Raw genomic sequence first — 57,671 nt, forward strand, 5'->3', positions numbered from 1 at the left:
GAATCCTTCAGAATAACAACGGGTTTTCTTGATTTGCTGTAAATTTGCTTTCATATAACTTGACTTTTATGGTCAACCTATATCAGGGACGTACAATTATCCTGGTTCTTGACTCTTGGCTCTTGGTTCCATTCTTCAGTTGTCAGTTATCAGGCAGGTGTGAAGTGCAGCTCGATTTAGTAAAAAAAAATAGCCGCCATAATTAAATGGCGGCTATCAATATGATTATAAGATTAAACAGGGAACTTAAGCCAATTTTGCTTGTAAGTTCTGGTCAATTGCATCAAGGAATTCTTCAGTGTACAAGTAATGATCACCATGACTTACTTTGTTTCCGTGAATACAAACAGCAAGATCTTTGGTCATTTTTCCGCTTTCTACAGTCTCGATACAAACCTGCTCTAATGCATGGCAGAAATCAATTAATGCCTGGTTATTATCTAATTTACCGCGGAATTCCAAACCTCTGGTCCATGCAAAGATCGATGCGATCGGGTTGGTTGAAGTTGGTTTTCCTGCCTGGTGATCACGATAGTGACGGGTTACAGTACCGTGAGCTGCTTCAGCTTCCATAGTACCGCCATCCGGTGTGATCAAAACAGAGGTCATTAATCCTAAAGATCCGAAACCTTGTGCAACAGTATCAGATTGAACATCACCATCATAGTTTTTACAAGCCCAAACGAAATTACCATTCCATTTTAATGCAGAAGCAACCATGTCGTCGATCAAACGGTGCTCATAAGTAATTCCTGCTTCAACAAATTTGCCTTTGAATTCACTTTGGTAAACTTCTTCGAAAATATCTTTGAAGCGGCCATCGTATTTTTTCAGGATCGTATTTTTTGTAGAAAGATATAATGGCCAGCCTTTTGATAAGGCCTGATTGAAACATGCACGTGCAAAACCGAAGATACTTTCATCTGTATTATACATTGCAAGGGCTACACCATCACCTTTGAAATTGTAAACTTCGAACGACTGAACATCTCCACCATCTTCAGGACTGAATGTAATAGTTAATTTTCCTTTTCCTTTTGTAACAAAATCGGTTGCACGATACTGATCGCCAAAAGCATGACGACCGATACAGATCGGAGCAGTCCAGTTTGGAACTAAACGGGGAACGTTGCTCATTACAATAGGCTCACGGAAAACAGTTCCATCAAGAATGTTCCTGATCGTTCCATTTGGTGATTTCCACATTTGTTTTAGTTTGAACTCTTCAACCCGAGCTTCATCAGGTGTGATCGTAGCACATTTGATACCAACACCATATTGTTTGATTGCATTCGCTGCATCAATGGTAACCTGGTCATTAGTCTCATCCCGGTATTCCATTCCAAGATCGTAATATTTAATATCCAGCTCAAGATATGGAGTGATAAGTTTATCCTTAATAAACTTCCAGATAATTCTGGTCATTTCATCACCGTCTAATTCAACTACCGGATTTGCAACTTTAATTTTTTGTACTGACATATACTTAATAATGAGGTTTTTGGAATTTCTCCAAAGATAGGAATTTTGAATACACCTGAAAATCTGAAAGACAGGAAATTTCAGTTAATTTATAAATGGTCAAATAAAACCAATTGAATGCTCAGTTGTTTGATATTGTAAGCCTTTAGCATATAATAATGGAAGCAAAACGTAAAAAGACCAAGGGGATAAAGCCCGACAGAACCGATCGGGATGAATCATTAAAGGAAGATCTGAACATGGAGATCAATATCGATGACCTTTCCTTTGATCTGGAGAAGAATAGTTATGAAATGGATGTGATCGGTGATGATCCTGAATATGTTCATCATGATCCTTATGATACTGCGGTTGAAAATGGGAGGGATGCTTTCTCTGATTTTGATGAAGCAAATCCGACAGCAGTAAATGAATATGATAAAAATGCGAGCCTGGAAACAGATCTGGATGTTCTCGGAATGCATGTAGAAATTGAAGAGGATATTATTGCTGAGGAGGATAGCTTCTCAGATACACCAGAAGATAACCGTGATGATCTCGATCTGGAAGGTTATCCTAAGAATGATAGAAAATAATTTAGTTTCTATCTGTGCGATCAATAATCCAGATCCAGATTAAATCTGCGTTTAAACTCCTCCAGGTTTGGATTCTTTTCCAGCATATGCTGATATTTTTCAGATGAAGTGTACAGGCGTCTCTTTTGAGTCTGCTCCATTTGTCTGGTTTTAAGGTCAACGCTGAAGTTTTTTAGCTCTACACGCAGATAATTCAGAAGATCAACTTTCTCAGAACTGAGCAGATCTTCTTGTATCTTGTTTTCGATCACCAATTCAATCAGGAAATTGTCAAGCAGGACAGGAGGATTGGCTGTCATGATGGTGAAGATATTTATTTTGCCTTCTTTTTTGATCTTTTCTGCGTAAGCATTCCAAAATTTAAGCATGGTATCAGAATTAAATTCTGCCTTGCTTTCACCACTCAGATATTCAGCCTGAATTTCCTCTTTTTTTGAATAGTTTGCTTCCAGATCATTCAGATTGGGAATCAATGAACTGTTGGTACCTACTGAAAATTTGGGTATAATGATCTTTGCTGCCGGTTCTTCAACCATGGCCTTTGGGATTGGAGGAGCTATTGGTTCTTCAAGAGGTTTTTCCTGTACTATAGGTTCCGGAGCAGGTAAAACTATTGCCTGAATGGGGGCTATTATCTCCTGAACAGGCAAAACAGGCTCAGAAACAACAGGTTCCTCTACTGGTTTAAGTTTTTTTTTTAGTTGACCGTCCTGTATGGCCGGAATTCCTGCTGCGGAAAGATTGATGGCAGCGGGGATATGGCATAGCTTTATGAGTGTTAGCTCGACCTGAAGCCGCTGATTTTTGCTGGTTTTATAATTAAGATCGCATTGATTACTGATGTTCAATGCTGAAATTAAAAAGGAGAGTGGGGCAGACTGCGACTGAATATTATATTTCTGACGTATTCCTTCACTCACTTCGAGTAATTTTAAGGTAGATGCATCTTTGCAGACCAGCAGATTTCTGAAATGTGATGCAAGTCCGGTTATAAAGTGGTTTCCATCAAATCCATTGCTCAATATCTCATCAAAAACAAGGAGTGCATTGGCTACATCTTCAGAAAGGATCGAGTCTGTGAGTTTAAAATAGTAATCATAATCCAGAATATTCAGATTATCAATAACTGATTTGTAATTGACATTCTTGCTTGAAAAACTTACGATCTGATCGAACATGGATAAGGCATCACGGAGACCACCATCGGCTTTTTGGGCTATCAGATGTAATCCGTCCTCATCGTATGCTATTTCTTCTTTATTGGCGATCTCTGCCAAATGTTTGGCAATATCTTCAACCCGGATTCGGTTGAAATCGAAGATCTGACATCTTGATAAAATAGTTGGCAGTATCTTATGTTTTTCTGTTGTGGCCAGAATGAAGATCGCATAATTAGGTGGTTCCTCCAATGTTTTCAAAAAGGCATTGAATGCTGCCTGTGAAAGCATATGGACCTCATCAATTATATAGATCTTGTATCTTCCTGCCTGAGGTGGGATCCGAACCTGTTCAATCAGGCTCCTGATATCTTCAACTGAATTGTTTGAAGCTGCATCCAGTTCATGGATGTTAAATGAATTGCCATTTTGAAATGAAATACAAGAATGGCAAACTCCGCAAGCTTCGGCATCAGGGCTTAAATTCTCGCAGTTAATTGTTTTAGCAAGAATCCGCGCACAGGTAGTTTTTCCAACTCCGCGTGGTCCGCAGAAAAGAAATGCCTGAGCCAGCTGATTATTTTTGATAGCGTTTTTTAAGGTGCCAGTTATATGTAGCTGACCTACAACAGTTTGGAATGTTGCTGGTCTGTACTTTCGTGCTGATACTATGAAATTATCCATCGGCTACTAAATTAGAAAGAGGAATGGGTTAAACCAAACTTAGTGTAAGATTTTTTAAAGAGGAGTCAGGCTGTTTAAAAATAAGTCCCTGGGATAGACTTCTGGTAAAATGGATGGATTTTTTTTATAAACATTTTCAGAGTTAAGTTGTTTAATAGCAAAATACCTAATTCTGGGTATAGAAGAAAAAGCAATAAAGCCTGACTTTTGTAAGGGAGAAAGATATATGAAGACTATTACAGAATTTTTTAAATTTACCATTGGTTTTATAGTTTATGTAGTTAAACGCAATACTTAAGAGGCGTTTGAATTACTGATTCCTTACGATTGAAGAAGCATTCTGCTTTAAATATTCCTGTACATTTCCGGATTCTTTTTGATAAGTCAAATCATTCTTATTAAAGCATTTGATAAATAGAAAATTATATCTATTTTTGCGTCCCGCTTTGAACCCTGTTTTAAGGGATTTGCGGATAAATAAATTAAAAAACAAAAAGCAACAATGCAACAGTACGAAACAGTGATCATTCTGACCCCGTTGTTATCTGAAGAAGCTGCGAAAGAGGTATTAACCAAATTCAACAAGCTTATGACTGATAACGGAGCCGAAATTGTCCATGAAGACAATTGGGGTTTGAAAAAACTAGCGTATCCGATTCAAAAGAAGACAACAGGATACTATCACCTAACTACATTCAAAGCTCCGGGTGAGTTTATTAACAAACTTGAAGTTGAATACAAGCGCGACGAACGCATTATGCGTTTTCTGACTGTATCATTGGATAAGCATGCGCTTGCATTCAGTGAGAAGAAACGTAGCGGAGCCTTCAACAAAAACAAGGAAACTAAAGCTGAGGAGGTAGCAAAATAATGGCAAAAGATCAAATCCAATACGTAACTGCTCCGAAAGTAGACGAGAGCCGCAAAAAGTATTGCCGTTTCAAAAAGAACGGTATCAAATACATCGATTACAAAGACGCTAACTTTTTATTAAAGTTCATTAACGATCAGGGTAAAGTTTTACCACGTCGTTTAACAGGAACTTCATTAAAGTTTCAGCGTAAAGTGGCTCAGGCTGTTAAGCGTGCCCGCCATATCGGTTTATTACCTTATGTTACTGATTCATTAAAATAAGAGGGAGATAAGCGAAATGGAACTAATTTTAAAACAAGACATCAAGAATCTCGGCGAGAAAGATGATGTTGTGAATGTAAGACCAGGTTTTGGACGTAATTACCTTATTCCTAAGGGTTACGCTACTCTGGCTACTGAATCTGCAAAGAAAGTATTAGCTGAAAATTTAAAACAAGCTGCTTTTAAGCAAGATAAGATCAAGAAGGACGCTGATGCGATTGCTGCCAGACTGGAAGGTGTTAAACTTTCTATAGGTGCTAAAGCTGGTGAAACCGGTAAGATCTTTGGATCAGTTAACACAATTCAAATAGCAGATGCATTGAAGAAAGAAGGCTTTGACGTTGATCGTCGCCGTATTACTTTTGATGTTGAACCTAAATTTGTGGGTGAATACACTGCAAACCTTAATCTTCACAAAGAAGTGAAGGTTAAAGTTCCTTTCGAGGTAGTAGCAGAATAATTTCCAATCTCCGGATTTTCACCGGAGATATTCAGGAAAAAATTATATTTTTATTGCCTTCTGAATTATTCAGAAGGCATTTTTTTTGTAACAAATTATCCGGCACATAATTTATATTGAATTGAGAAAGTTTGGCAGATTGATCGGCAAATTACTGACCTGGTTTTTTGCGGTGACATTTTTTTGGGTGCTGTTATTTAGATTTATCAATCCTCCAATAACTTATTTAATGATTCAGCGGGGCTTTGAACGCAAAGTCGATGGAAAGGAATGGAAAATTGAAAAGTCCTGGTTAGACATGGATGAACTTTCTTCTAATCTGAAAAAGGCCGCTATTGCTGGTGAAGATGTTAACTTTTTGAAGCATTGGGGCTTTGATTTTAAGGCAATGGAGACTGCTTTTGAGAAAAACCAGAAGGGTAAAAAGGTTCGTGGTGGAAGTACCATTAGTCAGCAGACAGCGAAGAACGTATTTTTATGGCCTGGAAGGTCATATATCAGAAAGGCATTTGAAGCCTATTTCACCATACTTATTGAATTACTTTGGGGTAAAGAACGTATTCTGGAAGTTTATTTAAATGTGATAGAGATGGGTGATGGGATCTATGGTGCTGAAGCAGCTTCTCAGAGATATTTTGGAAAATCAGCTCAGAGCATGAGCAAATCGCAGGCTGCATTGTTGGTTGCTGTTTTACCCAATCCCTTACGCTGGAATCCAACAAGGCCAACCCGTTTCATTTATTACAAACAGGGGCTGATTCTCAGGAATATGAGAAGACTTGGTGAATTACCTTTCTAAGTATCCCTGTTGATTCTTTGTAAGATGCTTAGCTTTAAATACTGAATACCTGTGCATGCCAGCTATCCTTTAAAGGAATCTCCCAGAAAGTCTGCAATTCATTACGATTATTGATGAGGTTATTAAAAACGAGTGTATTTTCATTTACACGACCGCTTTTAATCATGTCCTCGAATTCTTCCCTGCTACAGTTTATTACTTCCTCATTCTGTCTATAGGCAATTCTAAACCTGTCGAAAAGGTTAAGGTTAAATTTCTGTTCTATTTCCTTCATCAGATTCACAGATTTATCAATGCTGCATCCGGTTGCACCTGCTACCTGTTCATCGACTGAAAGTATGATGAATTGATGGTGAAGAACTTCGCCTATTGCAGCCAATGCATGACCATGTGCCAGCCACTCTGCTGTGAAATTATTAAGCATTTGAAGGATAGTTATTTCTTCCTCCTGAGTTAAGATCCGGTTGGCCTGGTATATCCAAACCCTTGAATTTTCAGAAATATTCATATGCAAAAATACAGAATTTTGAGGAGGAATTATTTTTCATGTTTCTGTTTAACTGAAGTTTCCATGCCAAAGGTTCTAACATTCAATGCTTGTAAAAATACCTGAATGTGGGTATTTAGCTTTATTTCGGGATTTGTATATTTGATAATCAGAAATTTTTTTAACCAGACATTTAATGCTCTCCGGAATATATACATTGATAGTTGTATGTACGAGCTGATTTTTGATAATTTATTTTCAAACTCGTTGAATTTTATAAATAAATAATAATTTTTTTCATTTTAAATTAACCTAATTACCTTCGATTAATCAAAAAATAAAACTCAATAATATGAAAAACCACTACTTACTTTTCATTTTGCTACTGATCGCAGGTATGGTCAACGCACAGGATAGAGATAGCCTTAGCACAGAAAATTCTGTAGCTAATCCAGGTAATAGTATGATCAAGATCAATCTTTTGGCTCTTCCTCTTAAAAATTATTCACTTAGTCTGGAACATAAGTTAGGCCGTAAGATAACTGCTGGACTAGGTTTCAGGTTTATGCCAAGCGGGGGACTACCCTTAATGTCGACCATTAAGGACCTGATTGATGATCCTGCAACTGATAAACAACTTGATCAGTTCGAAACCAGTAACACTGCCATTACTCCCGAAATCAGGTTTTATATGGGAAAACAGGCAATGCGTGGGTTTTATCTGGCCCCTTTTGCCCGTTACAGTACGTATAAAGGAAGTCTTCCTTTTGAGTTTGATGTGAATGGTACAACACAGACTATGCCTTTGAGTGGCAAGTTAAATACGCTTACAGGTGGTTTACTTATTGGTGCACAATGGAAACTTGGTGGAAGAGTTTATCTTGATTGGTGGATGCTCGGACCTCAATATGGCTCTGCTGACGGAAAACTTGATGGTAAAAGGTCATTGTCTGCTGATGAACAAAGGGAACTTAGAGCGGAATTGCAGGATCTTGAAATTCCTTTCGCCGAAACTACAACAACCGTGGATGCCAATGGTGCCCGTTTAGATATAAAAGGCCCCTGGGCAGGTGTTAGAGCAGGCTTGAATCTGGGAATAAGGTTTTAATCCTGCTTTTAGCAATTTCATTTAATTTCCGGTATTTGTTTTTACATTAGGGCTTTAATAAATTTAAAGCCCTAATGTATTTTAAGCATATGAGGTATACCGGAGTGCTGCCAATCAGCAGCATACTGATTTGTCTTTCAATAATTTTCTTAAGTGCCTCAGGCCGGCAGTATGATTCTATACATCAGTTTGCGGAAAGAGTCCTGGTCAGGCTTAATAAAATGCATCATCCTGAATCTGAATTGTTAAAGATCAGGAAGTGTGAGCTGTTATTGAGTGATGAAGGATTTCTGAGGTACCGCAAGACCTATATAAGCGGAAAGCAGGAATATTATTCTCTTAACATTACCCGGGTCAGCAGCATTGATTACATCGGAGATACTGGTTCCGGAAACCTGCTTTTAAAGACCATGGAGGATGATGTGATCGTACAGACCTTTAACGACCGTGATGGCAATGTTGATTCTATGGCAACCCATTTTCGTTTAGATCTGCATACCGTTGAACCTGAAGATCTTGTGGCTTTGCAGGATGATATCCTTGGAATGAAACTTTTACTGAAGAAAAATTAAATCAGCATCCTTTTCAGAAAAACGAATATTCATAATTTATCAGTAAACCTTAGCGTCTTGGCGAGCCATCCTGTCGATACGTTTTCCTGTGGTCGTTATTCCCACCGTACCACAAGCTAACTTGCCTTAAAAAAATAAACCAACCATAAAACAAATGTCATTCCGAATCCTGCCCTTCAGCAGGTAAGGAAACTTAGTGAGTAAGGCACAAATTTGGCTCTATGGATAGGTGAAGAAAGAATCTCGCTAAGACGCAAAGACGCGATTGCAGGTTATAAAACGAATGATCATAAATAATCAGTAAACCTTTGCGTCTTAGCGTCTTGGCGAGCCATCCTCTCGATACGTTTTCCTGTGGTCGTTATTCCCACCGTACCACAAGCTAATGTGCCTGAAAAAGATAAAAATCCATCTAAAACGAATGTCATTCCGAATCCTGCCCTTCAGCAGGTGAGGAAACTTTGTGATTAAGGCACAAAATTGGCTCTATGGATAGGTGAAGAAAGAATCTCGCTAAGACGCAAAGACGCGATTGCAGGTTATAAAACGAATGATCATAAATAATCAGTAAACCTTTGCGTCTTAGCGTCTTGGCGAGCAACCCTGTCGATAAGTTTTCCTGTGGTCTTTGTTCCCCCCGTAGCACAAGCTAACGTGCCTTAAAAAAATAAACCAATCATAAAACAAATGTCATTCCGAATCCTGCCCTTAAGCAGGTGAGGAAACTTAGAGAGAAAGGAGAGCCAAGAACCAAGAGTCAAGATGATGAATTGGTAGTTTGAAATTACCGGTATTTTTTCAGATCAGAATAAAATACCCTGTTCTGGGTATTCCATTATTAGTATTACTGATTTAAATTTGATCTGAATGATGAATATTGGTCCATTGACCAATCAAAACATTTATTGAGAAAAGAATAATACATGGTTAACCTTTAATTAAGGCAGTCCGGAAATCTAATTTTCGAATTGCCTTTTTTTATTGACCATTCTAGAGTCCATTTGCTCTCACCGTGATCTCAGCAATATCCAGAACCTTCACTTCTTCCTCTTTATTGAAGTTTTTAACCCCATCGCTTAACATGGTCATGCAAAAAGGACAGGAAGATGCCACGATATTTGGCTGAAGCGCTAAAGCTTCATCTATTCGCTCAATATTGATGTCTTTTGTCCCTTTTTCAGGCTCTTTAAACATCTGCGCTCCACCTGCACCACAACATAGCCCATTCGACTTACAGCGTTTCATTTCAACCAGCTCTGCATCCAGAATTTCCAGCGCCTTACGTGGAGCTTCATATACACCATTGGCACGTCCCAGATAGCATGGATCATGGAAAGTGATCTTCTTTCCTTTAAATGATTCACCACCTTCGGCCTTCAGTTTTCCTTCATCAATAAGCTGCTGAATTAACTGGGAGTGATGGATTACTTCATAATTACCACCAAGTCCGGGGTATTCATTTTTTATGGTGTTAAAACAATGAGGACAGCCGGTTACGATCTTTTTTATCTCATAGCCATCCAAAACCTGAATATTGGTCATGGCCTGCATCTGGAAAAGGAATTCGTTGCCTGCACGTTTTGCAGGATCACCGGTACAACTTTCTTCTGTACCAAGGATCGCGTAATTAATGCCGACATGATGCAGGATCTTACAGATGTCACGGGTGATCTTTTGGGCACGTTCATCAAAACTGCCCGCACATCCAACCCAGAATAAGATATCTGGTGTTTCACCTTTTGCAGCCATTTCGGCCATTGTTGGGATGTTGATTGATGTATCCATTTCTGTTGTCTGTTATCGGTTGTCTGAGGTCTGAAGTCTGAGGTATGAGGTATGAGGTATGAATTAGGTTGCCTGTTATTGGTTATCTGTTGGCTGATAACCCGATAGCTATCGGGTGACAACAGACAACTGATAACATTAAATTTTCGCCCAATTAGCCCTATTTGCCGGAGAGTACTTCCATGGCGCTCCGTTATTTTCAATATTTCCGAACATATTATTCAGGCTGCCGGGTGCCTGTGCTTCTTCCATGACGGAATATCTTCTTAATTCGACAATGATAGCAAGAGGATCAATATTCACGGGACAAGCATCTGTGCAAGCATTACAGGTGGTACAGGCCCAGATCTCTTCCCTGCTGATATAACTGTCCAGTAAAGATTTACCGTCCTGATGATCTTTGCCATGCTTATCTATGTTATTTCCCACTTCTACCATGCGGTCGCGGGTATCCATCATGATCTTGCGGGGAGAGAGTAGCTTGCCTGTCATGTTCGCCGGACAAACAGAGGTACACCTTCCGCATTCCGTACAGGTATAGGCATCCATTAGGTTTTTCCAGGTCAGATCGGAGACATCCTTTGCACCGAATCGTCCTCCTTCCGGTACAGGCTCCGGGATATATGCCGGATCAAGCATGGCTTTAACCTCATTGCTTACCGAAGCCATGTTCGAAAATTCACCCTTAGGCTCCAGGTTCGAATAATAGGTATTGGGGAAAGCCATAATAATATGGAAATGCTTGGAATAGGGGAGGTAGTTTAAAAAAGCGAAGATCCCGACAATGTGGAACCACCAGCAGAATCGTTCAATGGCAATGAGTGCTGATTCTGAATCGGGCAGGATTGGCAAAAGAAAACTGCTCACCGGGAATGAACCGGCAAGGATATAATGTGATGAACCTAATTGCTGTAATTTTTGATCTGCCGCATTCATAAACAGAAATGCAGTCATCAGAAATACTTCAATGATCAGAATGATATTTGCATCAGATCTTGGCCATTTGGTCATCTCCGTGCCAGTAAAGCGTTTCAGTTTAATGATATTTCTCCGGGCATAAAATGCAACAACTCCGAAAAGCACTAAAGCGGCCAGAACCTCGAACGAAGCGATCAACACATTATATAAGCCACCAAGAGGAGCCGCGAAGATGCGGTGAGTGCCGAATAAACCATCGATAATGATCTCCAGTACTTCCAGATTAATGACTACAAATCCGACATAGACAAAGAGATGCAGGATAGCAGCAACCGGACGCTTAACCATTTTTGATTGGCCAAAGGCTACTTTGAGCATTGTGACAAGACGTTCTGTCGGTCTGTCGGAACGATCTGTATCCTTTCCGAGATTGATATTCCGGATGATCTTACGAACATTCAGGCTAAACAGGGCTATTGCAGCAGCGGTAATGATCAGGAAAATGACTTGTAGAACCATATTGGTATAGGTTTATTCAGCTAAAATAGGAATTATACCGGAAATGCAATTACTATGCATGCATAATATTAAATTAGAAACAATTTAATTAGGGTACTCAGACCTTGAGTGGTGTTTTTAATACGAAATAAAATTCCTGAGTTGAAAATTCCTGAATAGGTTCGTTCAGTGGATCTTAAGGGGTTAGGGGCGATTTCCTTTCAGGTTATACGAAAATTGAAGCGGATTCAATCCAACTGATGCATCTGAAACTCTTATAGGCTATACTTCGTTTTTAAGCTTTTAATTTTTTCTTTCATATTCCAGTCCGGGACCATCACACATCGACCAGGTTCCAACAAGTTTATTATCTGATTTTAATGATAGATTTTCAGTTTGATGTGCATAGCAGTTCCCAATAATTTCGTTATTGGTATCATGAGTTAATTCAAGCAGTTTCCCATCTGCAGTAGCAATAAATTTAAAATTCCCTGATGCATCATAATTAATTCCGCCTCGTTCTCTATGCTTAATAAATGTTCCGTCAGCTTTCAATAAATAATATTCCTGCCATTCCATGTTTTCTCCGGTTCTCTCTGAATTTGGAATTTGGCCGGTCATTTTTACCAAAGTCCATTTTTGGGGATATTTATTTATATCGAAATTATTATCCTTTGAGCAGGAAAATAGTGCACATAGTATGAATAATACTAAAAATGATTTCTTCATATTTCTTTTTTAACAGCTAACAATATTAAACATAATAGATTGCTATAAATTCCCTATTATGGGTTATCTTAACGATCAGTGTATGATTTCAGTTACATAAGTTCTGATATTCCCACATATCTTTTCAATTGCCAGAAGGCCAGGATCGAGGCCAAAGGGGCTTCAATAGATTTAGCAGTCAGCTGCAGAGAAGCAAGTTGAATGAGATGAACAGAATTCCGGTAGATGTGCTAATCTGGCCGATAGTATTGAAAGTGTAGTATAAAGCAGATTTCTCCTAATCTCTAGCATTCAGGTAATTAGCCCATATTTTTTGATGTTCAGATTGTTTCTCCCTGATTGGGAAAGCAATTATTGCTGAAATTTTTCAAATAATATTTTCATAAACGAAAAAAGACACTACATTTGCAGTCCCGAACAAAACGGGTATGGTCCGGTACCATAGCTCAGTCGGTAGAGCAAAGGACTGAAAATCCTTGTGTCGCTGGTTCGATTCCAGCTGGTACCACACTCAGAGGCTCCTTAATTGGGGCCTTTGTTGTTTAATTCCAGCTCGTAAAGCCACTTTTGCTAGTAAGTGTCTTAAGAAGTGGCTAACACACTCCTTGACACAAGCCGCTAAGTCACCTCCGGATTCTGTCGCTAAACCACACTTTTTGTCTCCCGTAATGGCGACAGATTAATAGAATAAAGCTACAAACCTAATATATCGATTTATAAATGAACGAAATTAATTTTAAGTTGCAGATGATTTGTGTAATGTAAATTAGTCTGAAGGCTAAAGCTAGAGACTCTATTCTTAACTCTCCAGTGGAATTTCTGATTAAATTCATAATTGATTTAAGCATTCATTGATGGTGATCACCTGGTTTAATACCAATAGTATTTATTCGCATTAAAAATATTAATTTTTAATGCGAATGCTATTTCGGAGATATGCTTTAATGTCATAATTTCCTATTGACATTAAAAATTTAATTTTTTAATGCTTAATATTATATTTGTATATGGCATACCCAATCAATCCCGACAGGAACCTGCCCTGGAACGGACTTCCGGACTTACCTATCGATAAGGAGCTTTATCAGGATCTCGATATCTATGAACAATTAGGGAACGCAAAAGCCGCCCTGGCGCGTTTGCATGGCCGAAGTATTGTTATTCCTAATCAAGGACTGCTCATCAATTCGATTAGTTTGCAGGAAGCAAAGGCATCGAGCGCGATTGAGAATATTTTCACCACCGACAACGAACTTTATAAAGCTTTTAGCGAACAAAATATCAGTCAGGCTAACGGACCGGCCAAAGAAGTATTATATTACCGTGAGGCGCTCTGGGACGGCTTTCAGTACTTAGGAGAGAATCAGCGGGTGGATGTCAATTACTTTATCAAAATTTACCGGATTGTCAGCCAGTTTTCTGATGGCATCCGCACACCGATTGCACAGACCGTGATCAAAGAAGGCGGAACCGGCCCAAATGCCGGAAAAACGTTTTATACACCACCGCGTGGAAAAGGCGTTTTAGAGTTCAAAATGGGAAATCTGGTTGATTTTCTAAATGACGACACGAAATATCCGATCGATCCGCTGCTGAAAATGGCTATCGGACACTATCAATTTGAGGCCATACACCCATTCCGTGACGGTAACGGGCGTACTGGCAGAATCTTTAATATCAATTACCTGACTCAAAAAGGTCTTCTAGACTATCCGATTCTATTTTTAAGTAAATTCATTATCGATCATAAAGATGACTATTACTCCGGGCTTGTGGGTATTACGCAGCGGGGAAGCTGGAAAACCTGGTTGATGTATATGTTGAAAGCGGTGGAGGTCACATCGAATATAACCTACGACAAGATCAACGATATTATATCAGCTAAAGATGCTATCCTCTCGGCAGTAGAAGCCGATACAGATATTCAGCGTCCGGATCAGCTGGTCGAAGCCATTTTTACCCAACCGTTCACTAAAGTCAGACATTTGGTAGAAAGCCGGACCTATGCCGAGAATACGGCCCGGCGATACCTGGAGCTGCTGACCGGTATGGGCATATTGGAAAAGCGCGAAGTCGGTAAAGGTTTTTATTACCTGAATCTTGAGTTATATCGAATTCTCTCGGCTTAGCAATTTCATTGGACTGGGAATTCCGGTGATTTATTTGTAGCGAAGCACTAATAACGATCGTGGTCTGGTAAGAGCATTACAAGCTGAGTAGCTTTTCGTTCCTACGGTACTCTTTATATCTGATTCCACTATGGTAAAACAGGATATATGATCGATTATTAAGTTTAGTGGTAGTAATAATTTTTGGTTCGGTGTACATCTGACGCATAAGTGACGCAATAATAGTCAGTAGCTTAAATAATGGGTTAAAACTGCGTTTGTATGGTCTGGTACCATAGCTCAGTCGGTAGAGCAAAGGACTGAAAATCCTTGTGTCGCTGGTTCGTCCCGATAGCTATCGGGACCAGCTGGTACCACCGGAAAGCCTCAGAGAAATCTGAGGCTTTTTTGATTTTCAGGGGTACAAAATTGGGTACACTAAAGCCTTTTCAATACTTTTAAGCACAATCAAATGGCTCAATTTGCCCATTCCTTCAAATATCAACCCTTTGAGAGTGGCTCAGGATGCCCAGATTAGTCCAGATTATTCACTTACACTCAACCGGCTCAAATTGAAATCTGGCAATTTCGAAATTGATAGGTTTATTGGTAACAAAATAAGATTTCCCAACATAGGTTTCAATATCCCCAACCCCGAGTATCAATTTATCACCCTTTTTCAAAAAGGCTAATGGGTTTTTGAAAACAGTCTTATTGATGGTGCCACTGGTGTATGAATAGTCAACAAATAAGGTGTCGCCCCTGAAATTTCCTGCTATCTGCCCCTGATTAAGAATTTTTTCTAAGGTATTTGGCTTCAACTCTCCAAAATTAATAATCAGGTCACCCGTTACTTTACCCTTCTCATCTGTTCTAATCTTCATAGTGGCAGTATCTGTTTCGTATATAGCCGTATAACACTTGTCACCATAATTTTTCTCATTTTCCAGACTGTCAGCTAATTGTTTAGCATTGTCTTTTGTCCCCTGATTACAACTTACAAGCATCAAGGAACCAATAAAAGCGAAGAAATAGAATGTTTTTTTCATACTAAGTAAATTAAATTAGTGAATTCTAATAGCAAACATTAAAAATGAAGCCTAAATATTCTATAAGTATTGTATTATAGATACATATTTAAAAATATAACAATTCATTTCAGTTCTCAAAATACCGATATCCGCTGTTGATATTAACAGCAGCAAGAGGAAATAGTTCTAAATTCATTCTTAAATTCATTTACTATCTTATTATCTATAACTGTTTTCTTAATATGGCATCATTTGAACTGAACCTTTACTGAATGAAAGGAGCATTTTAAAACTCAAGAAGTAGCATAACTTACGGAAATAATAAATATTACATTTATTAATAAATTTTCTGATAGGATATATGGTTTAACCAAAACGAGATCAAAACCCCTTGTCCGATTTTTTCCCATTTCTTATTTAAAAGTATACCCGATGGATAAACCAGGCCATCCAAATATAAAATAGGAATTTCCGTAAGCAACTGAGGCATTTGCACGAAGCATAAATCCGTTTCTGGACTGAAGACGGTACCCTGCGTTCAAAAATCCTACTGCGTCAAATCGGGCCCCGTTTGGATTGCCGTTTATATCCTGATCTTCGCTGATCCTAACTGCAGGGGTAATTCCAATCCCTGTTTCAAAACCGCTTCTTTTTTTACCGATAATATAATTAAGTCCAAGAGGAATGGTGATATAATTGCCTGAAATTCCCCCTCCGGCACGAAGTCCAAAGCCATCATTTCTATCCGGCTTTAAGCGCATATCGAAGTTGCCGGAAATTATCGGGCTATTTCCCAGGAACTCGACAAAAACCGCTTTTTTGAATTTTCCTGTTGCTGCAGGTTCCTCTTTCACGGCACTGAATGCACCTGATTTAGCCTTTCCGGAATTGAGGTTAAAGCCATATTCAACCCGCAAGGCTAGCTGTGCCGGCCTTTTGATCTCATCCAGGTAATCGTAGATACGGCCCGTCATTTTCTCATACCTGAGACTGATATCAAAACCGTTTTTAGTCTCTTTGCCAATTCCTGCTGCATATATAATAGGGTAGGTAAAAGCCTCACTCTTTGTTCCTATGGCAATTCCGGCTTCAGGGGCAATATAGATTCCGCTTGTAGGAAAAAGCTTTAGACCCGCCTTAACCGGAAAATAGGCGATGTTAGTTTCTATAAACCCTGATTTTAACGAATAATGATTATAACCCACCGTAAGCATTCCCGTGCTTGCAGAGCTTATGTTTTTTTGAATGCGCAAATCGGCCCCAACTACTACATCATAACCGCTTGTTAAAGCTGTGCCAGCGTTTAAAGCCGTCCTTATGCGCATAGGTCCTAATTCTTTTGATACTTTTTCAATTGCTTCGTTTTTTCCAAAGTTTACTCCCAGGCCAAGCCTGATGGTATTTCTGTGTCCGTCATAAAATGACATCCACATGCTTTTGATTTGCGGAGTTAAGCCATATGCATATTTCAATTCGATAAAAAAGAGCTGATTCAGTTTATATTGTGAGCCAACCTCGGCCGATAGGCCAAATCGTTTAAATTTATCCTCTTCGTAATCCCAGGTGCCATCGGCAATGAAGTCAAGTTTTGGGCCTGCCATCACATTCCATTTTTCTTTGATATTATATTTTAGATGAAATGGTAGTTCGATAAAATGAAAGCTTTCTGTAAATGAAAATATCAACTCTGTTCCCAGATTGAATTTGCTTGTCAAACGGGTATCCGCAAAGAATCCTCCATAAAGTTCGAGCCCTGTGTACCCGCTTTTGCTTCCATCATTATCCGTAGCATTTATAGTGCTTTTATTCAGCCCGCCTTTAAAACCAAAACTGATTCTCTTTTCCCCGTCTAAAGATAAAGCCAGTGGGAAAAGTGTTTTTTTGGAATTTTCCTGCGACTTAGAAAGATTTGAAACGGTCTGTCCCGATTGAGGTTTTACCAGCTCCGGACTATCAGCGGGCTGGCCTGAAGAATCTGTATTGCCCGGGGCAGTCAGTGTACTCTGAGTGGTGGTAGGTTTGTCTCCATTTATTGTCAAACTATCTGCAAAAACTTTAGGCGATGGATCAGCGTTTTTATCCGGCATTGAACCGCTAAGAGTTGTTTTTTGATCTTCTGGTTTAGCAGAGTCGGCAGCCTGATCGACAGTGAGCGCTTTTGGTTCCACACTATTTGGCTTGGCAGCTGTCTTTTTCTTTGCATTAACAGGAATTATCTTTTTGGAGATCAGAATAGTTTTGTTTTCAATGCTGTATTCCAAAGGCTGGTTTTTAAAAACAAGAGCCAATACATCTGATAATGGTGCATTCTGAAAGTTCAGAGTAAGGGGTTTAGATTCAGCTAATAAAGCTGGATCATAGAAAAATCCATAGCCTGTTTGTTTTTGGATGGCCGAAAAAACAGTTTTCAGCGGTACGTTGTTGCCGGTAAAGGTAATTTGAGAGTATACTGAACAGGTATTAAATAAGATAAATGTTAATAACAGGTAAATGAGTTTCATAACGGGCTTTTGGCTTTAGCAAAGATGGCTTTTGAACTTATTAATTATTTGGCATGCATAGATCAAGGCATAACAACAAGCTCCTTCCCATTAATTCTAAAGTGGACCTGGCTTTTTCCAAGAATTGCAAGAACCTGTTGAATAGTTAATTTTTTGTCGATAGATCCTTCAAATTTTTGCTTCGTCAGCTCTCCTTCATATCGCACTCTTATGTCATACCATCTTTCCAGTTCGTGCATCACGGTCTTTATACCGGCATTATTAAAGTGAAAGTATCCTTCTGTCCATGCAATGGCTTGGCTGGCATCACTATCAGTTACCTGGAAGGTTTTGCTTAACCTGGCTTGCTGTCCGGGCTTAAGCAGCTGCGAATTATTGTTGCCAGGATCGGTGATACGGATACTTCCTTCAAATAAAGTGGTAATGATGGAAGGTTCATTGAGGTAAGCCTGGATATTGAACCGGGTGCCAAGTACTTCGGTGACCTGCCTGCCGGATTTAACACGAAACTTACGTGACTTATTGGGTGTTACTTCGAAATAAGCCTCTCCATTAAGATCAGTATCAAAATCATTATCCGAAAAATTTATCGGAAATTGTAAGGATGAAGACGCATTTATCCAAACCTGACTTCCATCCGGAAATCTGATCTGGATTTGACTGCCTATTGGAGTTTCTATCTTATTTGAAGCTGAGATGGAACCTTTCACATTCTGGGAATTCAGTAGATCGTATTCAAATTTTCCATCCGCTATTTTGCTTATCGTAAATCCAGTTTGTCTGATTACTTCCCCAATGGCTGCGTCTGAAAGGGATATTTCAGAGCCATCCTGAAGGGTCAGCATAACTTTATCCGCAGGCCTTGATATGCCTTCTTTAATTGGATTTGGCATTTTTACTGCCTTCAGATCAGCGGATCGCTGCATAAAAAAGTAAGCTCCTGTTGAAATAATAAAAATAACAGCCGCAACAGAAGCAATTCTCAGGATCCAGGTTGAGCGAAGCGGGTAAATTTTTATTTCCTTTTCATCAGAATGATCCATAGCCTCTTTTAATCGCAGTCTTAGCCTGGAATCGACCTGATCTTTCATGTCCAAACTGTTTGAAGGAATTTCTACATCTTCATCATTAAAAGAGCTATACCAGCGATTGACCTGCTCTTTCTCTTTGGGTGTAGCTGTTCCTTCAAGATAGCTGGCAATAGCATTTATTAAATTATCCGGTAATTGAGTAGCCATATATTATGTATGTCTGTTATGAATGGTTTTACACCTAATTGATAATTCGAATTTTTGGAAAATAATTTCCACCCGTAAATCAGGTTTAACAGGCTAATAATTATTAAAGCGATAGAAAAGCAGCGCCCATTTTTTTTATAACTAAGCGAAGCTTTTTCAAAGCCCGGTTCAAATGGTTTTCAACTGTGCTGGTAGAAAGATTCATTTCTGATGCAATCTGTTTTATCGGCATATTATCCTCACGGCTGTACTTGAAAGCAAGCCGGCAACGCTCAGGAAGATTTTCTACTTCCTCATTAACAGCTTCCATCAAACGTTTATAATGCAGAGTTTCAGAAATGTCATGGGATTCAACCGATTCTGATAGGGATATGTGCTGCAGATAATTCTGTTTAACAGACTCTTTACGTATGCTTCCCAGTACCCGGAACTTTACAGCAGTGGCCAGATAGGCACCCAGATTATTTATCTCTGATTTGTGGCGATTGGACCACAGGCTGGAAAATACATCATGAACAGCATCCTCCGACTTCTGCTGGTCCCGAAGTCGATTATAAGCAACAGCATATAAGGTCTGCCAGTAGCGATTATATATTTCATTAAATGCCAACTGATCTTCAGACCTGAGAAGACTTAATAATTCCTGGTCTGAAAATGCTTCCCCTTTTCTCACTGGTAAGTGTTGGTTAGAATTAATGGATCAATCAGTTGCAAGTTTAGTACAATTTCCATGATAAAATAGTTCACACTCTTATTTCCCGGGTCATGCTAATTTGTTAAGCATGGATGGGGCTAAGAGTAAGAGTATTAAAATTCAGGAAACGTTGCTTTTTTGATTCAACTCTATATTTAGAAGGAGCGCTTCGGCCTGGCAAAAGGTGATGGAGGTGTTTTTTATATAATTTTCATGCCACATATTAGCAAATTCTTCCAACCTTCTTTATACTTTCCAGATACCAAGTAGTGTCCATCTTCGTACCATGTTCGTACAACATTGCCTCCACGGTACCAAAAATGGGGTGTTCTATGAACAAGGCACGAAGGAGGTACAGAGAAAACGCAATATTTCCACTGTTGATACGCTTCACTTAACTTTATAGTGTTGTTTTAAATAAATATAAATTTTTGGCTGTATTAAAAAAACAGGCAGGATTGTATTTGCGCAGTGTCCTCAATCCAAATAGTTTTACATCGTCTGTTTTGAAATTTCCAGCAAATTTCTATATTTAGTCATTCTTTACCTATTTAAGGAGATTTAATGACTCTTCAAACCATTCTCGAAGCCCTTTATAGTCCGGATGATGACAGGGTGATTGAGATGATAAACCATTCTACCCCTGTCACAGAATTTAACCTGAGGGAAAAAATGTTTTTTATACATTCCGGATTCAGATTCAAACTCAATACAGGCAAAGAATTTGACCTGTTGATCGACCTTACTGATTTGAGCCATGCATCCGTGATCAGACAACCATGTTCAGGCCATGCCTCATTCCCATTGATCCTCGGACTGGTTTTATTCCGGAAGATTAAATTTATTGATGCTTTCTCAAAACTGCTGATCGGCGGTATTTCCGAATGTAATACCAAGATCTATCCCATAGATGCTGAGCTTGAAGATATTACAAAAAATAAACTGGAACATCCTGAATTCTGTATTTTCAGAGATGCTGATAATACCCTGATTAAAACATTTCCCTTATCCAGAAAATATCCCAATAAGCTTTTCCAAAAGGGAGATATGTTTTTCAGGAACCGAAAGGATACGAAACAAAACAATAATTTCACCCCTTCGGGGTTTGGTTCGCCTGGATTATAATAAGGTCACCCTTTCAGGGGTTGCCATTGATTGCGATTAATAATTCTGAATCGGATTTATCAGGATCATAAAGGTTAAAATAATTTTAGCCTTTTAGTCTTTATTAGGTTCAATTTCTATCTGAAGCCCTGATTGTTGTAATTATTTTTATGTGGTTAATTTTGGGATTTAACCTAAAGGTGTGTCATTATTATTGCAATGTTCATTTAGGAATTAACCCTGAAGGGGTGTTATTATTATTGCAAAGTTCAAAGCAGGGTTTAACCCTGAAGGGGTGATATTATTTATTTTTAAATCTACCACCAAAACCCTTGCCTTTTCTATGGTTTTGGCTTATTATTCTGAATGAGATATATTAGGTGTGCCTATTCTTTCCTTAATAATTAATTAATAGGTAGCCTCAATTTTCGAAATAATTACCTCTCGCGAAATATTTTATCTATACTTATATGATGAAATTTATTCCGGTATTTATCATCTGCTAAATCAGCTTAATTAAACTATATGGCACAATGGTTCAACTTTGATTTCAGATTTGTTTTTACTCTGATCATTGTCTCCTTCACAACTCTATTATCAGCTCAAAACAACCAGAATCTAACTTATCAGGAAATTCCAGGAACCAAACCACGTAATATCATTTTTATTCTTTCTGATGATCACCGCTATGATTTTATGGGATTTACCGGAAAAGTTCCGGGACTTAAAACCCCTAATCTGGATCGTATTGCCAATGAAGGAGCACATTTTCAGAACGCATTTGTCAGTACAGCCCTCTGCTCACCAAGCAGGGCATCTATCTTAACTGGACAGTATGCTCATACGCATACCGTAGTGGATAACCAGGCTGCAGCACCTAAATCGCTGGTTTATTTCCCTCAATACCTTCAAAAGGCAGGATATCAGACTTCCTTTTTCGGGAAATGGCATATGGGAGGTGGGAATAGTGATCCTCGTCCGGGATTTAACCGCTGGGTGAGTTTCAACGGTCAGGGAGAATACTATAATCCGAAGATCAATATCGACGGAAAGATGGTCGCTTATACTGACAGCACCTACATTACAGATATTTTAACCGACATGACCATCGACTGGCTCAAGCAGCGTGATAAGAAAAAGCCATTCTTTGTTTACCTATCCCACAAAGCCGTTCATGCTGAATTCAGGCCTGCAAAACGTGATAATGGAATCTACAAGGATATTCAGATCCAATATCCTGTGTCGATGTTTTCAACAGCAAGGGCAGATAGTAAAAAGTTTACTCGTGGAAAGCAGGCTGATTCAAGTGCCTATGAAATTAATTACAAAGACATTCCTCGATGGGTGAGAGCACAGCGTGATAGCTGGCATGGGGTGGATTATATGTATCATGGGCAGACTGATTTTGACAGTTTCTACATTGATTATCTCGAAACTCTGATGGGTATTGATAACAGCGTAGGCAGGGTTTTGGAATACCTTAAAGAAAATGACCTCGACAAAGAAACACTCGTTATTTACATGGGAGATAACGGATTTTCATTTGGTGAGCATGGCTTGATCGATAAGCGGCATGCTTACGAAGAGTCGATGCGGGTTCCATTGATCGCCCGTTCTCCGGCTCTGATCAAGGCAGGAACTAAAGTGAAGGAGATGGTTTTAAATATAGATATCGCCCCCAGTATTCTGGAAATGGCCGGAGTTAAAAAGCCAGCTCAAATGCAGGGTAATTCATTTCTCAAGTTAATGAAGGGTATGCCCGAAGCGAACTGGAGGAAGGAAGTGTTTTATGAATATTATTGGGAGAACCCATTTCCCCAAACTCCAACCCAGTATGCTGTGCGTACAGACCAGTATAAATTTATTCGCAGTCATGGAGTTTGGGATATCGATCAGCTCTATGACCTGAAGAAAGACCCCTATGAGATGAACAACCTGATCCGGAATCCTGAATTACAGGACCTGGCTAAAGAACTGAATAAAAAACTGTGGGATTGGCTTGATAAAACACAGGGATTGTACATTCCGCTGAAACCGATCACCGATAAAAAGGGCGATCATATATTCAGAAATACCTGGTAATATTTTATTAAAACGTTGATCAACAATTAATTATATTAAATATTATGCTTAAACGATTTAAATTTATAGTTCTTACTATTCTGAGTGTTGCACATTTTTCAGTTTCCTATGGGCAAAGCAAGCCCAATATTGTCATTATTTATACAGATGATCTGGGAGTTGGCGATATCAGTGCCAATGGTGCTAAAAAGGTAAAGACTCCGAATATTGATCGCATAGCCTCACAGGGTTTACGATTTACAAATGCTTACGCTACTGCAGCAACCTGCACTCCCTCTCGTTTTTCATTGCTTACCGGTAAATATGCCTGGAGAAAAGCTGGAACAAATATCGCTCCGGGTGATGCGGCTCTTATCATTCCAACAAACGAAGAAACCATGCCAGGGATGCTTCAAAAGGCAGGTTATCAGACAGCGGTTGTCGGGAAATGGCATTTAGGTTTAGGTCCGGAGGGTGGTCCAGACTGGAACTCTGAGATAAAGCCGGGTCCATTGGAGATCGGTTTTAATTATTCCTTTATTATGCCTGCAACGGGCGATCGTGTACCTTGTGTGTACATGGAGAATTACAGGATCGTGGATCTTGATCCTGCTGATCCGATCAGGGTATCCTATAAAGAAAAGATAGGGAATGAGCCCACAGGAAAGGAAAATCCTGAGCTTTTGAAGCTGAACTATTCTCATGGCCATGATGCGACCATCATTAATGGAGTTAGCCGGATTGGATGGATGACAGGAGGTAAAAAAGCTCGGTGGATCGATGAAGATATGGCGGATGTATTTACCAATAGAGCAGTCAATTTCATTGAGAAAAACTCAAAAAATCCATTTTTCCTATATTTCGCTACTCATGATATTCATGTCCCAAGAGTTCCGCATTCACGTTTTGTAGGTAAAAGTGGGATGGGTGCACGCGGAGATGCAATTTTGCAGTTAGACTGGACCGTTGGAGAGGTGTTAAAAACCCTTGACAGGTTAAAAATTGCTGATAATACACTCCTTATTTTTACCAGCGACAATGGTGCTGTTGTTGACGATGGTTACGAAGATAAAGCCGTAGAATTATTGAACGGTCATACACCATCCGGGATATTGAGAGGCGGAAAATACAGTGCTTTTGAGGGTGGTACAAAGATCCCGATGCTGGTAAGATGGCCTGCAAAAATTAAAGCCGGCACAGTTTCCAATGCCTTGTTCAGTCAGGTTGATTTTTATGCATCCCTGGCTGCTTTAACCGGAAGGAAGATCAGTTCTCAGGACAGTTATAATAGTCTGAGTACTCTGCTTGGCGGCAAGACTAACCGGGAATTTGTCATCCAGCAGGCGGTGAATAGTACGCTTGGAATCATTCAGGGCGATTGGAAATATATTTCTCCAGGTCCTGGTCCTGCAATTAATCAGCAGGTTAATATTGAATTAGGAAATAACATGAAACCACAGTTGTATAATTTGAAAAATGACAGTGCTGAAAAGAATAACCTGGCTGATCAGAATCCTGGAATTTTGAAAAAACTTATGGCCAGGCTTGAGGAGGTCAAAAAAGACTGATCGGAGCTGAGATTGAAACGCTAAAAAATAGTTTTACTAATTTCCCAACAGAATTAAAATTGTTAGTTTTCGAGAATGTGTGCATGTTTTTTTTGTGGATTATTCTGATGATTTTCTGGTCTTTAAAGCGACAGGATTCTCCGCTTAGCATCTACAAAAAATAATATATAATCGTTATAAATTAGCGCGATTTCAGAATTGTTCAATTTGTCATTTGATTCATAATATATTGAATATCAGCGTTTTGTTATTTTTGTTATTTCAATATGATCATCCTGACTGTAACAAAGATATAGATCCAACATTTACATTTAATAAAGCTAGCTCTAAGCAAAGCTATTTTAGGCTTAAACGGGCTTCATTAAGGCCTGCGGCTTAATTATTTTTTTTTAATTTTAAACACTGCAATTCAGCAGAAATTAAAATTATCCTTAAATCTTTTTTATGAAAAAAAAACTACTCATGTTTTTTTTGAGCGCTTTTCTACTGGCGTCACAAGCGTTTGCTCAGGAAATAACAGTAACCGGTAAAATTACTTCGGCTGAAGATGGTTTGCCGCTTCCGGGTGCCTCTATTAAAATTAAAGGAACAAATATCTTTGGTCAAACCGATCAAAATGGTATGTATTCTATCAAAGCAAGTCCGGAGAATGTATTGGTATTCAATTATATCGGTTCTCTTCCCGAAGAAAGAACGGTTGGTACATTACGTGTGATCAATGTTCAATTGAAAACTGATTCCAAAGTTTTAAATGAAATTGTGGTCACAGCATTTGGTGTGAAACAGGAAGTTAGAGGTTTGGGCTTTTCTACACAGAGTGTAAAAGCAAAAGAAATTGTTGACTCTAAACAACCAAACCTTGTCAATGCCTTGCAGGGAAAAATTGCAGGTGTACAGATAACCAATTCCAGCGGTTCAGCGGGTGCTTCATCAAACATAATGATTCGTGGGGGAAGTTCACTAAGCGGGAATAATCAGCCTTTATTTGTTGTGGATGGTATTCCAGTGGATAACACTACGCCCCTGGGCCAGGGAGGTTTGGGTGCTGGTAGTGCTCCTGCTTCGAACAGAGCAATAGATATTAATCCTGATGATATAGAGAGTATCACGGTCTTGAAAGGACCTGCTGCTGCTGCATTATACGGTATCCGTGCAGCCTCTGGAGCTATTGTGGTTACCACTAAAAAAGGTTCTGGTGGTGCTGCGAGAGTAAATTATCAAAATACTTTTTCACTTGATCAAGTGAACAGAATACCGACTCTTCAGGATAAATACAAGCAGGGTGAGCAGGGAGTTTATAACGCAACTGCTTCAGATTCATGGGGTCCTGCTTTTTCTTCAGGCGAACAGGTTTATGATAACCTTGGCAATTTCTTCAAGAATGCTTTTGCTCAGAACCATGATGTTTCAGTAAGCGGCAGTTCAGATCAAACGCGTTATTTTACTTCAGCATCATTATTGGATCAGGGTTCGATAGTTGATAATTCTGATTTTAAAAGAAAATCTTTCAGGTTAAATGCGGATACCAAAATGGGAGAGAAACTTACTGTTGGTGGTTCTGCAAACTATGTACGTACAGACAGAACTTATGTTCCTCAGGGAAGTGCCAATGGAGTGATGGGTGCCTTATACTGGCCAAGGAATGAGGATATGAAAAACTATCTGAATCCAAATGGAACTCAAAGAGTTTTCAATGTTGCTGATAATGATAATCCATACTGGACAATTCAAAATAAGCCGATCATTAATAGTATCAACCGTGTAATTGCAATTGGAAATATTGACTATAATCCCTTTAGTTTCTTAAATGTTGCATACCGTTTAGGAACAGATTATTACAGTGAGAATTTCAAGGCCATCAGAATGCCTGGAACTCTGGAATCTGATGCAGTAAGAGGTGCAATTGCACAAACTTCCGGAGATAATCAGATAACAACATCTACTATCATTGTTACTGCTAAGAAAACTGTTGCAAAAGACTTTAAACTTAGTCTTGCATTAGGTCAGAATCTTGAAAGTGCAAGTAACAGAACTACAACATCTACCGCGACCCGTTTTATTGATCCAACTTTTCCAAGTATCAATAATACTGTTGCTGCCGACCGTACAGTTTCAGAGAGATTGTACAGAAGAAGGATTTTCGGATTATTTGGTGATTTAAATGTGGATTGGAAAGGAATGGCATATGTTAATCTTAGAGCAAGAAATGACTGGTCATCTACACTGCCTGTTACAGATAACTCCTTTTTCTATCCTTCGGTAAGTGGTGCTTTAATCCTTACTGATATTTTAAGAGAGATGGGTATTAAGCCTGGTGATGATACCTTTTCTTATGGTAAGATCAGAGCGGCTTATTCTGAGGTTGGAAAGGATGCACCTGCACACGTAACCACTACATCACTTGCGTCTGTAACCAATACTTTTACCATCAATCCAAGAGGATTTATTACAAACGCGAATAATCCTTTCGGTAATCCTACCCTTGTACCTGAGTTTACAAAGGCTTTTGAAATCGGTACTGATCTGAGATTCCTGAAAAACCGTATCGGAATCGATGTTACTTATTATAACAGTAAATCCAGCAATCAGATATTAGCAACAAGAGTACCTCCATCTGCTGGTGCTTTTCTTACCTATCTGAACGGTGGATCAATACAAAATGAAGGAGTAGAGTTTGTATTCAATGCACAGGCTATCACTAATCCAAATTTCAAATGGTCTGTTGATCTTAACTTCGCAAAAAATACTTCAATTGTAAAGGCACTTCCAGGTACATTAGATCGTATCGAATTGTCTGATGCATGGGTTTCTGCGAATGCAGCTCAGGGTGCAGCTTTCCTGAACGGAAGTTTATTCGGAATTAACGGTAATGTTTGGAAGCGTAATGCAAGCGGACAATTGTTATTAGCTAATAATGGTTATCCTCAGGTTCAAACTGCTTTAACAAATATTGGAGATAGAAATCCTGATTTTACTACTGGTATTACCAATACATTCACGCATAAGAATTTATCATTTGCTTTTATGGTTGACGTACGGGTAGGTGGTAAGGTATTTAATGCAACTGAAAACTCTCTGGTTCGCTCTGGTTTAAGTACTAAAACACTTGACAGAGGAACAAAGGTGTTCGATGGAGTTATTGAGTCAACCGGTGTGAAAAACACTATTTCTGTTCCGTTAAATCAAAACTATTACCAAACAATTTATGCCAATCAGGGATATGACTTTGTTGAGGATGGTGGATGGTACAGACTTCGTTATGCAACATTCAGTTATAAAATGCCGGCTAAATTCCTGGAAAAAATAGATGTTAAAGGCTTAAATTTTACTTTAACCGGAAGGAATCTGCTTTTGATCACCAACTATTCAGGTGTTGATCCGGAAGTTTCAGGTAGTGGTGCTGGTGTTGGTGGTTCCGGATCTTTTGGTTTTGATAACCTTGGAATTCCGGCCACACGTGGTGTGGATTTTGGTTTGAGATTAACGCTTTAACAGGAAATAGATGATAAAGCAGGTGCAAAGGCTTATGTTTTAAAATTATGCTTCCTTGCATTCTCCTGCGTTTAAATAAAAATGAATATGAAAATTAGATATAAAAAAATCACTTACATTTTTTTCAGTGTCCTCTTGCTGAGTACTTCATGCAAGAAGTACCTGGATGTAAATAAGGATCCGAATAATCCTTCTAAAATTTCGGCTGCTAGTCGTTTAGTAGGTGCAATAACCACCTCTAATGGTTCAGCAATGTGGAGGGGAAGCCGTGAAGTAACGGGTTTAACTCAATATGGAGTAACAAAGCTTGCTACAGGGGCCAATATGGCTGCAGAAACATGGCGCTTTACTTCATCATATTTCCTTTGGCAAAATGCCTATGTATTTACTATGCCTAATTGTGTGGACCTGATCGTACTTGGAGAAGAAGAAGGCAGTCCGCATTTTGTTGGTGCAGGTAAAACTCTGTTGGCTATGAACTTTGGTTTGTTAACAGACCAGTATGGGTCAATTATTGTCGATGATTTTTATGATGGTGCAGCTCAGCTTAATCTGACGCCTAAAATGCAGGATCAGGAGACCGTCTACAAGCGTATCGATCAGTTACTTGATGAAGCTATCGTAGCATTCAATAGCACCTCTAATAAAACTGGTTTAAATGCAAATGGGGGTGATATTATGTTTCAGGGAGATATTAATAAGTGGAAACGCTTTGCATGGGCATTAAAGGCCAGATATCTGAATCACCTTTCAAAGAAAACAGGAGTTTATAGTCCTGCAAAGATCATTGAAGCCTGTAACAATTCATTCAATGCCGATGGTATGGATGCAGAGTTCCCTTATTTAGCTGGTGGCTTGGAAACAGATCAGAATCCATGGTATAGCTGGGGTGGATTTGTGCTTCCGGCGGGGGTAACCGATCCTAATAGTGCCTTGTTTAATCCAAGGTATTTTGCCTGGAGCCAGTTTTTTGTGAATATGCTGACCAGCTTCCCGGTAACAAACGCTGCATATCAGGATCCACGGATCAGCAGGATCATGAAACCTGCTGCATCAGACGGACAGTACAGAGGTTTAAGATCTGGTGGCGCCTTAACAGGTGGTCAGGGAATTCTTGCAAATGGTCAGGCAGGTGATGTTACCAAGAAGAATGGTAATGACTTTGGAAGGTTCAGTAATAGTGGTTTTTATACTAGTGAAAAATCACCAATGCCTTTCATTACTTATTCTGAAGTGAAATTAATTGAGGCAGAAGCTAAATTAAGAAGTAATGATGTTAATGGTGCCATTGTTGCTTATACCGAAGGTGTAAAATCAAATATGCGCAAACTCGGAGTTACAACTACTGAAATAAATGCTTATTGGGATGCGATACAAGCTAATGGTTTGAATGCTCAGTTTAGCAATCTTACTCAGGGATTAAGCCACATCATGAGACAGAAGTATATTACTTTATGCCTGAACCCTGAAACCTGGGTTGATATGCGCAGATCTGATTTTAGTCAGGCTATTTATGGCCCCTCTCTTGTTCGCCCTTTAAATTTAAATACAGTAGTATTTGATGCAAACAATCCAACTCAGTGGATAAGAGCTATGGTTTACGAAGGAAATGAGCAAACACGTAATCCGCAAGCGGTAGGTGATAACTCTGAAAAGTATCGTTTACTTACCCCTTTATGGTGGGATAAGGCTCAATAGCCTTGTTGCAATCAAAGTAGTTTTTCTATTTTGATTGAATAAAAATAAACAAGAAAGCTCCGTATTCGGGGCTTTCTTGTTTTAAAGAAATTCTATTCTTCAGAACTTTAAGCATTCAAAGGATATTAATCGAAAGGGTTTGTCTCTTTATTCATGGTCTGGCAGAGGACTATTTATTATGCCTGGATCCTTATCCTTTTGCAAATCCGGTCAAAACCTTTATTTTTAATAAACACACGAAAATTATTTGCTTTGACCAACAGGTTCGGATTTACAAAATTCAGTATTCAGGAGTTTGAGCAATGGATAAACTCATTGCAGCTTGCCCGGACTGTTATAAGCATCCAGCAACACCATACTTTCAGCCCTGCTTATGTTCATTTTAAAGACTCCAACCATTTTGAGCTGCAGCAGGGTATGAAAAACTACCATGTCAATCATAATGGCTGGTCTGATATCGGTCAGCATTTCACTACTTTTCCTGACGGGAGTATTCTGAGTGGCAGATCTTTGGAGAGGTCGCCTGCCTGCATTACAGGACAAAATGCCAATAGTATTTGTCTGGAGCACTTGGGTAATTTTGATTCCGGAAAGGATGCAATGACCGCCGAACAGCGCGAAGCCATAATCCGGATGACCGCCATACTATGCCGGCGTTTTAATTTACCTGTTCATACTCAAAGTATCATTTATCACCATTGGTTCGACCTGAGTACAGGGCAGCGGAATGATGGTGTAAGGAATAATAAAACTTGTCCAGGGACTAATTTTTTCGGCGGTAATAAGGTCATGGATTGTAATACCCATTTTTTGCCGCTTGTTTCACAGTCATTTCCTTTTTCAATTCAAAATAAGCCCGACTTGTTGAAATATGTGAGTGTTACTGCTTCAAAACTGAATGTCAGGTCAGAGCCAAGGCAAACAGCAAAAAAGGTTGCGGGACTTGATCCTGCCAGCATAGGATCGGTTTTGAGGGTTTATCAGGAAGAAAATGGCTGGTATAAGATCTCCAATTCACAGGAACATTGGGTTTATGGAAAGTACACAATGAACGTATCAAGAGCTGCGGTAAAAACAGCTAAACTTCATGTCCGGAATGGGCCCGGAAGGTCTTTTGATAGGGTAGGAGCACTTGCAAAAGGCCATGAGATTTTTATTGTACATGAAGAGAATAACTGGTGCAGGATACATATGGATGAGAAATGGGTGAGTAAAGATCATCTGAAATTTATTTTAAAGGATTTAACCTGATTTAAATGAAGAAAATATTGTCTATTGATGGCGGGGGGATCCGCGGACTAATACCCGGACAGGTTTTGGTAGCTCTTGAGAAAAAGCTGCAGCTGAAAACAAAGGATCCGGATGCCCGTATTGCCAGCTATTTCGATTTCTTTGCCGGCACAAGCACCGGAGGTATTTTAACCTGTCTGCTGCTTTGTCCGGATGAAAACAACCCTCAAAAGCCAAAGTTCAGCGCTGAGGAGGCCGTAGATCTCTATAAAAATAACGGTGACCGGATATTCAACCTTTCTTTTTTAAGTAAGATCTTAAATTATAAATCCTTTTTTAATGAAAAGTATGCTTCCAGACCTTTGGAGCATATTCTAAATCAATATTTTGGAGATATTAAACTGAGCGAGCTCCTGAAACCATGCCTGATCACCGCCTATGATATCCAGGAAAGGAAGACGCATTTTTTTGCAAAACATGATTTTCCGAAGAAGGGTGATGGAGGTGATTTCTTTATCCGGGATGTATGCCGGGCAACTTCTGCAGCGCCCACCTATTTTGAAGCAGCATTGATCCGTTCCATCAGCGGAGTTACCTATCCGATGATCGATGGTGGAATGTACGCCAATAACCCATCCTTATGCGCTTATTCTGAGGTTCGGAATTCGAAAGGCGATCCCACCTCTAAAGATATGTTCATTGTTTCTCTTGGGACGGGCAGTGAGAACAGATCTTACAACTATCATTCGGCAAAAAACTGGGGTGCAATGGGTTGGATCAAGCCCTCCATAGATATTATGATGTCGGGGGCGGCAGAAACCACGAATTATCATTTACTGAAGATGTTTTCAGCAAACGGCAATGATAAAAATTATTGCAGGATCCAGCCTTCAGACCTCAGAAATGCCGATCCTGAAATGGATAATGCGAGCGAGCAGAATGTGCAGGCATTAATTGAGCTGGGTATTAAAACTTCTCAGGATTGCTCGGATGAATTAGACAAAATTGTAGACATGATCCACCTGGATATGGATATCGTTGAGTTTGATTAGACAGAATCTGTATTTTTTTTAATAAATTGTAAATCAATTACTTAGTTAATTTTCCTGGCTGCCGCTTATTGCTGCCTTCTTTCTTTTGCAGGTCATCACCCAGATCTTCCCTTGCCTGATCAGCAATTGCCTTTAGTTCTTTCACGATTTCCGGGAAATAGGCCTGCACATCATAGCGCTCACCCGGATCTCTGCGAAGGTCGTAAAGTGCCTCATTCATCATCACATTTTCAGGTGCTGCACCCGGAAAGCCATTAACACCCGGTGCCTGATCAAGATAGGAGCGTGAAGGATGCTGGAAAACGAGTTTCCAGTTATCGCGACGGACGGCCTCCAGTGAATTTTTGCGATAATAGTATAAAAAATTCTTCCTTGGGCTTGCCAGGAGGTCGCCTTTTAGGATCTCTCCAAGATCAAGGCCATCGATCTTTTTTTCTGGAAGCGGTGCTCCGGCCAGTTTAGCGATGGTAGGCAAAAGATCGATTGTGGAAGCTAACTGGTTGGATACTAGTCCGCCTGGAATGGTGCCTTTCCACTTCATAATACATGGAACCCTTTGTCCCCCTTCAAAAGAAGTGCCCTTACCTTCTCTTAAACCCGCAGTATTACCCGCATGGTTTCCGAAATTTAACCAGGGACCATTATCACTTGTGAAAATTACCAGGGTGTTTTTTTCCAGTCCTTCTTTTTTAAGAGCGTCCATGATCCTTCCAACGTTATGGTCAACCTCCTGAATCATATCTCCATACAATCCCTGCTTGCTTTTCCCCCTGAATGCTGCAGAAGCATTGATCGGAACATGGGGCATTGGATGCGGAATATAGGCGAAAAACGATTTCTTTTTGTTGCGGCGTATGAAACTGATAGCTTCATCTGTCAGCCTGCTGGTCAGCAGAGCCTGGTCTTCCAGGGTACGGACGGTGTCAACAGGTGCAGAATTTCGGATCAGAGGCAGTGGAGGAAAGCGATATTTATTAGTTCCGGTTTTTGCAGGAAGCCCATCGTAATTAACCGGCCACATATCATTTGAATAAGGAATGCCGAGATATTCATCAAAGCCCTGATTTAGGGGCAGAAATTCCTGAGCATCACCTAGATGCCATTTACCGAATATTCCTGTTGCATAATTTTTCTGTTTAAGGAGGTCTGCAATGGTCATTTCTTCTTTGGCTAAACCGATGGGTGAAGCCGGAAATAAAGCGCCGGAGATGCCTACCCGGTTAGGATAGCAACCTGTAAGAATTGCGGCGCGTGAGGCACTGCAAACGGCTTGTGCCGACAGGAAATTAGTAAAACGAATGCCTTCGGAGGCTAATCGGTCAATATTTGGAGTGTTTATATCGAGTGCACCATAACAGGAGAGATCGCCATAACCCATGTCGTCCATGAAGATCAGAATGATATTGGGACCGGAAGGTGCTGCTGTTTTAACCGGGGTACTGGATTGATTTAGTGTGAGTACTATCAGGGCGATTAACAGGATTTTTATTTTTCTGATCATGTTACTATGAATGTATAATAGGATTGAAGATAAAATTAATATGGGATATTAGGAAGGGTTAGGTTTGCTAGTGCTCCATTCGGTCGGTGCTGGCGCACGCGCCAGCAAGAATTATAAATTAAATAAATTCTACCATTCCCCCACATTTTTCACAAGCGGAACTATATATTCCATATATTCCATTATTATTTATTTCTATAAGTCAAATTGTCTTTTTAAATTGTAGTCACAAAGGCACAATAAGTAGAATTGCAATTAATCTGCCGGATGGTGGCTGTCTGAAAATTAAGATTTTCAGAAAATTTTATCTGTATATAATGGTTCTGCAGCATATTGGCGGAACCGGAAATTGAATTCATAAGGAAAAATACATTGAGATCATTAAAATTTCAGTGCACTATATATTGTTTATTTAAGAATCTTTTCATTTTAACGGCTGTATAATTTTTGAAACCAACAGATACCAAAAACCCGGAATACTTCCACAAGGTTGTGGATTGTCAGTATGCCTGCCCCGCACATACTCCGGTACCTGAATACATCAGGCTGATCGCAGCAGGAAAATATACAGAAGCTTACATGGTCAACTGGGAATCCAACGTATTCCCCGGAGTGCTTGGCCGCACCTGCGATCGTCCCTGCGAACCGGCATGCCGGCGCGGAAGGATCGAGGAAGAACCCGTGGCTATTTGTCGCCTGAAGCGTGTAGCCGCTGATAATAAAGACGATGTCAAGGCATTCATGCCCGCAATTCCTTCACAAATGAATGGAAAGCGGATAGCTCTGATTGGCGCAGGACCAGCATCCTTAACGGTAGCACGTGATCTTGCTCCCCTTGGCTATGAAATTCATTTGTATGATGAGCATGAGGCTGGCGGCGGAATGATGCGCAGTCAGATCCCCTCGTTCCGTTTACCCACTGAAGTTCTGAATGAAGAGGTAGGCTACATCCTGGATATGGGCATTCATACCCATTTCAAAACCTATGTTTCCAGCTTAAATGAAATTCTCGACAAGGGATACGATGCGGTTTTTGTAGGCACCGGTGCACCTCGCGGACGGAACCTCAACCTTCCCGGACGCGAAGAGGTCGGTAAAAATGTACATATCGGTATCGAGTGGCTTGCAAGTGTAGCCTTCGAGCATACGCATAAAATCGGAAAAAAGGTGATTGTTCTGGGTGGTGGTAATACTGCTATGGACTGCTGCCGTACCTCACGCCGTTTGGGTGGTGAGCAGGTAAAGGTAGTCGTACGCAGTCCTTTTTCTGAGATGAAAGCTTCCCCATGGGAAATTGAGGATGCCATGCATGAGGATATTCCAATTCTGGAGAACCATGTGCCCAAATCTTTCGTGGTGGAAGATGGCAGCCTCAAAGGTATGTTTTTCGAAAAGGTGATGGCCGAATACGATGATAGCGGAAAGCGTCAGCTTGTCCCGGCCGGTGAACCGGATGTATTTATTGAAGCGGATGATGTACTGGTAGCTATCGGACAACAAAATAGCTTCCCATGGATCGAAAAAGAAACGGGCGTAAACTTTGACGAATGGGGAATGCCATTTGTTGATCGTGCCACACATCAATCATCCAACAAAAAGGTATTCTTTGGAGGTGATTCTGCTTTTGGTCCCAAGAATGTGATCACTGCCGTAGCCCACGGGCATCAGGCGGCTATTTCCATAGATCTTTATTGTCAGGGGACGGCCCTTACCGAGCGTCCTGCGCCCTTTACCAATCTTGTCAGCAAGAAAATGGGTATCCATGAATGGAGTTACGATAATGATGTGGTAAACGATCATCGTTTTATAGTGCCTCTGGCTGAGAAAAAAGCTGCTCTTTCTGATCGTAAACTCGAAGTGGAGCTAGGCTTTGACATAGCTACAGCAGTTAAGGAAGCCCATCGCTGCTTGAACTGTGATGTTCAGACTGTCTTCGAAAAGGATAAATGTATTGAATGCGATGCCTGTGTTGATATTTGTCCGACCTCCTGCATCACCTTTACCCTCAATGGAGAAGAAGAAGATCTCAGATCCCGCCTGAAAGCTCCGGCATTTAACCTCACACAAGACCTCTACGTATCCGATACCCTGCCCACCAAAAGGGTAATGGTTAAGGATGAAGACGTTTGTCTGCATTGCGGCCTTTGCGCTGAGCGTTGCCCTACATCTGCATGGGATATGCAGCAATATTTGTATAAAGTTACCAAAGCATGCCACTAAATGCCTAATTCTAAAGTCAACAATTTTGTCATACGTTTTGCAAACGTAAACGGTACGGGTTCTGCAAGTGCAAATTATCTGTTCGCCAAAGCTATTTTCAGGATGGGCGTTCCTGTAACTCCCAAAAATATTTTTCCTTCCAATATCCAGGGCTTACCCACCTGGTATGATGTCCGCGTAAGCGAAAAAGGCTATCTGGGCCGTCGTGAAGGGGTAGATATCATGGTTTGTGTGAATCCCCAGAGCATGCCCGATGATGTTCGCTCGGTGAGGAGCGGAGGATACTTCATTTATGATAGTACCAAAGCTTTGCATCCGGAGTTGATCCGTAATGATGTGACCTATATTGGGATGCCATTGATGGAAATGTGCCTCCGGGAATTTACTGATCCGCGGCAGCGTCAGTTATTCAAGAACATCATCTACGTAGGTGCCCTTGCAGCATTGCTCGATATTGAGTTTGAGGTATTGGAGCAATTGCTTGCTGAGCAGTTCGAGGGTAAAGAAAAACTAATCGGATTAAACATTAAGGCCCTTAAACTAGGCGTTCAGTACATAAATGATAATTTTTCCTTCCCGCTGGAGATCAGGCTGGAGAGGCGCGACCTTGTTGGGGATAAGATCCTGGTGGACGGTAATTCAGCATGCGGACTTGGAGCCGTGTATGGTGGTGCGACCGTTGTGGCCTGGTATCCGATCACTCCATCCACCTCGGTCGTTGAAGGATTTGAAACCTATGCCAAGAAGTTAAGGATCGATCCGGAGACAGGCAAAAAGAACTTTGCCATCGTACAGGCAGAAGATGAACTGGCCGCGATCGGCATGGTAATAGGCGCAAACTGGAATGGGGCACGTTCATTTACCGCAACCAGCGGACCCGGATTATCATTGATGAACGAGTTTTTGGGATTGGCTTATTTTGCGGAAATACCAACCGTATTGATCGATGTTCAGCGTACCGGTCCCTCAACGGGGATGCCGACACGTACCCAGCAATCTGATATTTTACTGGCGGCCTATGCATCCCATGGAGATACCAAGCAGGTTTTAATCTTCCCATCCACCCCGAAGGAATGTTTTGAAATGACTGCCGAATCTTTTGACCTGGCAGAATTATTACAAACACCAATCATCCTGATGACCGACCTGGACCTGGGTATGAATGACCATATGTCCGAGCCATTTGTATGGGATGATAACAAACAATATAATAGGGGTAAGGTTTTGGATGCCCAGCAGCTGGAAGAATTGCCGCGATTTGGCCGTTACCTGGATGTGGATGGCGATGGAATCACTTACCGTACCATCCCTGGAACGCATCCAACCAAGGGTTCATTCTTTACCCGCGGGACTTCCAGAGATGAGTATGCAGCTTATACCGAAGATGGAAGCGTATACGCACGAAATATGGAAAGGCTCTTAAAGAAATGGGATACCGCAAAAAATATCGTTCCGGCGCCTGTTCTGTATCAGTCGGAAAATAAGAGTCCCTACGGACTGATCTTCTTTGGAACATCCACTTATTCTGCGGAGGAGGCAATGGATGATATGGAGGCCTCTGGAATCGTTTTTGATGCAATGAGATTGAAGTCCTTCCCGTTCAATAAAACAGTTGAAGATTTTATTCATTCGCATGAGATGGTATTCATCATTGAACAAAACAGGGACGCTCAGATGCGCAGCCTGCTGATCAATGAGCTGAATGTAAACCCTCAGAAAATGATCTCTGTTCTGAACTTTGACGGTATGCCGATCACTGCTCAGTTCATCACAAGCCAGATCAATAAAACTTTATCCCCGGCCATTAATTAACACAGCAGCTACTAATAAATTTATGACCTATATACGTCCAAAATTCCGTCATCCTGATTTGCCAAAGAATGATCTCGGATATACTACTAAGGAATACGAAGGCTCTCTATCTACTTTATGTGCCGGCTGCGGACATGATTCTATCAGCGCAAGCATCATAGAGGCCTGTTTTGAGCTTTCCATACCTCCGCATAGGATTGCTAAATTATCTGGTATCGGCTGCTCATCTAAAACGCCGACCTATTTCCTTGGTAATTCGCATGGTTTTAACTCGGTTCATGGAAGAATGCCTTCTGTTGCTACCGGTGCTAATATGGCCAACCGCGAACTTACTTATATTGGTGTGTCGGGCGATGGGGATACAGCTTCCATTGGTATGGGACAGTTTGTCCATGTGATCCGCCGTAACCTGAATATGGTTTATATTGTGATGAATAATGGCTGCTACGGACTGACCAAGGGACAGGATTCTGCGACAGCTGATGAAGGATCAAAAAGCAAGGCAGGGTCTGTGAATCCCTTTCAGCCGATCGACCTCGCCGGACTGGCACTGGAGCTTGGAGCAAGCTTCGTGGCGCAGAGCTTTTCGGGAGATAAGCAGCAGTTGATCCCACTGATCAAGGCGGCTATCAGTCACCAGGGATTTGCCTTCATCAATGTTATTTCTCCATGTGTAACCTTCAATAATAACCCCGGATCTACCAAATCATATGATTATGTGCGGGAGCATATTGAATCAACCGGAAAAACTGACCTGGTACCTGAAAAAACAGAGATATTGACCAGCTATGAAAGTGGTACCGGTACGAATGTGATGATGCATGACGGGACGTATATCCGACTGGAGAAACTCGCTTCCAACCGTAATCCATTCGACCGAATGGGTGCCATGAATGCCCTGCAGAATGCCAGGAACAGAAGTGAGATCCTGACCGGATTGCTTTTTGTTGAAAAGGAAACGGAAAACCTGCACCAAACGATAAACTCATCGGACAGGCCGCTCAATACCCTGATGCAAGAGGAATTATGCCCTGGCTCTTCGGTACTGGCGGATATTAATGATGAATTGCGATAAGGCTTTTTTATAGCCTTGGTTTTGACAGAATTTAATAATTTTGGTTTCCAAAGGGGAAATTAGCTCAGCTGGTTTAGAGCACTACCTCGACAAGGTAGGGGTCGCTGGTTCGAACCCAGTATTTCCCACGGATGAGGTCTTAGAGAATTCTAAGGCCTTTTTTTTGGAGTTTTCCGAGGGATTGCTTCCTTCCCGGATCTACCGGAAACAAAATTTTAAAGAATTGTGATTTTACAAATGAATCACCTGCTCTTTATTGCCCATTTAATAGCCTTTTATGTTTCTCAATCTCTTTTAATTTCAGAACCAATTACTTACCTTTGACGTTAGTAACGTTTAGCATTAGTAAATGATTGTTTCATTCGGCAATAAAGAAACCCGTCAGATTTGGGAAGGAGAAAGAATTCGGGGGCTTCCTGTGGAATTACAGGAAACTACCAGAAGAAAGCTCAGGATGCTTAACAACTCCCAAAATATATCGGATCTAATGATTCCACCCTCAAACAGGTTGGAAAAACTGAAGGGAAATTTAAAAGCCTTTTACTCCATTCGAATAAATGACCAATGGAGAATTATCTTTCAATGGAAGAATGGAAATGCTGAACTGGTGGAATTGATAGACTATCATTAAAATATTAAAGATGGAAAAGTTAAAAAATATTCATCCCGGTGAGATTCTGATTGAAGAATTTCTAAAGCCATTATCAATTAGTGCTTACAGGCTTTCAAAAGATATTGGGATCCCACAAACGCGGATTTCCGAAATAATCAAAGGAAACAGGCGCATAACTGCAGATACCGCCCTAAGGCTATCCCGTTATTTTGGAAATAGTGCCAAATTCTGGCTTGGTTTACAGGATGATTATGATATCGAAGAGGAAGAAAGCCAAAAGAAAACGGAATTGAATGCCATCAAACTGCACAGGGATCACGCAGCCTGACAAGAAATAAATGCAATTCCTCAGGTTGATGTTTTTACCGACCGATTTTATCTTTCCTGCGGTCGGTGTTGTCACCGTACCGCATTACTTTCCCCTCGGTCGCTATTATTACCAACCGCATTACTTGATATCTTGAGTTTAAGGTCCTGGTATACTCCTGGTGGTCTTAATGCTGTCTTATGTTTCGGGTTTAATAAAAAGTATTGAATTTTTGAATCACAGGCACTTACAAGCTGGGTTTAGCTCAATATTTTCAGTTTGGCTTAGGATATCCTGCTGACAATGAGCATATTTAATAAAGGATGATAAATAAGCCACAATACCCCAGGGTTTGGTGGGCTTGTGGTAGTTTTGATACCATTATATACAAGTTAGCGGTCATGCTCGAACGTCATTGTAAACTTGTGGTACCTATATAAGATAAACAGAAAATCAATTACAACAATATGAAACGAGGCACATTTATATTTTCAGCACTTGCACTCTTTCCATTGAGTATGTTTGCTAAAATTAAAAACACCATTCTTATGAGGCCAAAAAAGGGATTTAAAGTAAGTGCCGGTGAAGCCAGATTTGGAGAGCACTTTAAAATGAAAGGTGTTACACTAAACACTTTAGACCTCAAAATATCAGGGAATGACACTGAAAACGATTTAGCTGTGTTTGAGCAAACCGGACTTACACCGAATGGTGGGCCTCCATTGCATATTCACCCATTCCAGGACGAATGGTTTTATGTCATTGATGGAGAGTATCTATTTCAAGTTGGTGACGACAAATATCAAATGAAATCAGGTGACACCATTTTTCTTCCAAGAAATGTGCAACACGCCTTCATACAGTTGACAGAAAAAGGAAAGATGATTGTTTCCTATTTGCCATCAGGAAAGATGGAAGCATTTTTTAAGGTTACCGACAAATGGACTTCCCCGCCGACAAAAGAAGAAATTGCAAAGGTTTTTGCAGACCATGACATGAAAGTTGTTGGCGCACCACTGACAGCTGGCAAGTAATGTAAAAAGCACGAACTGCCAACAGCACATTTGCATCAGGCGGGGGGGGGGCGTGCTCCGCAGACAGTTTTTTGGTAGCCAAAAGTTTTGTGCTCCGGAAAAACATTTGTGCTGAGAAGCCTGCCTATTGCAAATCTGCAAAACATTGGCGCCAGGCATGACAAAACACATTTTAAATTATAAACAAAGAAAAAACATTATAAGAAATGACTGAAAAATCAACAATCGGACAATTAAATAAGTCTGACACGTTCAGACAAGCTCAAACAGATATGTGTAAAGGTTATGCGAATGGCTCCATTGGCATAATTGTTTCAGGGCTTATTTGGCTCATTTCTGCAATTATATCTTTTCAATATTCTGATAAACAAGCTGTCTGGACACTTTTGATTGGAGGAATGTTTATCCATCCTGTGGGAGTGCTTCTAAGCAAAATAATTGGACTAAGTGGGACACATACAAAGGGTAATCCATTGGGAAACCTGGCTATGGAAGGGACAATATTTATGATCATGTGTTTACCTCTCGCTTTTGGACTTTCATTACAACATACGGAATGGTTTTTTCAAGGTATGCTTCTGATTATTGGTGGAAGATATTTGACGTTTGCGTCTATTTATGGCTTAAGACTTTATTGGATTTTAGGAGCCATTTTAGGACTTGCTGCATACTTGTTATTTTACTTTAAAGTACAATCTTTTGGTTCTTTGTTAACAGGTTCGCTTATTGAAATTTCGTTTGGACTTTTGATGTTTTTCTCTTTCCGAAGAGACAATTTAAAGGCTTAGAGTTAACATCATTAACCGAAATGCCTGCTATCAAGCACTTACCCAAATTGGCGGTTCAGTGGTTAACCTGCCTTGCCGGCAGGCAGGTCAAGTTTTGTTCTTTTATGAATTTTGTGCCTGGCTGACAGTTATTGCTTCGAAATCGCAACCTTCGGGTAGTTGCGGAACGAAATCAATTGTTCTATGGACAACAGAGACACAATCAAAAAGACAGAAAAATGGAAACAGAAAAACCATTAGTAAACAAAAAATATTTGCTGGAAAAATTTCCAGGGAAAGGCGGTTGGACTTATGCTGCTATTTCCGAAGTTTTGCGAGACAAACATTCGCCTTTTGGTTGGGTTAAGGTAAAAGGACACATTGACAACTATGAGATTAAAAACTATAAGTTAATGCCAATGGGCAACGGAAAACTTTTCTTACCTATTAAGGCAGACATCAGAAAGAAAATAGGTAAGAAGGAAGGTGACTGGGTTAATGTAGTTTTATTTGCAGACAAGGCACCGACAGAAATACCAGAAGAATTTTTAGAATGTTTAAGGGAAGACCCACTTGCACACAATTCATTTTTGACTTACACAGATGGACAAAAGAAAGAATTTTTAGATTGGATCTATTCAGCCAAAACGGACGACACAAAAGTTGAGAGAATTGCTGAAACCCTTAACAAACTTGTGAAACGAGAAAAACTCAGGGACAAGAAATGATAAAATTGATAGAACAGAAAGAACAACGAACCGCTAACATTCATTTTGCAAAAGCGGGGATTTCGTGATTATTTGAAAGTAAAGTTTTAAATCCAAGCTCTGTACTTTTTTCCTGTGGTCGGTGTTGTCCGTACCGCATTACTATATATCTTGAGTTTAAGATCCCGGTATACCCTGGTGGATCTCAGCTGCTTCTTGTTTTGTATTTTGACTTTAATAAAAATTATTGGATTACTGCATCACACGCGTTTGCTAGCTTGGTTTTATCCAAATATTCTCAGTATGTCTTAGGATATTCTTCTGACAATGAGCATATTTAATGAAGGATGATAAATAAACCACAATACCCCCGGATTTGCTGAGCTTGTGGCAATTTATTAGCCATATATGCAAATTAGGCGTAATGCTATGGCGACAGTGCAAACCCGAACCGACAGTGCAAAAAACAACTTTGACAAATGATAAAGCAGACCATTTTAGTAACCTTGACAGCATTAGCAATTTCAAGCTGCAATAATTCAGACAACAAGACAATGACTTCTCAAACGACAACAGAAAACCAAACGATACAAGACAGCACAAGCGGTTACGCAACAGTAAACGGACTGAAAATGTATTACGAAATTCACGGGCAAGGCAAACCGCTTATTTTAATTCACGGTGGCGGTTCGACAATTCAAACGAATTTTGAAAAAATCATTCCGTTGCTTTCTAAAAACAGAAAAGTAATTGCAGTTGAATTACAAGCACACGGGCGGACAAGCGACCGAAACGCAGACCTCACATTTGAACAAGACGCAGACGACATTGTAGCTTTACTCAAACATTTAAACATTGACAAAGCAGATTTCTTTGGTTTCAGCAACGGTGGGACAACGACTATACAAATTGCAATCAGACATCCTGAAATAGTTGACAAAATGATTTTAGGTTCAGCTCTTGCCAAACGCAACGGTGTTCCTGACTGGTTTTGGGGTTTTATGGCACAAGCCAAATTGGAAAATATGCCTGCACAACTGAAAGACGGCTACAAAAAAGTTGCTGCTGACACAAATGGTTTACAAGTAATGCACGACAGAGATGCAAACCGAATGGTAAACTTCAAAGACATTCCAGACGAACAAATTAAAGCAATTACAGTTCCGACCTTAATCATAATTGGCGACAAAGACGTTATTACTCCCGAACACGCTTTGGAACTGCATAGACAAATTGCCAATTCGGAATTTGCAATTATTCCGGGCGGACACGGACAATACATTGGAGAAATTACAACCATAACACCAGACTTTAAAGAAAGCGACCTTGTAGTTCCAATGCTTGAAAAATTCCTTGATAAAAAACCTACAAAATAATGCTGACCGACACGACCGAGAAAGAAGCACATACGCTTAACAGCACATTTGCAATAGGCGGGGTTTCGTGCTCCGCAGACAGTTTAGTGGTAGCCGAAAATTTTGTGCTCCGCATAAAGTTCAGCAATAAAAATCCCGCCCATCTCAAATCTGCAAACCGTTGTGCGTCATTTTAGAAAACATAAATGCTAATCGAAAAATATACATCAGATTGGGTCAAACATTTTGACGACATAAAAAGTCAAGTTGAAACTGTTTTAAACGGACTTGAATTTAGCATTGAACACGTTGGTAGTACATCCGTTCCAAATTTGGATTCAAAGCCCATAATCGACATTGACATTATATACTCTGTAAAACAAGATTTTGAGAAAATAAAACAGGGACTTGAAAAAATTGGATATTATCATAATGGAAACCAGGGTATTGAAGACAGGGATGTATTTAAAAGAAATGGTAAATTGACAAATGAAAAATTAGACATAGTAAAGCATCATCTTTATGTTTGTCCAATTGGCAGTAAAGCATTGGAAAGACACATTTTATCTCGAAATTTTTTAAGAAAAAATGATTGGGCCAGGATAAAATATCAGCAAATAAAATACGAATTAGCTGAAAAAGCCAACCAGGACAAAAAAGTATATGCTGCTTTGAAAGAACTTAATGTCAACGATTTTATCGACTTAATTATAGAAGAAGAAAAGGATCGCACAACATCGTACTGGCGATAGTGGTGCGGACAGTTATTAACTCGACATTGGTGTTTTTATTTGGCATTTGTGAATATTTTGAGCTGACGTTTTTCAAATGCCCCAACATCGCCAACCCGAAAACCGTTTTAGAGCTTTTAAAAACGACATCATGCTTAAAGTATGACATACCTCTAAAGAATAGAAATAAACTATGAACTTCGATAATCCACCATTCTCAATTCCAATAATTACAGGTCTAATATTTGTCATTGCAGGTATTATTATGATAAAATTTCCACCAAAAAAGATAAACAGTCTATATGGGTATCGGACATTTAGCTCAATGAAATCACAAGAACGATGGGATTTCTCTCAAAGGTATGCAGCTAAAGAGTTGATGAAATTTGGATTCATTCTGACAGTGTCTTCTTTAATAGGTTTGGTTTTTGACCTAAGAGAAAACATAGGGGTAATAATTGGACTTGGATTTATGCTAATTGCAATAATATTTCTTCTTATAAGAATAGAAAATGCTATTAAAATAAGATTCGGCAAAGATTAATTACGCCATATAACACAGACGTTGTTGCTATTGCATTTTACGAGGATTTTCCTGCGTTCAGTGTTGTCCGTACCACATTAATGATATCTTGAGTTTAAGGTCCGGGTATACCCTAGTGGTCTTAATTGCTGTCTTATGTTTCGGGTTTAATAAAAAGTATTGGATTTTTGAATCACTCGCACTCGTAAACTGGGTTTTGCCCAAAATCTTCGATTTTTCTTTGGATATCTTGCTGACAATGAGCATATTTAACAAAGTATTTCAGGCGAGCTAACAATAATGTGGAGGATAAAAGGTAACATAAAATAGGTGACAAAAACAGAAATAGCAATAGCATTTTCAAACGGAGAGTTTGACAAGACAGACGATTTCATTGCAGATGATGCCGTTTGGGAAGTAGTGGACGAAGATATATTAAAAGGGAAAAGTGCGATTATTGAAAAGTGCAATCAGGTGGTGCAATATTTTAAATCCGTTACTACCGACTTTAAAACGCTGAATGTTATCTCAGAGGATAACAAGGTTGTTGTAAATGGAACAGCCGAGTTTATTAGGGATGGTAAACGGGTTTCTTTTGTTTCGGCTTGCGACTTATATGAGTTCAACGATCGTAGTCAGATTCAAAAAATCACCTCTTATTGCATTCAGGCGAAATGAATTTTTATAGGATAAATCCTCTTTATTGAATGAGTAAAAGGCAGATGAACATTTAATTCTGAATTTTGTTATTAAATTTTAGAGCTTATGAACAAAGAATATTCTAACGGTGAAATCATCATTAAATGGCAACCCAAACTTTGCCAGCATTTCGGTATTTGTGTAAAATCTTTACCTCAAGTTTATAAACCGAAAGAATCTCCCTGGATTATCATTGAAAATGCTTCATCAGAAGAATTGAAAGCCCAGGTAAGTAATTGTCCATCTGGAGCTCTGACTTATACTTTAATCAAATAAAGCGTCAGGGCTAAACCTACAATAGCAGATATTTAATAATTTCTTAATCAAACATGTAAAGCAATGGCAACACAAGTTAAAAACCCATTTACCTGGGTAGAAATTTATGTAGATGATATGAGCAGGGCTCAGAAATTTTACGAAACACTATTACAGATCAAATTAAACCAACTTCCTGTGCCGGAGGGGTTGAGCGAAATGCAAATGCTTAGCTTCCCATGGGCAGAAAACGAAATGGGCATTAGCGGAGCATTGGTTAAAATGGAAAATATGAGTCCTGGTGCGGGTGGTACTTTGGTTTATTTTGCATGCGAAGATTGCTTGGTAGAAGAAGCCAGGGCAGAAGCAGCAGGAGGAAAAGTATTGCAGGCAAAAATGTCCATTGGCGAATATGGATTTTGCTCTATCCTGTTGGACACAGAAGGAAACTCAATTGGATTGCATTCGATGAATTAAGATCATCCGCTTAGCGTGAAAAATAAAGCTACACTGAACAACACAGACTTCATTGGCTAAGAGAGTCAATAATGAAGCCCTATTGAATGGAGCCGGATTTCCCCAGTTGCCTGTGGTCTGTGTTTTCACCGTACCACAGTTAATATTGCATTCACCCGAAAAATAACTCCCTGGAAAAGGTATGAACTTAGAAATAAAAACATTCAACGAAAAACTAAGTCCGGGTGACAAGGAAATTTGCGACTTGCTTGCCTCGACAATTGACACTGAACTGTCCGGAGCTGAAAGTAAAATCTGGCATGCCCATCCGGTATGGTTTTTAAATGCGAATCCAATTGTTGGATACAGTAAACAAAAACCGGGGCTCCGCCTAATGTTCTGGAGTGGAGCTGATTTTAATGAGGAAGGATTAAGTGTAAGAGGTAAAAAGTTCAAAGATGCTTCAGTGTTCTATAATCATGTTTCCGATATTGAAATCAATGATTTGAAGCGATGGCTACAGAAATCAAGAGAAATTCAATGGGATTATAAAAATATTGTCAAACGAAAAGGACATTTGGAGCGATTGATTTAAATCCATGTATTATGAAAAAGGATAAAATCATGATTTGGGCAAGTGTTTCAATAGATATTGAAAAAGTTTGGAATTTTCCTTCGGTCAGTGTTTTCACCGATCGATTTTCTTTCGCTTAGTATTTTTTCTGACCGATTTCGCATTGAATCACACATGATTCATACAGAGTAATATCTCATCTCTACGCTTTACGTTTACCTACACGATCATTCTAAACCAATTATTTTTATCAATTCGTATTGATAATTGTTTTGTCTTGTTATATTTAGGCTCCGCATCCGGTCATGTCCGGGTCATTTATTGAATGAAAGATAATCTAGAAGGTCAAAGTGCATTAAAGAGGGGGCAGACGCAAGTTGCAGCAACCGGATTTTTAAGTTTGTTCTCCCTGATCGGGATCATGTTTTACGGATTGACTTTCTTTTATGATTTCTGGGTTCAGGAGTTTGGATGGACACGGGCAACTGTTACTTCGGGGAATGCCTTCGCTAAGATCCTGGTTGGACTTTTTGGTTTTGTGGTAGGCTACCTTATCGATCGTTTCGGTCCACGGAAAATGATGCTTGCAGGTATTTTGATGGCCGGCTGTGGGGTAATTGGCCTGGGTTTGATGACCTCCCTCTGGCAGTTTTATGTGTTTTATATATTCAGTGCTTTAGGTTACATGTGCGGCGGACCATTGCCTAATCAGGTTTTAACATCCCGCTGGTTTGATAAAGCAAGGGGTAAGGCCATGGGCTTTGCATATTTGGGTATTGGAATAGGGGGAATGCTTGCTCCGCAGATCGCAAAAGCGCTGAATGTTGAATTCGGTTTTCGTCATGCACTCGTTATCCTGGGTATCACCATGATCGTATTGTCATTTCCCATGGCCTGGTTCGTGAAGGATAATCCTCCGGTTACAGGAGATGCGGCTGTATCAGATATCCCCGAAGAACCGAAACGGGAGATCAAAGATATTCTGAAGACCAGGGCCTTTTACTTATTGCTGATCGGAAGTATGTGCTCTATCGGGGCAGTAAGTGCTACCAGTCAGAATTTGAAATTATTTTTTAGTCTCGATCTTAAATATTCTCAGACACAGGCAGCCAATGTGCTTTCATTGATCCTTGCTGCCAGTATATTCGGACGCTTATTTATGGGTTGGCTGGCCGATAAAATTGAAAAGAAATATGTCATGCTTCTAATCTATTGCCTGGTTGCCTCTGCGATTCCACTGCTTTATTTTGCCACAACTCCGGGGGTAATCTATGTCTTTGCCATCGTTTTCGGAATAGGCTTGGGAGGAGATTATATGATCATCCCATTAATGGCCGCCGAGCTGTTTGGCGTTAAAGTTATGGGGAGGGTCATGGGCATTGTCTTAACCGGTGATGGACTTGCTGAAGCAATTATGCCATGGATGGTAGGATGGATCAGGGATATCAGCGGAAGCTATGCTAATGGTTTTTCGGCCCTGATCGTGTTGGCTGTGATAGGGATAATAACGGTTATTTTTACGCCTAAGAGGATGCCGGTGAGTTAAAGCGAATATGAAATCACCTATCAGAGCGGAAAGTAGATTTCGTATTCGCATACAAGCCTTGCTGGTGCGCGCGTGCCGCGCGTTCTGGTTAATTATGCAGCACACGCGACACGCGTGCGCTAGCTGAGTTTATTGCTGCAGATTTCTCTTCATGCTTCCATCAAAAAGAATTGTGTCAGCTTTTTATATTTTCAAAAAAATAATTGAACAATTCCAAAATTTTATCCTAATCTTTGCAAAGAATAGAATGAAAAAGCTTTTAATCACCGTTTTAGCTGTTTTTTACCTGGGTGTTTCATCCGGGGCGACCGTGCATTTTCATTATTGTATGGGCGAGCTGATCGAGTGGGGGCTTTCAAATGATTCTTCAGAAGGTGCTGATGACTGCAGTAATTGCGGTATGAAAAAGGGAGTTTCTGAGGATTGCTGTAAAGATCAAAAGCAGGAACTTAAACTTAAGGAAAGCCAAAAAGCTCCTTTAAGTATATATCAGGCAAAGATCTTTGTCCTAGAGCCGATCTTTTATCACGAACTTCAGGTAAAGACTCTCTCTCCAATTTCTGAACAGCATACTTCTATTAATGCAGTTTCGCGAACAGTAAAGACCCCTGTCTTTATTCGTAACTGCAATTTCCGTATCTGATAAATTTCTTTCTGTCTGGCATTTCTATGCCATAAATTCCCTTTTCAAAGCCTGAATTGATTGAGCATGCTCAATTCAAACTCGTCTGAAATCTTTAGGGATAATTATCTATCATTAATTTTTTAATTAGGATCTGGCATCTCCTTCAGGCAGCTGTCGGATTCCACTACACACATATTAATCCAGTATAAACATGAAAAAGTTAATAAACACAAGCGCTATTCTGATCATTTTATTTTTTGCGGCATGCACAAGTTCTGAAAAACCGGCCGAAACAAGCGCAGATACAGCAGCGCATAACATGACTGGGGCAGTCTATACTTGTCCGATGCACCCTGAAGTGATCAGTGATAAGCCCGGAAGTTGCCCGGTTTGCAAAATGGACCTCGTTGTAAAAACAGATGATGCCGGACATGCTGATTCAACTGTTACAGACAGCAGTCATGCTGATCATCAACACTAAGAACTATGGTTGAGAACATCATTTCATTTTCCTTGCGTAACCGGTTCATTGTGCTGCTTTTTGCTGCCGGAATCTTTACCTGGGGACTATTCTCGGTAAAAACGAGTAAGATCGACGCTATTCCGGATCTGTCTGAAAATCAGGTCATCGTATTTACAGAATGGATGGGTAGAAGTCCGCAGATCATTGAAGACCAGATCACTTATCCATTGGTAACCAATCTTCAGGGATTGCCCAAAGTGAAGTATGTACGGGCAAATTCCATGTTTGGGATGAGTTTCATCTACATCATTTTTGAAGATAATGTGGATGTTTACTGGGCAAGGTCAAGGGTGCTTGAGCGACTTAATTCCATTGGAAATGCCTTGCCTGCTGGTGTCAATCCGACAATGGGTCCGGATGGAACCGGTGTAGGGCATGTACTCTGGTACACGCTGGATGCAAAAAGCATGGATCTGGGGGAGCAGCGTGCGGTTCAGGACTGGTATATTAAATTTGCGCTTCAGAATGTACCCGGGGTGAGCGAGATCGCTTCATTCGGTGGTTTCCAGAAGCAGTATCAGATCAGTATCGATCCCGATAAACTCAGTTACTACAAACTGAATATTCAGGATGTGATGCGTGCCGTGAAAAGCAATAATAATGAGGCCGGGGGCAGGAAGTTTGAGATGAGTGGTATTGGATACATTATCAAAACAACAGGTTATTTGAAGTCGATTGAGGAGATAGGCAACCTTTCTGTTCGGACTCAGGGTTCTATTCCGGTCAGGATCCGCGATATAGGAACTGTTCAGATGGCCGGAGAAAGCCGTCTGGGCATATTTGACTATAATGGGGAGGGTGAAGCGGTTGGCGGAATCGTGGTTTTACGCTACGGTGAAAATGCCAATGAGGTGATCAATAAGGTGAAGGCAAAAATGATGGAGGTAACCAAAGGGCTTCCCGAGGGCATGAAATTCAATATTGTGTACGACCGCGGTAAGCTGATCGAAGAATCTATCTCATCTATTAAAACCACATTGATCGAAGAGATGATCGTTGTATCGCTGATCGTGATGATTTTCCTTTTACACTGGCGTAGTGCCATCAGTATCATCATCCAGATCCCCATTACCATCGCCGCAAGTTTCATTGTGCTGAATGCTTTTGATATTTCATCGAATATCATGTCCCTAACAGGTATTGCATTAGCGATTGGAGTGATCGTGGATAACGGAATTATCATGGCTGAAAATTCATATAAGAATCTGGCGGTCAGGCAGGCCGAACTAAATGAACAAAGAAAAGGAGGAAGCGCAGATGTGGTTTAAAAAGAAAGGATCTGAGTCCCGAAATGGGAAGGATCAGGATTATGTAAGGCTTTCTACTGAAGAAAGACTGAGCATTATTGAAAAGGCATGCAAGCAGGTTTCCAGGGGAGTATTTTACTCCACCATTATTATCATTGCTTCATTCCTGCCGGTATTTATGTTAACAGGACAGGAGGGCAAGCTCTTCCATCCGCTGGCATATACCAAGACATTTATATTGGTTATCGATGCCATTCTGGTGCTAACTCTGGCTCCGGTGATCATTTCATTTTTCATGAAAGGCCGCTTTCGGCAGGAACATGAGAATCCGATAAACAGAGGCATGGAAAAGGTTTATCTGCCGGTCATCCGGGCCTGTATCCGGAACAGGAAAACGACTATTGGTATTAATATTATTGCCCTGATCGTGAGTATTCCGATGCTGATGAGTCTGGGACGCGAATTTATGCCGCCCCTGGATGAGCAGTCAATTCTTTTTATGCCGGTTACTTTACCGGATGTTTCGAATGCAGAGATCAAACGGATCCTTCAGGTTCAGGATAAGGTCATTAAATCAGTCCCGGAGGTTGATCATGTTCTGGGGAAGGCAGGCAGGGCGAGTTCGGCAACTGATAATTCACCGATCAGCATGATCGAGACCATTATTTCACTTAAACCAAAGAGTGAGTGGAGGCCTGGCATCACCAAGAAGGATATTATTAATGAGCTGGATGCAAAGCTTCAGATCCCCGGAGTGGTAAATGGCTGGACTCAGCCGATCATCAACCGGATCAATATGCTTTCAACTGGTATCAGGACAGATGTTGGAGTGAAGGTTTACGGACAGGATCTGAAACAGATCAGTCATATTTCTCAGGAGGTTCAGACCTTGCTGAAGAGCATTGAGGGAGTAAAAGACCTCTACGTGGAGCCTGTGACAGGAGGAAAATACCTTGAAATTGAGATTAAGCGCGATCAGCTGGAGCGCTACGGATTAACAGTTGATGATGTGAATGCGACAGTAGAAAGCGCAATTGGCGGTGCCCCTTTTGCCTCAACAGTTGAAGGCAGGAAGCGTTTTAATATTCATCTGCGTCTGGGTCAGGAGTACCGGAACAGCATTGACAGGCTGAAGCGTATTCCTTTGAGTTCGCCCGATGCAGGAACAATACCCTTATCGGCAGTGACAGATATCCATTTTGTGGATGGTCCGCCGATGATCACCTCCGAAAATGCGATCCTGAGGGGAGCGGTGATGTTCAATGTACGCGACCGTGATCTTGGGCATACCGTTCAGGAAGCGATCGATAAGCTGAATAAAGACTTGAAACTACCCGGAGGCTATTTTGTAGAGTGGAGCGGGCAATATGAGAATCTGTTACGCGGACAAAAAACGCTGATCTATATTCTCCCCATTGTATTTTTTATCATTTTCCTGGCTCTTTATCTGGCTTTCAGATCAATCAGGGAGGCTTTTTTAAGCCTGGTGACCATTCCATTCGCACTGATCGGTGGAGTATTCCTGGTGTATTTCTGGGGAGTTAACCTTTCTGTAGCGGTTGCTGTGGGTTTCATTGCCCTGTTTGGAATTGCAGTAGAAACGGGGGTGGTCATGGTTATTTACCTGAATGATGCCATGAATCAGCTGGTTGCCTTGAAAGGGAATTCAAGCGAGACCATTACGAAGGAGGATCTGCGGGAATATGTGATCAATGGTGCAGCAAAAAGATTGCGACCTAAGATCATGACAGTTTGTGTGGCCCTGTTTGGACTAATCCCGGTATTATGGTCGGGCGGTGTGGGAAGCGACGTAATGCAGCCCATTGTGCTGCCCATGATTGGTGGGGTGCTTACCTCATCTACGCATATTCTATTGGTTACACCACTCATATTCCTGATGACGAAAGAATATGAATTGAGAAAATTTGGAAAACTGGAGGTACATGATGTTAAACATTAAAAAAATATTTTTTACGATGCTGTTCATAGGTTCCGGCCTTGCTTTCGGGCAGGTTACGATGAGCCTTGAACAGATATTTGTGGAAATCAAAGAAAAGAACCTTGGCCTGATGGCATTTGACAGCCGTATTCAAAGTAAGGATGCAAAGGTTGCTGGTGCAGGTGCATGGATGGCTCCGATGGTGGGTGCGGGTACATTTATGACTCCATATCCTTTCCAGGGAATGGTAGGCGACAATGATCGCGGTGCATTTATGATCACTGCGGAGCAGGATATTCCTAATCCAGCCAAGATCAAAGCTAAGAAGGAATACCTGGAAACCCAGTCTTTAACCGATGTGTTTGGTAAATCTGAGCAGTTCAATCAATACAAAGCGAGAGCAAGACAGTTATATTTTGGCTTGCTGATCGATCACCGGAAGATCAGGTACCAGGAAGAGAATAAGCAGATCATGGAGACCATGAAAAAGCTTGCAGCGATTCGCTATCCTTTCAATCAGGGAGGGCTGAATCAGGTTTTTAAGGCTGAAGGCAGGGCTTATGAGTCTGAAAATATGATCTTGATGACGGAGGCCGGCATCCGTTCAAAGAAGATTGCGCTCAATGCATTGATGAACAGGGCTGCAAACATGGAGCTTGAGATAGACACCACTTTTAGAGTTGATTTCGTTCCAAAGGCCGATCTGGATACCTCTTATTTTGCCGGAACACGAAGTGATATTTTACATATGGAGCATGATATTCATGCTATGGAAAAGAATATTCAGCAGATGAGGCAGGAAGCTAAGCCTGATTTCAGAGTTCGGTTCGATCATATGTCTAATTATTCGGCGATGATGCCCAGACAATTTACAATTATGGGTATGCTTTCAATTCCGATCGTTCCATGGTCGTCAAAAATGTATAAGTCGGAGATCAGATCCATGAATTTTGAGCGGGAGGCCATGCGTCAGCAGAAGGCAGCCATGTTAACAGAAATGCTGGGGATGAGCCGTTCCATGGAAAATGATCTCGCCGTTATGCAGCAGCAGCTTGCTAATTATGAGAATAAGATATTGCCGTCTCTTCAAAAATATCTTAAGGTTTCGATCTTGTCTTATCAGGAAAATAAATCGGATCTGAATACAGTGATTGATAGCTGGGAAGCCCTGAACATGTCGCAGATGAATTATCTGGACCAATTGCAGAAGTTTTATCAAATGATCGTTGAGTATGAAAAGAATATTGAAAGGTAGTATTGGGGTTTTTCTTCTGCTCGGATTTCTGCTTTTGGGCTGTGATCAGGATAAGAAAGCTTCCAGCGAAAGCAAGGCTCAGACCTATACTTGTCCCATGCATCCGGAGATCCTTCAGAATGGCCCCGGCACCTGCCCGATCTGTAAAATGGATCTGGTACCGCTGCATAGTACAGCAGCGCATGGTCCGGCGGATGATAGTTTAAATGCACTGGTAAAACCGACGAACGAGCTGGTGATATCTGGTATTAAGACGGTCAGGCCGGAAAAGGGTTCGCGGACTGCTGAAATGAGCCTCAAAGGAGTCATAAATTATAATACCAATAACTGGAAATCTGTTTCAGCACGGGTTAGCGGCCGTATTGAACGTTTATATGTTAAGTATAGTTTTGAGCAGGTGAGGAAGGGGCAGAAGATCATGGATATCTACAGCCCTGACCTGGCAAATGCCCAGCAGGAACTCTTATTCCTTAAAAATAATTCAGAGTTGATTCTGCTTGAATCAGCTAAGAAAAAATTATTGTTTCTTGGTTTCACACAGAGTCAGATCGATCAGGTACTCCGCAGCGGAAAGATCAGCCCGACGGTTTCAGTATACAGCCCTTATTCAGGATATGTAGCTGAGTTAGCACTTAATGCTGCAGCAAGCTCTGGTTCATCGGCACAAGCCGGAGGTACAAGGATCAGCTCATCTTCTTCAGCAGGGATGAATGAAATGAATTCGGGTGGATCTGCGGATGTTGTTCCTACAGTGCAGTCGATCAGTACAGGCCAGGCTCTGCAGATCAGGGAAGGGCAATATGTTACTGCGGGTCAGAAATTGTTTGATTTGATCAATACAGAACAGGTTTGGGCGGAGTTTTTTGCCCGACCAGATCAGTTGCAGGAGTTTAAACGAGGGATGAAGGTAAGCGTCCGGTCGCTGGATATTGCTGAACAGAACTCAGATGTTCAGGTAGATCTTATCCAGCCATATTATCGTGAAGGTGTTAATTATTCCCTGATCCGAGCAAATTTACCCAATAGTAATAGAGCCTGGAAGGTTGGTCAGCTAATTTCAGTGAGTAAACAAAGCAAGGCTGATGGCAATTGGGTTCCAAGAACGGCAGTGCTGCAGCTTGGGAAGAAGTATGTAGTATTTATCAGACGTAATTCGGCATTTGTCCCGGTTTATATTCAGGTGAACAAGCTGACAGATGAATGGGTGGATATCGGGAATAGTTTAGGCCCCGATCAGGAGATCGCCATCAATGCCTGGTTTTTAGTTGATACAGAGAGTTTTATAAAAGCGGAGCGTTTATAATGAATAGAAAAATTTTAGTCGGCCTTATCCTGATCTTTTTTGGATACATGGTTGTTGCTTTACCATCCTGTAAGGATCCGGAGCATGATAAACATGCGGAAGCAGGGAAATATACCTGTCCGATGCATCCTCAAATAGTAAATAATGGTCCCGGTTCCTGCCCAATCTGCGGTATGGACCTGGTACCTGTTAATTCAGCAGGCGGTAAAAATGAATTGTCTCTGAGTGATAGTCAGATTCAAATGGCCAATATCCGGACCGTTAAGATCAGCAGTTCTTCTTTTAGTACTTCAAAAGTATTGAACGGGCGTTTGATCGTAAATCCGGAGCGCACCGCCCTGGTTTCAAGCCGATATTCCGGCAGGGTTGAAAAATTATATGTCAGGGAAACCGGTGGCAGGGTAAATAAGGGGCAGGCACTTTTTCAGGTGTATAGTGAAGAGCTTCAAACCCTGCAGCAGGATTATTTACTTCAGTTAAAGCAGGTTGCTGCCTTCCCGGACGAGAAAATCTATAGTTCTATGCGGGAGGCTGCAAAAAATAAATTGCGCCTCTTTGGTGTGAGCGATACACAGATCAGGTCTTTGGAACAGAGTGCTAAAACATCGCCATTACTGACAGTTTTTTCGAATGCATCCGGCACAGTTACAGAATTGAATATTACTGAGGGACAGTATGTTGCTGAAGGAAGTCAGGTCTTAAAGCTTGAGAATTTTGATCAGCTATGGCTGGAAATGGATGTTTATCCCAATGAAATTGCAGGATTAAGTATCGGTACAAAAGTAAAAGCATCAATCAATGGCATGAACGAAAATGAGCAGACGGTTCAGATTGATTTTATATCCCCGCAATTAGACCCATCAACACAGATTCTTAAAGTAAGGGCTCCCATTCATAATCCGGGAAATTTACAGGCAGGGATGCAGGCAACTGTATTTTTACCTGTTTCTGAAATATCTGATGCAATGAGTCTTCCTTTGGATGCAGTTGTCAGGGATGAGAAGGGTGCCCATGTATGGGTTAAAACTTCAAAAAACACTTTCTCACCGAAAATGGTTAAAACGGGTGCAGAAAGTTCAGATCAGATCATCATTCTTTCCGGATTGGAAGATGTAAAGGAGGTGGTTATAAGTGGTGCTTATTTATTGTCGAGTGAATTTATTTTGAAAAAGGGCACTGATCCAATGGCGGGACATGATATGAGCAAAATGTAAATAGTATGGAAATATATATCAAAAACATGGTATGCAACAGGTGCATCACGGCAGTTCAAAATGAGCTGATAAAACTTGATCTGCATCCCATATATGTACAAATGGGTATTGTGAAGTTGATGGAGGAAAAGCTGGATGAACAAAAGCTTCAAACTCTGAACGAGCGTTTGAATGCACTTGGATTTGAACTACTCGATAATGGTAAGACCAGGTTAATTGAACAGATCAAAAGTCTCATCATTGAGAAGATCTTCCATTCAGAATTTCTGGAATCAAAAGTAAACTGGTCTGGGCTAATTTCTGATAAGGTATTTCATGAGTATAATTATTTAAGCTCCTTATTTTCTTCCGTTGAGGGTATTACCATTGAACAGTACATTATTCGCCAGAAAATTGAGCGGGTTAAAGAACTTTTATTCTATGATGAATTAAACCTCGGAGAAATTGCCAACAAACTGGGATACAGCAGTATTGCTCATCTTTCTGCTCAGTTCAAAAAGGTCACAGGCCAAACTCCTTCTCAGTTTAAAAATACCAGAGCTTCAGACCGGTTGAGGAGATCCATCGATGCTGTTTAATCATTATAAACACAAAGTAGTATAACTATTTCCTGCAATTCTGTAAAGCTTTAAGCAGCTGTACCTCATAATTTTGTATTGTAAATCAAGATTATGAAAGAAGAAAAAGGATCTCAGTTAAAAGAGGCTTCCACAACGACGATCAGAGCTGTATTTCCGGTAACAGGAATGACCTGTGCCGGCTGTGCGATTAGTGTAGAATCTATTTTTAAGTCCACAGGGGGAGTAATCGATGCAGGAGTAAATTTTGCAAATAATACTGCATGGGCAGAATATGATCCTCTGAAAACCAATCCGCCGGCTTTACAAAAAAGTATTCAATCCATTGGATATGATATAATAATCGATGCTGAAAATTCAGCAGAGCTGCAGGAAAGTTTACAGCTTAAAAACTACCGTGACCTAAAAAGCCGGACGATCTGGGCTTCAATTCTTGCCTTACCAGTATTTGTAATCGGAATGTTTTTCATGGGCATGCCCTATGGAGCCTGGATTTCTATGATATTAAGTGCTCCCGTCGTATTTTGGTTTGGACGCAGCTTCTTTATCAATGCCTGGAAGCAGGCAAGGCACAGGATGGTGAATATGGACACTCTGGTGGCTCTGAGCACTGGAATTGCTTTCATATTCAGTGCGTTTAATACGAT

The 57,671-nt window shown here is 40.5% G+C and carries 51 protein-coding genes and 2 tRNA genes (1 of these 53 running past the window's edge); 42 read left to right on the forward strand and 11 right to left on the reverse strand.

Annotated elements, in window-relative coordinates:
• Positions 1-246: 246 nt before the first annotated feature.
• Positions 247-1,482: an isocitrate dehydrogenase (NADP(+)) gene (locus BLR27_RS09880; RefSeq protein ID WP_090704379.1), complete on the reverse strand. Its 1,236-nt coding sequence runs from the start codon at positions 1,480-1,482 to the stop codon at positions 247-249.
• A 158-nt stretch (positions 1,483-1,640) separates the two neighbouring features.
• Here BLR27_RS09880 and BLR27_RS09885 point away from each other — a divergent pair, with 158 nt between their 5' ends.
• Entirely contained in the window at positions 1,641-2,057 is a 417-nt protein-coding gene (locus BLR27_RS09885) for a hypothetical protein (RefSeq protein ID WP_090704381.1), read from the forward strand.
• 20 nt (positions 2,058-2,077) lie between these two features.
• Here the strand turns inward: BLR27_RS09885 and BLR27_RS09890 are convergent, their stop codons facing one another.
• Positions 2,078-3,898, reverse strand: coding sequence for a DNA polymerase III subunit gamma/tau (locus tag BLR27_RS09890; RefSeq protein WP_090704383.1), 1,821 nt, complete (start codon positions 3,896-3,898; stop codon positions 2,078-2,080).
• 502 nt (positions 3,899-4,400) lie between these two features.
• Here BLR27_RS09890 and rpsF point away from each other — a divergent pair.
• The 4 genes from rpsF (at position 4,401) to mtgA (ending at position 6,291) form a co-directional block, all read left to right on the forward strand.
• Complete coding sequence (rpsF, locus tag BLR27_RS09900; RefSeq protein WP_090704386.1) at positions 4,401-4,769, forward strand: 30S ribosomal protein S6; 369 nt, start codon at positions 4,401-4,403, stop codon at positions 4,767-4,769.
• On the forward strand, positions 4,769-5,032 hold the full coding sequence (gene rpsR / locus BLR27_RS09905) for a 30S ribosomal protein S18 (RefSeq protein WP_090704388.1): 264 nt from the start codon (positions 4,769-4,771) through the stop codon (positions 5,030-5,032). The genes rpsF and rpsR overlap by 1 nt, the downstream gene beginning before the upstream one ends.
• A 16-nt stretch (positions 5,033-5,048) precedes the next feature.
• Positions 5,049-5,492, forward strand: a complete 444-nt coding sequence (rplI, locus tag BLR27_RS09910) for a 50S ribosomal protein L9 (protein ID WP_090704390.1) — start codon at positions 5,049-5,051, stop codon at positions 5,490-5,492.
• Positions 5,493-5,601: 109 nt separating this feature from the next.
• Positions 5,602-6,291, forward strand: coding sequence for a monofunctional biosynthetic peptidoglycan transglycosylase (gene mtgA, locus BLR27_RS09915; RefSeq protein WP_407641183.1), 690 nt, complete (start codon positions 5,602-5,604; stop codon positions 6,289-6,291).
• A 34-nt stretch (positions 6,292-6,325) separates the two neighbouring features.
• Here the strand turns inward: mtgA and BLR27_RS09920 are convergent, their stop codons facing one another.
• Positions 6,326-6,799, reverse strand: a complete 474-nt coding sequence (locus BLR27_RS09920; protein ID WP_090704394.1) for an ABC transporter ATPase — start codon at positions 6,797-6,799, stop codon at positions 6,326-6,328.
• A gap of 331 nt (positions 6,800-7,130) precedes the next feature.
• Here BLR27_RS09920 and BLR27_RS09925 point away from each other — a divergent pair, with 331 nt between their 5' ends.
• Entirely contained in the window at positions 7,131-7,886 is a 756-nt protein-coding gene (locus BLR27_RS09925; RefSeq protein WP_090704396.1) for a DUF3575 domain-containing protein, read from the forward strand.
• Between the two features lie 74 nt (positions 7,887-7,960).
• Positions 7,961-8,458, forward strand: coding sequence for a hypothetical protein (locus tag BLR27_RS09930; protein WP_090704398.1), 498 nt, complete (start codon positions 7,961-7,963; stop codon positions 8,456-8,458).
• Positions 8,459-9,448: 990 nt separating this feature from the next.
• On the opposite strand, the gene BLR27_RS09935 is transcribed toward BLR27_RS09930, so the two are convergent.
• The 3 genes from BLR27_RS09935 to BLR27_RS09945 all read right to left on the reverse strand — a co-directional run bounded on the left by BLR27_RS09935 (position 9,449) and on the right by BLR27_RS09945 (position 12,388).
• Positions 9,449-10,243: a (Fe-S)-binding protein gene (locus tag BLR27_RS09935; RefSeq protein ID WP_090704400.1), complete on the reverse strand. Its 795-nt coding sequence runs from the start codon at positions 10,241-10,243 to the stop codon at positions 9,449-9,451.
• A gap of 138 nt (positions 10,244-10,381) precedes the next feature.
• Positions 10,382-11,680, reverse strand: coding sequence for a (Fe-S)-binding protein (locus BLR27_RS09940; protein WP_090704402.1), 1,299 nt, complete (start codon positions 11,678-11,680; stop codon positions 10,382-10,384).
• Positions 11,681-11,962: 282 nt separating this feature from the next.
• On the reverse strand, positions 11,963-12,388 hold the full coding sequence (locus BLR27_RS09945) for a hypothetical protein (protein WP_090704403.1): 426 nt from the start codon (positions 12,386-12,388) through the stop codon (positions 11,963-11,965).
• A gap of 435 nt (positions 12,389-12,823) precedes the next feature.
• Between BLR27_RS09945 and BLR27_RS09950 the strand changes: the two genes are divergently transcribed.
• Together BLR27_RS09950 and BLR27_RS09955 are read left to right on the forward strand one after the other, a co-directional pair.
• Positions 12,824-12,896: transfer RNA gene (locus BLR27_RS09950), tRNA-Phe, on the forward strand.
• A gap of 499 nt (positions 12,897-13,395) precedes the next feature.
• Positions 13,396-14,517, forward strand: a complete 1,122-nt coding sequence (locus tag BLR27_RS09955) for a Fic family protein (protein WP_090704405.1) — start codon at positions 13,396-13,398, stop codon at positions 14,515-14,517.
• A 527-nt stretch (positions 14,518-15,044) separates the two neighbouring features.
• On the opposite strand, the gene BLR27_RS09965 is transcribed toward BLR27_RS09955, so the two are convergent.
• The 4 genes from BLR27_RS09965 to BLR27_RS09980 all read right to left on the reverse strand — a co-directional run bounded on the left by BLR27_RS09965 (position 15,045) and on the right by BLR27_RS09980 (position 19,939).
• A complete protein-coding gene (locus tag BLR27_RS09965) occupies positions 15,045-15,545 on the reverse strand; it encodes a hypothetical protein (protein WP_090704407.1) in 501 nt (166 codons plus the stop codon).
• 395 nt (positions 15,546-15,940) lie between these two features.
• Positions 15,941-18,028, reverse strand: coding sequence for an outer membrane beta-barrel protein (locus tag BLR27_RS09970; protein WP_090704409.1), 2,088 nt, complete (start codon positions 18,026-18,028; stop codon positions 15,941-15,943).
• A 62-nt stretch (positions 18,029-18,090) separates the two neighbouring features.
• The gene (locus BLR27_RS09975) at positions 18,091-19,266 is read right to left on the reverse strand and encodes a FecR family protein (protein WP_090704411.1); all 1,176 of its coding nucleotides are present in this window, start codon (positions 19,264-19,266) and stop codon (positions 18,091-18,093) included.
• Positions 19,267-19,369: 103 nt separating this feature from the next.
• A complete protein-coding gene (locus BLR27_RS09980) occupies positions 19,370-19,939 on the reverse strand; it encodes an RNA polymerase sigma-70 factor (protein WP_176767663.1) in 570 nt (189 codons plus the stop codon).
• A gap of 585 nt (positions 19,940-20,524) precedes the next feature.
• On the opposite strand from BLR27_RS09980, the gene BLR27_RS09985 reads away from it, so the two are divergent.
• From BLR27_RS09985 to BLR27_RS10015, 7 genes are all read left to right on the forward strand, one after another.
• Positions 20,525-21,085 carry a hypothetical protein gene (locus BLR27_RS09985; RefSeq protein ID WP_090704414.1) on the forward strand — a complete coding sequence of 187 codons (561 nt, stop codon included), beginning with the start codon at positions 20,525-20,527 and terminating at the stop codon, positions 21,083-21,085.
• Between the two features lie 504 nt (positions 21,086-21,589).
• A complete protein-coding gene (locus tag BLR27_RS09990; RefSeq protein ID WP_090704416.1) occupies positions 21,590-23,146 on the forward strand; it encodes a sulfatase family protein in 1,557 nt (518 codons plus the stop codon).
• A 44-nt stretch (positions 23,147-23,190) separates the two neighbouring features.
• Positions 23,191-24,693: a sulfatase family protein gene (locus tag BLR27_RS09995; RefSeq protein WP_090704417.1), complete on the forward strand. Its 1,503-nt coding sequence runs from the start codon at positions 23,191-23,193 to the stop codon at positions 24,691-24,693.
• Between the two features lie 444 nt (positions 24,694-25,137).
• On the forward strand, positions 25,138-28,185 hold the full coding sequence (locus BLR27_RS10000) for a SusC/RagA family TonB-linked outer membrane protein (RefSeq protein ID WP_090704419.1): 3,048 nt from the start codon (positions 25,138-25,140) through the stop codon (positions 28,183-28,185).
• Positions 28,186-28,272: 87 nt separating this feature from the next.
• A complete protein-coding gene (locus BLR27_RS10005; protein WP_176767664.1) occupies positions 28,273-29,883 on the forward strand; it encodes a SusD/RagB family nutrient-binding outer membrane lipoprotein in 1,611 nt (536 codons plus the stop codon).
• A 252-nt stretch (positions 29,884-30,135) separates the two neighbouring features.
• On the forward strand, positions 30,136-31,134 hold the full coding sequence (locus BLR27_RS10010) for an SH3 domain-containing protein (protein ID WP_090704538.1): 999 nt from the start codon (positions 30,136-30,138) through the stop codon (positions 31,132-31,134).
• 5 nt (positions 31,135-31,139) lie between these two features.
• Positions 31,140-32,165: a patatin-like phospholipase family protein gene (locus BLR27_RS10015; RefSeq protein ID WP_090704423.1), complete on the forward strand. Its 1,026-nt coding sequence runs from the start codon at positions 31,140-31,142 to the stop codon at positions 32,163-32,165.
• 37 nt (positions 32,166-32,202) lie between these two features.
• Here the strand turns inward: BLR27_RS10015 and BLR27_RS10020 are convergent, their stop codons facing one another.
• Positions 32,203-33,666 carry a sulfatase family protein gene (locus BLR27_RS10020; RefSeq protein ID WP_090704424.1) on the reverse strand — a complete coding sequence of 488 codons (1,464 nt, stop codon included), beginning with the start codon at positions 33,664-33,666 and terminating at the stop codon, positions 32,203-32,205.
• A gap of 447 nt (positions 33,667-34,113) precedes the next feature.
• Here BLR27_RS10020 and BLR27_RS10025 point away from each other — a divergent pair, with 447 nt between their 5' ends.
• The 26 genes from BLR27_RS10025 to BLR27_RS10150 all read left to right on the forward strand — a co-directional run.
• Entirely contained in the window at positions 34,114-35,886 is a 1,773-nt protein-coding gene (locus tag BLR27_RS10025) for an FAD-dependent oxidoreductase (RefSeq protein WP_090704426.1), read from the forward strand.
• On the forward strand, positions 35,887-37,698 hold the full coding sequence (locus BLR27_RS10030; RefSeq protein ID WP_090704428.1) for a 2-oxoacid:acceptor oxidoreductase subunit alpha: 1,812 nt from the start codon (positions 35,887-35,889) through the stop codon (positions 37,696-37,698).
• Positions 37,699-37,720: 22 nt separating this feature from the next.
• Positions 37,721-38,773 (forward strand): 2-oxoacid:ferredoxin oxidoreductase subunit beta, encoded by a 1,053-nt coding sequence (locus BLR27_RS10035; RefSeq protein ID WP_090704430.1) that lies wholly within the window; start codon positions 37,721-37,723, stop codon positions 38,771-38,773.
• A 53-nt stretch (positions 38,774-38,826) separates the two neighbouring features.
• A tRNA-Val gene (locus BLR27_RS10040) sits at positions 38,827-38,901 on the forward strand.
• 221 nt (positions 38,902-39,122) lie between these two features.
• A complete protein-coding gene (locus BLR27_RS10045; protein WP_090704432.1) occupies positions 39,123-39,404 on the forward strand; it encodes a type II toxin-antitoxin system RelE/ParE family toxin in 282 nt (93 codons plus the stop codon).
• A 10-nt stretch (positions 39,405-39,414) separates the two neighbouring features.
• Positions 39,415-39,714 (forward strand): HigA family addiction module antitoxin, encoded by a 300-nt coding sequence (locus BLR27_RS10050; protein ID WP_090704433.1) that lies wholly within the window; start codon positions 39,415-39,417, stop codon positions 39,712-39,714.
• Between the two features lie 446 nt (positions 39,715-40,160).
• Positions 40,161-40,727, forward strand: coding sequence for a cupin domain-containing protein (locus tag BLR27_RS10055; RefSeq protein WP_176767665.1), 567 nt, complete (start codon positions 40,161-40,163; stop codon positions 40,725-40,727).
• A 206-nt stretch (positions 40,728-40,933) separates the two neighbouring features.
• On the forward strand, positions 40,934-41,515 hold the full coding sequence (locus BLR27_RS10060; RefSeq protein WP_090704435.1) for a DUF7010 family protein: 582 nt from the start codon (positions 40,934-40,936) through the stop codon (positions 41,513-41,515).
• A gap of 218 nt (positions 41,516-41,733) precedes the next feature.
• Positions 41,734-42,222 (forward strand): YdeI/OmpD-associated family protein, encoded by a 489-nt coding sequence (locus BLR27_RS10065; protein ID WP_090704542.1) that lies wholly within the window; start codon positions 41,734-41,736, stop codon positions 42,220-42,222.
• Between the two features lie 458 nt (positions 42,223-42,680).
• Positions 42,681-43,577: an alpha/beta fold hydrolase gene (locus BLR27_RS10070; RefSeq protein WP_090704437.1), complete on the forward strand. Its 897-nt coding sequence runs from the start codon at positions 42,681-42,683 to the stop codon at positions 43,575-43,577.
• A 185-nt stretch (positions 43,578-43,762) separates the two neighbouring features.
• Positions 43,763-44,308 carry a GrpB family protein gene (locus BLR27_RS10075; protein ID WP_090704439.1) on the forward strand — a complete coding sequence of 182 codons (546 nt, stop codon included), beginning with the start codon at positions 43,763-43,765 and terminating at the stop codon, positions 44,306-44,308.
• Positions 44,309-44,480: 172 nt separating this feature from the next.
• Positions 44,481-44,831 carry an SdpI family protein gene (locus BLR27_RS10080; protein WP_090704441.1) on the forward strand — a complete coding sequence of 117 codons (351 nt, stop codon included), beginning with the start codon at positions 44,481-44,483 and terminating at the stop codon, positions 44,829-44,831.
• A gap of 309 nt (positions 44,832-45,140) precedes the next feature.
• On the forward strand, positions 45,141-45,488 hold the full coding sequence (locus BLR27_RS10085; RefSeq protein ID WP_090704443.1) for a nuclear transport factor 2 family protein: 348 nt from the start codon (positions 45,141-45,143) through the stop codon (positions 45,486-45,488).
• Between the two features lie 87 nt (positions 45,489-45,575).
• Positions 45,576-45,785 (forward strand): (4Fe-4S)-binding protein, encoded by a 210-nt coding sequence (locus BLR27_RS10090; RefSeq protein WP_090704445.1) that lies wholly within the window; start codon positions 45,576-45,578, stop codon positions 45,783-45,785.
• 63 nt (positions 45,786-45,848) lie between these two features.
• Complete coding sequence (locus tag BLR27_RS10095) at positions 45,849-46,241, forward strand: VOC family protein (RefSeq protein ID WP_090704447.1); 393 nt, start codon at positions 45,849-45,851, stop codon at positions 46,239-46,241.
• A 181-nt stretch (positions 46,242-46,422) separates the two neighbouring features.
• Complete coding sequence (locus BLR27_RS10100; protein WP_090704449.1) at positions 46,423-46,815, forward strand: DUF1801 domain-containing protein; 393 nt, start codon at positions 46,423-46,425, stop codon at positions 46,813-46,815.
• Positions 46,816-47,119: 304 nt separating this feature from the next.
• A complete protein-coding gene (locus BLR27_RS10105; RefSeq protein WP_090704451.1) occupies positions 47,120-48,340 on the forward strand; it encodes an MFS transporter in 1,221 nt (406 codons plus the stop codon).
• Between the two features lie 247 nt (positions 48,341-48,587).
• On the forward strand, positions 48,588-48,983 hold the full coding sequence (locus BLR27_RS10110) for an HYC_CC_PP family protein (protein WP_143007723.1): 396 nt from the start codon (positions 48,588-48,590) through the stop codon (positions 48,981-48,983).
• A gap of 193 nt (positions 48,984-49,176) precedes the next feature.
• Positions 49,177-49,446: a heavy metal-binding domain-containing protein gene (locus BLR27_RS10115; protein ID WP_090704455.1), complete on the forward strand. Its 270-nt coding sequence runs from the start codon at positions 49,177-49,179 to the stop codon at positions 49,444-49,446.
• Between the two features lie 5 nt (positions 49,447-49,451).
• Entirely contained in the window at positions 49,452-50,756 is a 1,305-nt protein-coding gene (locus tag BLR27_RS18800) for an efflux RND transporter permease subunit (RefSeq protein ID WP_090704457.1), read from the forward strand.
• The gene (locus tag BLR27_RS18805) at positions 50,746-52,695 is read left to right on the forward strand and encodes an efflux RND transporter permease subunit (RefSeq protein WP_090704544.1); all 1,950 of its coding nucleotides are present in this window, start codon (positions 50,746-50,748) and stop codon (positions 52,693-52,695) included. The genes BLR27_RS18800 and BLR27_RS18805 overlap by 11 nt, the downstream gene beginning before the upstream one ends.
• A 16-nt stretch (positions 52,696-52,711) precedes the next feature.
• Entirely contained in the window at positions 52,712-53,929 is a 1,218-nt protein-coding gene (locus tag BLR27_RS10130; RefSeq protein ID WP_245704489.1) for a TolC family protein, read from the forward strand.
• Positions 53,907-55,232 (forward strand): efflux RND transporter periplasmic adaptor subunit, encoded by a 1,326-nt coding sequence (locus BLR27_RS10135; RefSeq protein WP_090704460.1) that lies wholly within the window; start codon positions 53,907-53,909, stop codon positions 55,230-55,232. Before BLR27_RS10130 ends, BLR27_RS10135 begins: the two co-directional genes overlap by 23 nt.
• Positions 55,232-56,446: an efflux RND transporter periplasmic adaptor subunit gene (locus BLR27_RS10140; RefSeq protein WP_090704462.1), complete on the forward strand. Its 1,215-nt coding sequence runs from the start codon at positions 55,232-55,234 to the stop codon at positions 56,444-56,446. The genes BLR27_RS10135 and BLR27_RS10140 overlap by 1 nt, the downstream gene beginning before the upstream one ends.
• A gap of 5 nt (positions 56,447-56,451) precedes the next feature.
• Entirely contained in the window at positions 56,452-57,024 is a 573-nt protein-coding gene (locus BLR27_RS10145) for a helix-turn-helix domain-containing protein (RefSeq protein WP_090704464.1), read from the forward strand.
• 93 nt (positions 57,025-57,117) lie between these two features.
• Positions 57,118-57,671, forward strand: the start of a protein-coding gene (locus BLR27_RS10150) for a heavy metal translocating P-type ATPase (protein ID WP_090704466.1). 1,711 nt of this gene lie beyond the right edge of the window; the window shows 554 of its 2,265 coding nt (coding positions 1-554); it begins with the start codon at positions 57,118-57,120; its stop codon lies off the right edge, out of view.

It is taken from the genome of Daejeonella rubra, from assembly GCF_900103545.1.
Taxonomy (GTDB): Bacteria; Bacteroidota; Bacteroidia; order Sphingobacteriales; family Sphingobacteriaceae; genus Daejeonella; species Daejeonella rubra.

Coding starts and splice junctions, on each gene's coding strand:
- BLR27_RS09925 (WP_090704396.1), top strand. CDS start 7,131: ATGAAAAACCACTACTTACTTTTCATTTTGCTACTGATCGCAGGTATG.
- BLR27_RS10000 (WP_090704419.1), top strand. CDS start 25,138: ATGAAAAAAAAACTACTCATGTTTTTTTTGAGCGCTTTTCTACTGGCG.
- BLR27_RS10095 (WP_090704447.1), top strand. CDS start 45,849: ATGGCAACACAAGTTAAAAACCCATTTACCTGGGTAGAAATTTATGTA.
- BLR27_RS10080 (WP_090704441.1), top strand. CDS start 44,481: ATGAACTTCGATAATCCACCATTCTCAATTCCAATAATTACAGGTCTA.
- BLR27_RS09920 (WP_090704394.1), bottom strand. CDS start 6,799: ATGAATATTTCTGAAAATTCAAGGGTTTGGATATACCAGGCCAACCGG.
- BLR27_RS09930 (WP_090704398.1), top strand. CDS start 7,961: ATGTATTTTAAGCATATGAGGTATACCGGAGTGCTGCCAATCAGCAGC.
- BLR27_RS09940 (WP_090704402.1), bottom strand. CDS start 11,680: ATGGTTCTACAAGTCATTTTCCTGATCATTACCGCTGCTGCAATAGCC.
- BLR27_RS10060 (WP_090704435.1), top strand. CDS start 40,934: ATGACTGAAAAATCAACAATCGGACAATTAAATAAGTCTGACACGTTC.
- BLR27_RS10030 (WP_090704428.1), top strand. CDS start 35,887: ATGCCTAATTCTAAAGTCAACAATTTTGTCATACGTTTTGCAAACGTA.
- BLR27_RS10045 (WP_090704432.1), top strand. CDS start 39,123: ATGATTGTTTCATTCGGCAATAAAGAAACCCGTCAGATTTGGGAAGGA.
- BLR27_RS10020 (WP_090704424.1), bottom strand. CDS start 33,666: ATGATCAGAAAAATAAAAATCCTGTTAATCGCCCTGATAGTACTCACA.
- BLR27_RS10065 (WP_090704542.1), top strand. CDS start 41,734: ATGGAAACAGAAAAACCATTAGTAAACAAAAAATATTTGCTGGAAAAA.
- BLR27_RS09945 (WP_090704403.1), bottom strand. CDS start 12,388: ATGAAGAAATCATTTTTAGTATTATTCATACTATGTGCACTATTTTCC.
- BLR27_RS09985 (WP_090704414.1), top strand. CDS start 20,525: ATGACTCTTCAAACCATTCTCGAAGCCCTTTATAGTCCGGATGATGAC.
- BLR27_RS10075 (WP_090704439.1), top strand. CDS start 43,763: ATGCTAATCGAAAAATATACATCAGATTGGGTCAAACATTTTGACGAC.
- BLR27_RS09995 (WP_090704417.1), top strand. CDS start 23,191: ATGCTTAAACGATTTAAATTTATAGTTCTTACTATTCTGAGTGTTGCA.
- BLR27_RS10050 (WP_090704433.1), top strand. CDS start 39,415: ATGGAAAAGTTAAAAAATATTCATCCCGGTGAGATTCTGATTGAAGAA.
- BLR27_RS10090 (WP_090704445.1), top strand. CDS start 45,576: ATGAACAAAGAATATTCTAACGGTGAAATCATCATTAAATGGCAACCC.
- BLR27_RS10055 (WP_176767665.1), top strand. CDS start 40,161: ATGAAACGAGGCACATTTATATTTTCAGCACTTGCACTCTTTCCATTG.
- BLR27_RS10115 (WP_090704455.1), top strand. CDS start 49,177: ATGAAAAAGTTAATAAACACAAGCGCTATTCTGATCATTTTATTTTTT.
- BLR27_RS10130 (WP_245704489.1), top strand. CDS start 52,712: ATGCTGTTCATAGGTTCCGGCCTTGCTTTCGGGCAGGTTACGATGAGC.
- BLR27_RS10005 (WP_176767664.1), top strand. CDS start 28,273: ATGAAAATTAGATATAAAAAAATCACTTACATTTTTTTCAGTGTCCTC.
- BLR27_RS10135 (WP_090704460.1), top strand. CDS start 53,907: ATGAAAAGAATATTGAAAGGTAGTATTGGGGTTTTTCTTCTGCTCGGA.
- BLR27_RS09880 (WP_090704379.1), bottom strand. CDS start 1,482: ATGTCAGTACAAAAAATTAAAGTTGCAAATCCGGTAGTTGAATTAGAC.
- BLR27_RS09885 (WP_090704381.1), top strand. CDS start 1,641: ATGGAAGCAAAACGTAAAAAGACCAAGGGGATAAAGCCCGACAGAACC.
- BLR27_RS09970 (WP_090704409.1), bottom strand. CDS start 18,028: ATGAAACTCATTTACCTGTTATTAACATTTATCTTATTTAATACCTGT.
- rpsR (WP_090704388.1), top strand. CDS start 4,769: ATGGCAAAAGATCAAATCCAATACGTAACTGCTCCGAAAGTAGACGAG.
- BLR27_RS09990 (WP_090704416.1), top strand. CDS start 21,590: ATGGCACAATGGTTCAACTTTGATTTCAGATTTGTTTTTACTCTGATC.
- BLR27_RS10105 (WP_090704451.1), top strand. CDS start 47,120: ATGAAAGATAATCTAGAAGGTCAAAGTGCATTAAAGAGGGGGCAGACG.
- BLR27_RS09965 (WP_090704407.1), bottom strand. CDS start 15,545: ATGAAAAAAACATTCTATTTCTTCGCTTTTATTGGTTCCTTGATGCTT.
- BLR27_RS10110 (WP_143007723.1), top strand. CDS start 48,588: ATGAAAAAGCTTTTAATCACCGTTTTAGCTGTTTTTTACCTGGGTGTT.
- BLR27_RS09935 (WP_090704400.1), bottom strand. CDS start 10,243: ATGGATACATCAATCAACATCCCAACAATGGCCGAAATGGCTGCAAAA.
- BLR27_RS10100 (WP_090704449.1), top strand. CDS start 46,423: ATGAACTTAGAAATAAAAACATTCAACGAAAAACTAAGTCCGGGTGAC.
- BLR27_RS10140 (WP_090704462.1), top strand. CDS start 55,232: ATGAATAGAAAAATTTTAGTCGGCCTTATCCTGATCTTTTTTGGATAC.
- BLR27_RS18800 (WP_090704457.1), top strand. CDS start 49,452: ATGGTTGAGAACATCATTTCATTTTCCTTGCGTAACCGGTTCATTGTG.
- BLR27_RS10035 (WP_090704430.1), top strand. CDS start 37,721: ATGACCTATATACGTCCAAAATTCCGTCATCCTGATTTGCCAAAGAAT.
- BLR27_RS10015 (WP_090704423.1), top strand. CDS start 31,140: ATGAAGAAAATATTGTCTATTGATGGCGGGGGGATCCGCGGACTAATA.
- BLR27_RS09975 (WP_090704411.1), bottom strand. CDS start 19,266: ATGGCTACTCAATTACCGGATAATTTAATAAATGCTATTGCCAGCTAT.
- BLR27_RS09890 (WP_090704383.1), bottom strand. CDS start 3,898: ATGGATAATTTCATAGTATCAGCACGAAAGTACAGACCAGCAACATTC.
- rplI (WP_090704390.1), top strand. CDS start 5,049: ATGGAACTAATTTTAAAACAAGACATCAAGAATCTCGGCGAGAAAGAT.
- BLR27_RS10145 (WP_090704464.1), top strand. CDS start 56,452: ATGGAAATATATATCAAAAACATGGTATGCAACAGGTGCATCACGGCA.
- rpsF (WP_090704386.1), top strand. CDS start 4,401: ATGCAACAGTACGAAACAGTGATCATTCTGACCCCGTTGTTATCTGAA.
- BLR27_RS18805 (WP_090704544.1), top strand. CDS start 50,746: ATGTGGTTTAAAAAGAAAGGATCTGAGTCCCGAAATGGGAAGGATCAG.
- BLR27_RS09955 (WP_090704405.1), top strand. CDS start 13,396: ATGGCATACCCAATCAATCCCGACAGGAACCTGCCCTGGAACGGACTT.
- BLR27_RS10070 (WP_090704437.1), top strand. CDS start 42,681: ATGATAAAGCAGACCATTTTAGTAACCTTGACAGCATTAGCAATTTCA.